Below are 57,671 nucleotides of genomic sequence, written 5' to 3'. Positions count from 1 at the left end.
GTTCTGGGCCGACGCGCCTGCGTGCAGGAACAACAGCGCGCTGGCGAGGGCCAGCGACAGGCGGGAAATGAATGCGCGCATGGTGATGATGAAGCCGGTAGTTAAATGGGGCCTCATTGTCTGGGCGTGCGGCTGTCATCTCTCTGAACGCGCGCCCAAAATGCCGGGCGCCTTGGCCCGCATCAACCGGCGATGTCAGGTGGCGTGCCGGCGCACGCCGATACGGCTCAGCGCGCTTTCTTGCCCTTGGCTTGCGGCGCGTTGCGCAGGCGGGTGCCCAGAATGCGGTCGTGCAGGAACTGCCCGTCGGGATCCAGCCAGGACCAGATGAAGATGGTGAAGGGCGCCGCAACGATGAACATGTCCACGGACGGCCAGCCGGTGGCCAGTGCCGCGCCCCAGACCACGGCGGCGCCCGCAAGCACCAGCGGCCACGCCAGGATGTAGCGCAGGACCAGCAGGCCGGTTGACGGCGTATTGCCGTGGCGATCCACCAGCCGGATGTTCCAGGTCTTCATGGGCAGCGTCTGGCCGCGGCGGCGCCAGCACAGTACGAAATAAGCGCCGATTGCCACGAACAGCCACGCCTGCCGGGCGGCCCGCAATTCCAGCGCATTGCGGCTCTGGGTGAGGGTATCAAGTAGGTAACCCGCCAGAAAAACGACGCCGAACAGCAGCACGGCTTCGTACATCATGCAGGCAAACCGGCGCAGCCGATTGGGCGTTTCGTCGAGGTGGGCGTCATTCATGGACCGCTATTATCCATAAAACGTTGCCCCCACGCCGCACACGACGCGGTGCGTGCTTGCTGTCCCCAGCGGGGGCAGCCCCGCCTTCCGGCGGCCGAGCGTCCATTCTGGCCACTGCCGCTTCGGTGCGACTGATGCGCAAAAAAAACCCGCCGGTAAGGGCGGGTCTATAAAAGGGGCTATGCAGCCCCCAAGGGGAAAATCGTTAGGCCGAAGCCTGGGCCCAGCTTAGGCAGCGGAGTGCGCGTTCTTGGCGCTCGTCTTGCCGGCCAGGGCCTTGATGCCGTGGGCCAGCTTGCGCAGGCCTGCAGCCAACGCCCGCATCGGATGCGGGCGGAATTGTTCTTCGATAGCCTGGAGCATCAGTTGACGCTCGAGTTCGTCGGTCAGGCGAATGGTGTTGTTCGGGTTGATCACAATAGCCTCCACGGGCTTGCACAGTTGTTTGCTACTAGGGATAACCCGGATTATAGGGGTTTACCCTGAAACTATGCAAGAGGCCGATTCAAGCTGGTGCAACTTGGCAACACCGTGGTGCTGATGATGCCCCAAAACCGCGCGGCGGGGCACCATAAGCAAAGATAGGCGCCGCATGTTGCGGCGCTTTTACAACGTGGGGATGCTGCCCGAATCAGGCAGCCCTCCGCGGCGCGTGCCGCAGGAGGGCAGGACGCGCTCAGGCGTCGCGGTAGCCGGCGGCCACCAGCTCGAAGCCGAACAGGCGGCAGTCGAGCGCGCCGTTGTGCAGCGGGACGCGCCGCTTGGGCTTCAAACGCATCTGGTTGGGCAGCGTCAGGTCGCTGGTGATGACGTGCAGCTCCCATCCCGCGAAATTGTGCTTCAGGCAGGTCGCCCAGTCGCGCCACAGGTCGGCGTCCTGTTCCGCGCCCATGCGCTCGCCGTAGGGCGGGTTGGTGACGATCCAGCCATGGTCGGCGGGCGCCGTCACTTCCCGCGCATCGCCTACTTCAAAGCGGATCGAGTCGGCGGTCAGCCAGGCGCGCTCGGCGTTGTTACGGGCGTATTCAATGGCCAGGGGATTGAGGTCGTAGCCGACCAGCGGCGCGTCGAGCTGCGGCAGGATGCGGGCCCGGGCGTCGTCCTTCAGGTCGCGCCAGCGGTACGCATCGTGGTCGCGCAGGCGTTCGAACCCGAACGGGCGCGAGATGCCCGGGGGTACACCCAGCGCGATCCAGGCCGCCTCGATCAAGATGGTGCCGGATCCGCAGAAGGGATCCAGGAGCGGCGCGGCCGGATCCCAGCCCGCCAGCGCCAGCATGCCGGCTGCCAGGTTTTCGCGCAGCGGCGCTTCGCCCTTGTCCAGGCGCCAGCCGCGCTTGAACAGGGATTCGCCCGACGTGTCCAGATAAAGCGTGGCGGTGTGGCCCGTCAGGAAAAGGTGCACGCGCGCATCGGGGCGCACCGTGTCGATGCTGGGGCGCTCGCCTTCAAGCTCGCGCAGGCGGTCGCAGATACCGTCCTTGGCGCGCAGGTTGCAGTACTGCAGGCTCTGCACCGGGCTCTTGATGGCGGAGGTGTCCACGCGCAGCGTCTGTTCGGCGCCGAACCACCGTTCCCAGGGGGTATCGCGGGCCAAATCCAGGATGTCGTCTTCGTGCGAGATCTCGGCATGGGCCACTTGCACGAGGATGCGGGTCGCCAGCCGCGAGTACAAGTTGGCGCGCTGGATGCCCGACCAGTCCGACGTGAACGAGCAGCCTGCCCGGCCGGCCTTGGCGTCTTCGTAGCCGAGCGCCTGCAACTCGGCGGTCAGCGCTTCTTCCAGGCCTTGGGGGCAGGGGGCGAAGACGGTGAAGATTTCAGCTTGACGCGGCTCGCGGGGACGGCGGCTGCGGACGTCGGCACGGGGGGCGGCGCGCTCGCGCGGGGCATCCCAATCGTGATCGACATCGGCTTCGTGCGCGAAATCGGATTTCTGCGCGTCGTCGGATTCTGCCGTGTGGTCGGGTTCTTGCGCGAATTCGGGGGCGGGGCCGTCGTCTTCGAACGGATCGTAGAAGCGGCCGGCCGGCGTCGCCGGGGCAATGTACTGGTCGTCACGCAAACGCGGCGCGCGCTGCGGCGTGCGTCCGGCGCGCGGGCCGGGTGCGTCGTCGCGGCGGCTGTCGTCCGCGCGGGTGCGGTCGGAAGCGCCACGGCGCGCCGAGGGACGGTCGGATTGGCCGCGATCGGACGGGCCACGGTCGTACTGGCTACGGTCGGACGGACCGCGATCGTACTGGCCGCGCTCGGCCTGCCCGGGTCGTGACTGACCCGGCCGCGATTGTCCCGAACGCGGCGACGTGCCGCGGGCGGGCGCATCGCGGCCTGCGCCGGACGGCCTGCGGGCGCTGCGGGCCTCTTCTTCCTGGCGCCGCTGGTAGCCCTCGGGGTCCTTCTGGCGTTCGGTGTTGTCGCGGGCGCGCTCGATCTGCGCGACCAGGCGCGCGCGGGCGCCGGTGCGGGTGCGTTTGGCCGCGCCCTCGGCTTGAGCGTCGCGGGCCGTTTTTTTGATCGTCAGCGTCTTGCGCGGGCGGTCCTGTTCATCAGAGGACATACGAATCCTGGCGAATGTGCAAAGGTAGGGGTATCAGAAGGGTTTGACGACGACCAGCGCCACCACCACCAAGAGCAGCAAGACGGGAACTTCGTTGAACCAGCGATAGAACTTGTGCGAACGGGTGTTCTTGCCCTGTTCGAATTTGCGCAGCATGAGGCCACAGGCGTGATGGTAGCCGATGACGAGCAGCACGAAAAAGAGCTTGGCGTGCATCCAGCCGTTGCCGGGACCCACGCCGATGCGGTAACCCACGTACAGCCACATGCCAAAAATGATGGCGACGACCGCCAGGATGGTGGTGAAGCGGTAAAGGCGGCGCGCCATGCCGAGCAGCGTTTCCTGGACGGCGGTGTCCGAGGTTTGCGCGAGATTCACGAAAATGCGCGGCAGATAGAACAATCCGGCAAACCAGGAAGCGATGAAGACGATATGAAAGGTCTTGACCCAGAGCATGGCCATGGCGCGATCCGATGGAGGAAAGCCGCATTGTATGCGCGCCGGTATCTGACAGCCTTGGGCGACGCGCGGTGCCACTGGGGGTGTCAGACACCACTGGGCGGCGAGGTGTGCCACCAGGTGTCTGACACCCGTGGGAGACGGACGTCAGACCGGACCGATGTGCCATGGGTGTCAGACACCTGATGAGACACCCCTCAGATCACATACAGATCCATGTATTCGTGGACCGGCATCGCTTCCAGCGTCTCCTGATCCAGCGACGCCGCCAAAATGCGCTGCTGCTGACGCGGCGGAAACACGCGCGCCAGGTTGGTGCGGAACTTGATCTCCAGCAGCGGAATGCCGTCGGCGCGGCGGCGCTTGTGGCCGATGGGGTATTCGCAGACGATTTCATCCAGCGCCGTGCCATCGTTGAATTGCACGGTCAGCGCGTTGGCGATCGAGCGCTTGGCGGGGTTGTGATAGTCGCTGGTGAACGCGGGATCCTCGACGCAGACGATCTTGGCGCGCAGCGCGTCAATGCGCGGATCTTGCGCGATCTCGTCTTCGTAGTCGCCCGCGGTCAGGCGTCCGAACAGCACCGGCACGGCCACCATGTATTGGATGCAGTGGTCGCGGTCGGCGGGATTGTTCAGCGGTCCCTTCTTGTCGATGATGCGGATGCACGCTTCGTGCGTGCGGATCCGGATCTGTTTGATGTCGTCCGCGCTTTTGCCCTGCGACTTGAGCAGATCGTGGATCTGCATGGCGCATTCCACGGCGGTCTGCGCATGGAATTCGGCCGGAAACGAGATCTTGAACAGCACGTTTTCCATCACGTAGCTGCCGTACGGTCGCTGGAACTTGAACGGCTGGCCCTTGAAAAGCACGTCGTAAAAGCCCCAGGTCTTGGCGCTCAGCACCGACGGATAACCCATTTCGCCGGTGCGTGCGATCAGCGCCAGGCGCACCGCGCGGCTGGTCGCGTCGCCGGCGGCCCAGCTCTTGCGGCTGCCGGTGTTGGGGGCGTGGCGATAGGTGCGCAGGCTCTGGCCGTCGACCCAGGCGAGCGACACCGCGTTGATGACTTCGTCGCGGGTCAGGCCCAGCATCTGCGCGACCACGGCCGTGGACGCCACCTTGACCAGCACCACGTGGTCCAAGCCCACCTTGTTGAAGGAGTTTTCCAGCGCGATGCAGCCCTGGATTTCGTGCGCCTTGATCATGCCGGTCAGCACGTCGCGCATGGATAGCGGCGGCTTGCCCGATGCGACTGCCGTGCGCGACAGCCAGTCGGCCGTGGCAAGGATGCCGCCCAGGTTGTCGGACGGGTGGCCCCATTCGGCCGCCAGCCAGGTGTCGTTGAAGTCCAGCCAGCGGATCATGGCGCCGATGTTGAACGCGGCCTGGACCGGGTCAAGCTGGAATTGCGTGCCGGGCACCTTGGCGCCTTGGGGCACCATGGTGCCCGGCACGACCGGACCCAGCAGTTTGCGGCAAGCCGGATATTCCAGCGCTTCCAGGCCGCAGCCCAGCGTGTCGATCAGGCAGTTGCGTGCGGTCTCGTACGCCAGCTCGCTGCGGACTTCATAGTTGAGCACGTAGTCCGCGATATCGGCCAGGACCTGGTCGGGCTCGGGACGTACGTTCGAGATCGGGGCAGACATAGCAGTACCTCTTCGGAAAAGTGAATACAGGTGGCCATGCCGCGCCCTCGATCGCGTTTAACCTGCGCTTGTCTTTACTTGCGCTTGTCGATGGGCACGAACTTCTGGTCTTCCGGGCCCACGTAATTGGCGGTGGGGCGGATGATCTTGTTGTCGATGCGCTGTTCGATGATGTGGGCCGACCAGCCCGCGGTGCGCGCGATGACGAACAGCGGGGTGAACATGGCAGTGGGCACGCCCATCATGTGATAGCTGACGGCCGAGAACCAGTCCAGGTTGGGGAACATCTTCTTGACGTCCCACATGACGGTTTCCAGGCGTTCGGCGATGTCGAACATCTTGGTCGTGCCGGCCTTCTTGGACAGCTTCTTGGCGACGTCCTTGATGACCTTGTTGCGCGGGTCGGAGACCGTGTAGACCGGGTGGCCAAAACCGATGATGACTTCCTTGGCTTCCACGCGGCGGCGGATGTCGGCCTCGGCTTCTTCCGGGGTTTCGTAGCGCTTCTGCACTTCGAATGCGACTTCGTTGGCGCCGCCGTGCTTGGGGCCGCGCAAGGCGCCGATCGCGCCCGAGATGGCCGAGAACACATCCGAACCCGTGCCGGCGATGACGCGGGCCGTGAACGTCGAGGCGTTGAATTCGTGCTCGGCGTACAGGTTCAGCGAGATGTGCATCGCCTTGACCCATTCGTCGCTGGGCTTCTCGCCATGCAGCAGGTGCAGGAAGTGGCCGCCGATGCTGTCGTCGTCCGTCTGCACGTCGATGACGCGGCCGTTGTGGCTGAAGTGGTACCAGTAGAGCAGGGCCGAACCCAGGTTGGCCATCAGGCGGTCGGCGATATCGCGCGCGCCCGGGGTGTTGTGGTCGTCTTTTTCGGGCAGCACGCAGCCCAGCACCGACACGGCCGTGCGCATCACGTCCATCGGGTGGCTGGCGGCGGGCAGGGCTTCCAGGGCGACCTGCAACTGCGCGGGCAGGCCGCGCAGGCTGCGCAGCTTTTCCTTGTAGGCCTTCAGCTCAGCCTTGTTGGGCAGCTTGCCATGGACGAGCAAGTGGGCGATTTCCTCGAACTCGCTGGTATGGGCGATGTCCAGGATGTCATAGCCGCGATAGTGCAGGTCGTTGCCGCTGCGGCCGACGGTGCACAGTGCGGTATTGCCCGCGACCACGCCGGACAGCGCAACCGACTTCTTGGGCTTGAAACCGGCTTTTTCTTCCGGCTTGGCGTCCGATTTGGCTTCTTGCTTCTTGGGAGCCGTGCTCATGTCTCTACTCCTTTCCTTACGCGATGGAAGATGCAATGGGTGGCGGACGGCGCCGCGGGTCTGCCGCGGCGCGCGCCTGAGGGGGCCGGACTACGCCTTGCCCTTTTGGAAGAGCGCGTCCAGCCTGGATTCGAATTCGTGATAGCCGATGCGGTCGTACAGTTCTTCGCGCGTCTGCATCAGATCGACGACGTTCTTCTGGTGGCCGTCGCGGCGAATCGCGGTGTAGACGGCCTCGGCGGCCTTGTTCATGGCGCGGAAGGCCGACAGCGGATAGAGCACCATCCCCACGCCGACGCTCTTCAGTTCTTCGACCGAGAAGAGCGGCGTCTTGCCGAACTCGGTGATGTTGGCCAGCACCGGCACCTTGACGGCCTTCACGAAGCGGTCGTAAGTGGGCAGGTCGTAGGCGGCTTCGGCGAAGATGGCGTCGGCCCCGGCTTCGACGCACGCCAGCGCGCGCTCGATGGCGGCGTCCACGCCGTGCGAGGCGATCGCGTCGGTGCGGGCGATCAGGTAGAAGTCGCTGTCGGTGCGCGCGTCGGCGGCGGCCTTCACGCGGTCGGCCATTTCCTCGGTGGTGACGATTTCCTTGCCGGGCCGATGGCCGCAGCGCTTGGCGCCGACCTGGTCCTCGATGTGGCAGGCAGCGGCGCCGAACTTGATCAGGCTCTTGACGGTGCGGGCGATGTTGAATGCCGACGGTCCGAAGCCGGTGTCGATGTCCACCACCAGCGGCACGTCGCACACGTCGGTGATGCGGCGCACGTCGGTCAGGACGTCGTCCATCGTGTTGATGCCCAGGTCCGGCAGGCCCAGCGAGCCGGCCGCGACGCCGCCGCCGGACAGGTAGATCGCGCGGTAGCCGGCGCGCTTGGCCAGGAGGGCGTGGTTCGCGTTGATGGCGCCGATGATCTGCAGCGGATGCTCTTCGGCGAGCGCGCGGCGAAAGAGGGCGCCGGGCGATTCGGGTCTGGACATGGTTGTCTCCTGTTCTTGGTAGCCCACGACCATATCGCGGGTCCGAAAAATAAATCTGTCCCCTGCGCGACAATCCCCGCGGCACACGCTTTTGCGGCTGGGCAAAGAGACAGGTGTATTTCCCGGTACTGCGTACGTCCCGGGCCGCGCGCATTGCGGGCCCGCTTAAGGATTGGGCCCGCATGAACGGGCCCAATCCTTTACTGCGCGCTGCTTACTTCAGCAGGTCCTTGACGCCGTCGCGCTCTTCGAGGAGCTCTTTCAGCGTGAAGTCCAGGCGCTCACGCGAGAAGGCGTCGATTTCCAGGCCCTCGATGCGCTTGTATTCGCCGTTTTCGGTCGTGACCGGCACGCCGTAGATGATGCCTTCGGGGATGCCGTAGGAGCCGTCCGACGGGATGCCCATCGTGACCCACTTGCCGTTGCTGCCCAGAACCCAGTCACGGACGTGGTCGATGGCGGCGTTGGCGGCCGAAGCGGCCGAGGACAGACCACGGGCTTCGATGATGGCGGCGCCGCGCTTGCCCACGGTGGGGATGAACGTGTCGCGGTTCCAGGCGTCGTCGTTGATCAGCTTGGACAGCGATTCGCCGCCGACGGTGGCGAAGCGGAAGTCGGGGTACATCGTGGGCGAGTGGTTGCCCCACACGACCAGCTTTTCGATGTCGGCGACGGCCTTGCCCGATTTGGCGGCCAGTTGCGACAGGGCGCGGTTGTGGTCCAGGCGCAGCATGGCGGTGAAGTTCTTGGCGGGCAGGTCCGGCGCCGACTTCATGGCGATGTAGGCGTTGGTGTTGGCGGGGTTGCCGACGACCAGGACCTTGACGTTGCGGCTGGCGACGTCGTTCAGGGCCTTGCCCTGAGCCGTGAAGATCTGCGCGTTGACGGACAGCAGGTCCTTGCGTTCCATGCCCGGGCCGCGGGGACGGGCGCCAACCAGCAGGGCCACGTCGGCGTCCTTGAAGGCGGTGCGCGGGTCGCTGTGCGCGGTGACTTCCTGCAGCAGCGGGAAGGCGCAGTCATCCAGTTCCATGATGACGCCCTTCAGAGCCTTTTGCGCTTTCTCGTCGGGGATTTCCAGCAGTTGCAGGATGACGGGTTGATCTTTACCCAGCATTTCGCCCGAGGCGATGCGGAATAGCAGTGCGTAACCGATTTGGCCGGCGGCGCCGGTGACGGCGACACGCAAGGCAGGCTTGGACATGGACGTTCTCCGTAATGGTTTGGCGAGAAAAAATCTCACCAATCAGTGTAATCGTTGGGCGCGGTAACAAGCGGCCGCAAAGGGCGCTGCGCGTCGCGCGGACAGCTTTGAATCCTAGATCGAATTAACGTAAGCGTCAATTGATCTTCTATCTTATATAAGACATAAGACGTTGGACAGCTCGCCTCCCGATATGCCACAATAGAGCGTTTATTCGAATGCGCCGCGGCCTGCTGGGCAGCGCGCCTGTATCAAGCCATAAGGCCGGCGGCAGCAGCGCATACGGATGAGTTTGCATCCCTTGGCGCTGCCTTCTCATTCATCCGGATAAACATGACACTTTCAAGAAGATCCATGGCAGAGCCTCGGCCCGAAACCTCCTTACGCAATCGCGCCGCCCGTCCAACGGGCGAGGGAGCCGCTTTCAGTCCTCTCTACCGCCAGATCAAGGATCTGCTTGTCCAAAGCCTCGAGCGCGGCGAATGGAAGCCCGGCGAGCTCATCCCCAGCGAAATCGATCTGGCCGCCCGTTTTCAGGTGAGCCAGGGCACGGTGCGCAAGGCGGTCGATGAGCTGGCGGCCGAGCACATGCTGCTGCGCCGCCAAGGCAAGGGCACTTTTGTCGCCACCCACCACGAAGCCCGCGTGCGCTACCGCTTTCTGCGCCTGGCCCCCGACGAAGAGGGCGAGGCCGGCCGCGCGGAGAGCCGCATCCTGGAATGCCGCCGCACCCGCGCGCCCGCCGAGATCGCCCGCGCGCTCGACCTGCGCGCCGGCGAGACCGTCGTCATGATCCGCCGCCTGCTGTCCATGGGGCAGACACCGACCGTGCTGGACGACATCTGGCTCCCTGGCTCCATTTTCCGAGGTCTCACCCTTGAGCTGCTGACCGCCAACAAGGCGCCGCTCTATGGCCTGTTTGAATCCGAATTCGGCGTCAGCATGGTGCGCGCGGACGAGAAGCTGCGCGCGGTCGCCGCGCCGGCCGAAGTCTGTACGCTGCTTAATGTTGTCGCCGGAACGCCGTTGTTGCAGGTAGACCGAGTGTCTTACACGTACGGTGACCGCCCCATGGAAATTCGCCGGGGGTTGTACTTGACCGATCGATACCACTACCGCAATAGTCTGAATTGATGAGCTTTTTACCTACGATTTGATACCAACCCGTCTCTGGGCGAAAATACCGCGTTTGCCCGCAAGGGCCGCGGCAATTTAGCCGTAACGATTCCCTAGTTCCGAAACACCGAGGCCGTCATGTCCGACACCGCTGCCAAGCCACGTCCGCAGTTTCGCAATATTGGTATTGCGCAACTTGCCAGTTACCGCCTGCCCCTGGCCGGCAAGCTGTCCATTCTGCACCGCGTCAGCGGCGCGTTGTTGTTCCTCTGTCTTCCCTTGGTCATCCTGCCGTTGTTCGCGGCCAGCGTGGCCGCACCGCAGACGTTCGCCGCCGTGGCCGCGTACGCCGGCAATCCGATCGTCAAGCTTGTTTTCCTCGTTCTCGTGTGGGGCTACCTGCACCACTTCTGTGCGGGCATCCGATACCTGCTGCTGGATCTGCACATCGGTATCGACAAGCAGTCGTCCAAGAAGAGCGCGGGCGTGGTGTTCGGCGTCAGCCTCGCGCTGACCCTGGTGTTCGCTCTCAAACTGTTCGGAGTGCTGTAAATGGCCGCCGCTAAAAACTACGGACCCAAGCGCCTGGTCGTCGGCGCCCACTATGGCGTCATGGATTTCATCATCCAGCGCATCACCGCCGTCATCATGGCCGTGTACACGCTGGTGCTGCTCATCGGCATCCTGATGATGCCGGCCTTCACGTACGAACACTGGACCGCGCTGTTCAATTTCTACGTGGGCGTTCTTCCGGTTGGCCAGATCCTGGCCACCCTTGCATTCATTGCGCTGGCCTGGCATGCCTGGATCGGCGTGCGCGACATCTGGATGGACTACGTCAAGTCGGTGGGCGTGCGCCTGCTGCTGCAAGTGCTGACGATCCTCTGGCTGGTCGGTTCGGTCGTTTACTTCGCGCAAATCCTCTGGAGCATTTAAGCCGTGGTCTCTGTCATGAAATCCTTGCCGCGCCGCCAGTTTGATGTGGTGGTCGTTGGCGCCGGCGGAGCCGGCATGCGTTGTTCGCTGCAACTGTCCCAAGCGGGCCTGTCCGTTGCGGTGCTCTCCAAAGTGTTCCCCACGCGTTCGCACACCGTTGCCGCGCAAGGCGGCGTGAGCGCCTCGCTGGGCAACATGAGCGAAGACAACTGGTACTGGCACATGTACGACACCGTCAAGGGTTCGGACTGGCTGGGCGACCAGGACGCCATCGAATTCATGTGCCGTGAAGCGCCGAACGCCGTGTACGAGCTCGAGCACTTCGGCATGCCGTTCGACCGCAACCCCGACGGCACGATCTATCAGCGTCCGTTCGGCGGCCACACCGCCAACTTCGGCGAAAAGCCGGTCCAGCGCGCCTGTGCCGCTGCCGACCGTACCGGCCACGCCCTGCTGCACACCCTCTACCAGCGCAACGTTGCCGCGCGCACCCAGTTCTTCGTCGAATGGATGGCGCTGGACCTGCTGCGCAACGAAGCCGGCGACGTCGTGGGCGTGACCGCCCTCGAAATGGAAACGGGCGAAATCTACATTCTGGAAGCCAAGACCACGGTGCTGGCCACCGGCGGCGCGGGCCGCATCTGGGCCGCTTCCACCAACGCGTTCATCAACACCGGCGACGGCCTGGGCATGGCTGCCCGTGCCGGCATCCCGCTGCAAGACATGGAATTCTGGCAGTTCCACCCGACCGGCGTGGCCGGCGCGGGCGTGCTGATCACGGAAGGCGTGCGCGGCGAAGGCGGCATCCTGCTGAACAAGGATGGCGAGCGCTTCATGGAGCGTTATGCCCCCACGCTGAAGGATCTGGCGCCGCGTGACTTCGTGTCGCGCTCGATGGACCAGGAAATCAAGGAAGGCCGCGGTTGCGGTCCGGACGGCAGCTACGTCGTGCTCAAGCTCGACCACCTGGGCGCCGACGTCATCAACAAGCGTCTGCCCTCGATCCGCGAAATCGCCATCAAGTTCGGCAACGTCGATCCGATCAAGGAACCGATCCCCGTCGTTCCGACCATCCACTACCAGATGGGCGGCATTCCGGCCAACTACCATGGCCAGGTGCTCTCGCGCGAAAACGGCGAGAACAAGATTGTCAACGGCCTGTACGCCATCGGTGAATGCGCCGCGGTGTCGGTCCACGGCGCGAACCGCCTGGGCACGAACTCGCTGCTCGACCTGATCGTGTTCGGCCGCGCCACCGGCAACCACATCGTGAACTCGCATCCGGAGCGCCAGCGCGCGCACCAGGACCTGCCGCAGCAGGCCGTCGAGTTCTCGCTGGACCGCATCAACAAGCTGGAATCGCGTACGTCCGGCGAAAAGACGCAAGACATCGGCAATGCCATCCGCTTCTCGATGCAGCGCCACTGCGGCGTGTTCCGCACGCTGGAGCTGCTGAACGAAGGCGTGACCCAGATCGAAGACCTGGCCAAGCAAGCCGACAGCATCTACTTCAAGGACAAGTCCAAGGTGTTCAACACCGCCCGCGTCGAGGCGCTGGAACTGGCGAACATGACCGAAGTGGCCCGCGCCACGATCAAGTCGGCCGCCGCCCGTACCGAAAGCCGCGGCGCGCATGCGCTGGACGACCACCCGACGCGCGACGACGAGAACTGGCTGAAGCACACGCTGTGGTACTCCGAAGGCAGCCGCCTGGATTACAAGCCTGTTCAGATGAAGCCGCTGACGGTCGAGTCCTTCCCGCCCAAGGCGCGTACCTTCTAAGTCCGGATTGAGCCCACTATGAGCAACAAGAGAATCGTCAAGTTCGAAATCTACCGCTACGATCCGGACAAGGACGAGCGTCCCTACATGCAGAAGCTGGACGTCGAACTCCAGCCCACCGACAAGATGCTGCTTGATGCGCTGGTGCGCATCAAGAACGACGTCGATGACAGCCTGGCCCTGCGCCGCTCGTGCCGTGAAGGCGTGTGCGGTTCGGACGCCATGAACATCAACGGCAAGAACGGCCTGGCCTGCACCACGAACCTTCGCGAACTGAAGGAACCGATCGTGCTGCGTCCGCTGCCGGGCCTGCCGGTCATCCGCGATCTGATCGTGGACATGACGCACTTCTTCAATCAGTACCACTCGATCCGCCCGTACCTCATCAACGACACGCCGCCGCCCGAGAAAGAGCGTCTGCAGTCGCCCGAGGCGCGCGAAGAGCTGGACGGTCTGTACGAGTGCATCCTGTGCGCGTGCTGTTCCACTTCCTGCCCGTCGTTCTGGTGGAATCCGGACAAGTTCGTCGGCCCGGCCGGCCTGCTGCAAGCCTACCGCTTCATCGCCGACAGCCGCGACGAAGCCACTGGCGAGCGTCTGGACAACCTGGAAGATCCGTACCGTCTGTTCCGTTGCCACACGATCATGAACTGCGTCGACGTCTGTCCGAAGGGGCTGAACCCGACCAAGGCGATCGGCAAGATCAAGGAACTGATGGTCCGCCGCACGGTCTAGTTTTTGTGTATTTGAGGTGTACGAATGAGCAGGCTAACTGAACTGGAGCGGGCGCGACTGCGTTGGCGGGCGCGCCGCGGCCTGCTCGAAAACGACTTGATCATCACCCGGTATCTGGATGCCCACGAGGCTGAACTTACCGATGATGACGTGGCCGCATTGACCCAGCTTTTCGAGATGGGAGACAACGATCTTCTCGATCTGCTGCTGGCTCGTAAGGAACTCGAAGGCGAACTGGATACACCGAGGCTTCGAGGCATTATTGGCCAGATGCGCGCGCTCTGATTAATTGAGAGGAATAAACATGAACCTGTCTGACAAAAAAGCCACTCTGTCCTTCTCGGATGGCAGCGCACCCATTGAGTTCCCTGTCTACAAGGGCACGGTCGGTCCGGATGTGATCGACATCCGCAAGCTGTATGGCCAGACGGGCATGTTCACGTTTGACCCCGGCTTCATGTCGACGGCTGCCTGCGAATCGGGCATCACGTACATCGACGGCGACAAGGGCGAACTGCTGTACCGCGGCTTTCCGATCGAACAGCTGGCCGTGAACTGCGACTTCATGGACATCTGCTACCTGATCCTGAACGGCGAACTGCCGAACCAGGAACAAAAGGCCGATTTCGACTCGCAAGTCACCCATCACACGATGGTCAATGAGCAGCTGCATTTCTTCCTGCGTGGTTTCCGCCGCGACGCCCACCCGATGGCCGTCCTGACGGGCCTGGTCGGCGCGCTGTCCGCGTTCTATCACGACTCCACCGACATCACGAACCCGCAGCATCGCCACATCTCGGCCATCCGCCTGATCGCCAAGATGCCGACGCTGGTTGCGATGGCGTACAAGTACTCGCAAGGCCAACCGTTCATCTACCCGCAGAACGACCTGTCCTACACGGGCAACTTCCTGCGCATGATGTTCGCCACGCCGTGCGAAGACTACAAGGTCAATGAAGTCGTCGAGCGCGCGCTGGACCGCATCTTCATCCTGCACGCCGATCACGAGCAAAACGCCTCCACCTCGACCGTGCGCCTGTGCGGTTCGTCGGGCACCAACCCGTTCGCCGCCATCTCGGCTGGCGTGGCTTGCCTGTGGGGCCCGGCTCACGGCGGCGCCAACGAAGCTTGCCTGCAGATGCTCGAAGAACTGCAAGCCAACGGCGGCATCGCCAAGGTCGGCGAGTTCATGGAGAAGGTCAAGGACAAGAACTCTGGCGTGCGCCTGATGGGCTTTGGCCACCGCGTCTACAAGAACTACGATCCGCGCGCCAAGCTGATGCAGGAAACCTGCAAGGAAGTGCTCTCGGCCCTGGGCCTGGAAAACGACCCGCTGTTCAAGCTGGCCATGGAACTGGAACGCATCGCGCTGTCGGATCCGTACTTCGTCCAGCGCAAGCTGTACCCGAACGTGGACTTCTACTCGGGTATCGTCCAGCGCGCGATCGGCATCCCGACCTCGCTGTTCACGGCCATCTTCGCGCTGGCCCGCACGGTGGGCTGGATCGCCCAGTGGAACGAAATGCTGTCGGATCCCGACTACAAGATCGGCCGTCCGCGTCAGCTGTTCACCGGCTCGGTCACGCGCGACGTGCCCCCGATGGACAAGCGTTAATTCGCAATCCCCATCCAGAAGGCGCCGCCTTCCGGCAAAACGCCAGTCAGCCCAGCGCCGACTGGCGTTTTTTTCTGGCGGCTACGGTTTGGCGGTTACAGATAGTTCATCGTGAAGGTGACTGCCGAGTTGGCGGAACCCGGTGTGACCTTGGCGCCGGTTTGACGATATCTGGCGCGCAAGGGGATTTTGAAGCTGCCGCCCGTTGCGCTGTTGTAGCCGGCAAACGGCAGCTTCGTTCCCAGCACGGCCGGATTTCCGTCGGCGTCCAGCAACTGGACGCCGACGCCTGTCGCCGTTGAATTCGCATCCAGGCCGATAACCGTGTTTGCGGCGTCCACGATAGGCGTGACGGCATCGATCTGGTAGTGAATGGCGCTCATGCCTGCGGGGCAGCCGTTCAAAGAAATATCGAACCCAACAAGCTGACTGGAAGAGCCCGCTCCCTTGAATACCGACGCCTGGGGAGACCCGAGGGATACGGAAACGTTGGGCGTGGTGCAGGCCTGCGACATCAGTAACAGCGCCATGGTGACAAACTGGATCTCCACGCCGGGGTCCTGAGCGAGCATGCTGCCGACTTCATTCGAGAACGATGCCGCGCTTGCAATGGTTGTCGGCGGAACGATGCCGGTGGCTACGGGGCCCGTTTTGACGAACATCGCGCGTAGCTGCCCGCCGTTGGTAAGCGCGCCCTGCATGTTGCATCCCCGGGTTCTCCAGGTTCGGTTGAGGGCTTGGAATGCCGCCCATCCGCAGCCGTTGACGTAGCTCCGGGCGCCAATGATGATACCCAGGCCATCGACGCCTGTCGCATGGACGTCATAGGTGATTCCGTCAACGACCTTCGTCTGCCCCGCGCTGGGAACGACGGTGTGCATACCGGTTGCCGTGGTGGCGCCTCCGGAAACGCTGCAGTTGAACCAATCGGTAGTGGCTGCGGTTGTCAGCCAGTCGGTGAGGGCCGTGCCGATGGCCGCATCACGGGGTATCGTGATGTGAGGCGGCGTGTTCACGGAAACCGAGCTTATCGTCTGGGTGCAGGTCGAGGCCGCCCACGAGGCCGTGGAACCCAACAAGGCAAGCAGCCCGAGCGCCGCACGCAACATGGTCTTGTTCATCAATATTCCCATCATCAATTTTTGGCGATCCGGGCTGGCACCGTCTTGTCGCAGAGCAGCCCGCTCGCCTGGGGCAGCGATGCATCCTTGAGACGCTGTTCGGTTAGGGCATAGCCAAACGTGCAAGCTTCGCCATCGTTCGCGCCCCATTTCACGGTCAGGATGCCCTGTGTGTCCTTCAACCCGCGCGCAAGCACGCGGCCGCCTTGCGCCACGACACCCACGCTGTTTCCGTCGGCGTCCTGCACGTCGGCGCCAAAGGGAAGGGGCTCTCCGCTGCGCGTGGCCACCGTCAGCAGCGCCGCGCTTCCCGCGTTTTCGGTTTCGAAGCTCAGCCGAACCACCGCGCCGGCGGTGGGGGCCACATGTTGCTCGGTCGCCTTGAGTTCGACGTTCAGCGGCAGGCCCTTGGGGTCGAGCTCAATGCTGTTTCTGGCGTAGGGCGTCAATGCCGATACGACCCCGCGGCCCTTGGAATCCAGGCGCACCCCGCTGCTGGTGAGCACCCGCGCGCCAGCGGCGTCTTTCGCCTCGACGATTGCGATTGTTTCGCCGGCGTTTGGCGTCATGACGACGCCGCCGCCATACGCCACGACGCCGCCGGAAAAGCTCGCGCCGTATTGCGTGTAGTTCGAGCTGGTGCTGGCGTTGGCCGACACGGCGGCCACCGGCGTGCGGTACGAGGCGTTCGCCGCGATGTTGGTGTTGGCCGGACCACTTGACGACATGGCACGCCCGGCGCTCACGCCATAGTTGAATGCGTTGTCGGCGCCGAGGGCCCCCGCCACCGATTGCTGGATGCTGCTCGAACCGTCCGATCCCTTCTGCATGCTGGTCGACGCGTAGACCGGGTTTTGGTTGCGGCCCAGCGGAATGCCCACGTTGAGCATGACCTGGTTGTCCCACTTCTGCGTACCCACGTTGAGCTGACGCGTCGCCGACACGGTGTAGTTCACGTTCTTGTAGCTGTTGCTGTAGCCGGCCTGGATCTGGGTGTCGCGGCCGCGTTTGTCCCAGTAATCCTGCGTCGATCCGGTGAAATGGATGGATCCATAGCCCTGCGGCAGTTTCTGGTTGATGGTCGCCTGCAGGCGGCCGCGCTGCGTTCCATACTGGCCAGCGCCTTGCCCGTGCTCCTGCCGGGATCTCAGTTCCATGGCGTCGGCCATGCTGAGGTATCCGCGGCTGGAATAGCGATAGGCGCCCAGCGTGAGACTGGTGCTGGTGGGCTCCAGAAATTTGGAGTAGCTCAGTTTGACGCTTTGTCCATTGCGGTTCTTTTCTTTGGACAGGCGCGTGGCCGCCTGGGTGATGTCCAGCCCAAACGCGCCGAAATCCGTGTTCAACGCGGCGCCGCCCAGTACGGCGCCGTAGCCTTGCGCCGCGGTCAGGCCGCCGTAGGCGGTCACGAGATTGCTGATGCCATGCTGCACAGTCGCTTGCGCCATCAGGGGCCGATCGGCCGTCTGCGGCGTGCGGTATTGGCCAGCGGTAACGCTGTATCGGGTCACGCCCGGGCGCAAGGAATTCACGGCGCCGGAGAAAGGAACCCGGGAGACCAGGACCCGGCCGTCGGCTTCGTTGACCACCATTTCCAGATCGCCGCCGTATCCCGTGGCATACAGGTCGTCGATGATGAACGGGCCGGGGGCCACGGTCGTTTCGTAAATGATGTTGCCGTTCTGGCGGACCTGGACGCGCGCGTTGGTGTTGGCGATGCCGCGCAGCGTCGGCGCGAAGCCGCGCTGCGATTCGGGATACATGCGATCGTCGCTGGACATCTGCACGCCCCGGAAGCCGACGCTGTCGAAGGTGGACCCGTCCGTGAATGCATCGCCGATGACCAGCTGGCTTTTCATGCCGGTGATGTTGCGCCGCAGATTGGTCTGCACGCTTTGATACTGCAGGCCGCTCTTGCTGTCCTTGGTCGCGTTGCCGGTGTGGCGCAGGCGCCAGGGGCCGACGTTCGCGCCGGCGTTCAGACCCGCAAAACTCTGTGTCGAAGCCTTGCCATCAGCGCGAGAGGTGTAGAAGTTGGTGTTGTAATTCAATAGCGCGGCCGGCACCCCTTCGTCCCAATGCTTGGCGTCCACGAAACCGCGGCCCTGTCGGACCAGCGACGCCTGCGGCACCGTCACGTTCAGCCGCTGCTCGCCCGCATCGAACTCTGCGCGCGCTTCCTTCACCAGGTCGGTCAGCGCGACGCATTGGTCGCCGGACAACTGTCCGGCGCGCGGGGCGTCAACCTTGGCGAGATCGATGCCCGCCAGCTCCACCAGCGCCTGGTCGAAGCACGCTTGAAGCGGCGCATTTGCGGAAGCAGGTTTGCCGATGCGCACGTCAGAACGTCCCAGCCAGCGGTCGTTCACCAGCACGTCGAGGCGGTAGGTGCCCGGGATCGCGCTGTTTGAGCGCGAGAACTGGCTGACGTCCACGTTCGCGCCGCCCAGAAAGGCTTCGTTGAACTCCACGTCCGCTTCCACGGCGGCGAGCTCGGTGCTGCCTGCGGCCCAGGCAGTTGCGCTGAGCAGGCTTAGCGTGATCGCGGCGAGCGCGAAATGCGGCGTGGTAGCAAGACGTTCCATGATAGGCACGGGCGTGATCAGGCGCGGCGCTGCCGGCAGGCTGGTGCCGGCCGATCGTGCCGCGTTGCTGGCGTCGGGAATGGGGTTGGTGAGCGGACAGCCGGCCGGTCGAGCCGGGCCGGTAATGCTTATGTCGCGCTAGGTGGCGCTGACGGACCCGGCGCCTTTGACCGCGCCGCCATGGTCGTTCAGGAAGCGGTACGTGACTTCGGCATTTGCGCCCTGGACCACGTCGCCCACAAGGGGAAGGATCTTTTTTTCGCCCGGGGCAAGCATGTCCCCGTCGGCGAACTGGGCGCGCTTGCCGTTGCTTGCCACGTTTACCTCGATGAAGGTGACGTGATACGGCGTGGGGTTGGTGGCTTCGATGGCGTTGCGGTTGCCGGACTTGACCAGGCGCCAGCTGACCTGCGAGGGCGCGTCCTCGGCCTTGCCTTTGAGCCCCGCGGGCCGATAGAACAGCTTGATCCGCGACCGGAACGCCATCTGCAAGAGGTTCTGATTGGCTTTGTCCTTGGGCGGGATTTCCAGCACGTTGAGCCAGAAGACGGATTCCTTGTCCCGGGCCATCGGTTCGCCCGTATGCATCAGGCGCAAGGTCTGGCCCTTGCCTTGGTCGATTCGGGTGACGGGCGGCGTCACGATAAACGGCACCTGGATGGATCCGGGCGCTGCCTTGGCGTCGCCCTTGTCGATCCAGGCTTGGGTGAGGGCGGGTTGGTCGCCCTCGTTCTTGAGCTTGACGTTGACTTCCGCCTGCCCGGCCTCATAGACGATCCGCGTACTGCCAATGACGACGGCTGCGGTTGCCGGCGCGGCGGCGAAGATATGACCTGCCAACGCTCCGGCAGCTAGGACTACTTGGAATGGGTTCATCGGTTTCCTCGGACTGTAAATGGGGCTTGACTACTGATCCGGGCGTCTTCAGGGCAACGCAAAGGCCAGGCCGGACGGCTTATTGATAAATGATGGTGTACTTGGCGGTGGCGGTTACGTTGCCTGCGCCGGCTTGGCCGAGCGCGAAGTACTGGGCCCGGTAATGAAGCGCGGCCTCGCCACTGTTCAAGGAAACGGCTTTGGAGTTCTGGGCTTCGTCGGCCACGGTGACGTCGATAGGCGTTTCGTCGCTATTGAGGAGGCGGATTTCAACGTTGCTCGCGCCACCTGCGGCGGTGGTCAGGTTGCCGGTTGCGGCATTGCCGTTGGCGCCGGGTTCAAACTGCGTGTGAACCGTGCCCGTATCCGGGGTGCAGGCCGTCAAACGGATGGTGAAAGGCGTGGTGCCGGCCGTTTGGCCTGCCGTCGTCAATGCATCGACACCGACCGTGGGCATGAGCACGTTGAAGCTCTTGCTGCCTGTGCCGTTGCCATCGATGGTGCAGGTGTTGGCGGAGACCGCGCCCGTGAAGGTGATCGTGCCGTCCGCGGCCAATGCCGGTTGCGAAGTGGAAGCGAAAGCGCCGATGGCCAGCGCAATGAATACCTTGGACTTCATAAGTTGATTTCTATCAAAAGGGCTGAAAAGCAATGCGCCGACGGTGCTGTTCAGAGGTTCATGGCGTACATCTCGGCGACATGTGTGATTACAGTCGGTCCTGGAAGCGGCGTCTTTAATAAAATTCTGATAATTCGCCAGAGATTAATTTTGCGGATAGCATCACCGCCATGATTCCGATAGCACTTCCCAGCGCCAACTTTTTCATCTTGCTTACCGCCGGCTTTTTCGCCGGGCTCCTGCTGTTAGGGTGGGTGCTGGTTCTGGCAGTCAGCCGCGGCGCGCGGCGCGCGGTTCGCAAGTATTGGAAGACGTCGGCCGTCCTCTGCCTGGTGCTGCTGGTGCCGTTCAGCTTCTACGCGTGGTTCCAGACCATGATGTGGCAGCTCGAGCGGGAGATCGAACGCGGTGAAGCGGCGCGCAATGTGATGTTGCAGCAGCCCACGGCGGTAAGCGGCGTCGAGATGCCGGCGGGGACACGCCTGAAGCTGCAGGACGAAGGCAAGCTGGATACCTACGTCGAGGCCAGTTTTCCGCAAGCCGTGTCCATGCTGGGTGTAGAGGCGACCTGGGTGCGGCGTTATCTCGATGCCGAGTATGAAAAGGAAACGTACGCGCTGCTGGGCAGGCATCCGCGTTCGGTGATCCTGCGCGGTGCCGGCGTGCAGACGGTGCAAGGCTGGCATTGCGACGCCACGCAGGACATCAAGTTCGACGTGATGCCTGATGGCGCCATCAAGGCGTTCGAGGAATGTGTGCTGGCGGACGGCAATCGGGCCGCGGGCCTGGAGATCGCACCGGGCGCCGTATTGCGCGGGTCGGACGGCACCGTCTATGTCGATGGGTCGCGCGACCCGGACCGCTGGCGAGTGGAAGTGAAGGGCGAGACGGCCGTGCAGGTGTTCGGGCTATATCTGAGCCGGCCCAGCATCTACCTGGATGCGTCGCGCGAAGTGCTGCGGGTCACGGATGCGGAGCTGGCATGCCGCACGCCGTTTGGCGGCGTGACCTATGCCGCGGGCACGCAATTCAAGACGGCTCGGCGCAAGGCTTCGGGCGAGCGTGAGCCGTACCCGGGCATCCTTGTTTTTTCGCCCTGGGATGGCCAGGCCGCCAAGCGACCGGGACATGAGGACGTGCCCGAGGGCCAGTCCGTGATGCAGACGTTGCAGGGCGAGGTGATCGACATCGTGGAGAACGAAGCGGCGGGGGTGTTCCGCTTCGACACGTTCATCGTCGATGGCAAGGAGCCGGAACGCCCGGCGCGGGCGCGCTGCCCCTAGCCGCCGGGATCCGCCAACCCATCAATAGCCGATGCCCCGCGCCATCAGCACCGCGAAGAGCGGCAGGAAGATGAACAGGTGCGAGGCGATCATCACCCAGCGCCGCGCGCGTTTGATCTCGGGCAGGGCGGGGACGAACTCGGGCTGCTGGCGACGTTGTTTTGCCCAGCGCAGGAATGTGAGCGTGGGCGGGATGGAACAGAGCGCGATGACGACGAAGAGCGAGATCTTGGCGTGGAACCAGGGATTGCTCATGTAGAACACGGCGCCCTTGGCGCCCAGCGTCAGCCGCAGCACGCCGGTGACCAGGACCAGGATCGCGGACACGCCGTAGAGGCGGTCGTAGATGATGAGGCGTTTGACGCCGGCTGGCGTCAGGTCGGGCCGCAGCAGAACGGCTTCGGCGGTCAGGACCACCACCAGTACGAAGATCGCCAGGTAATGGAACCAGGCATACATTGCATCGGCCAGCATGTCGTCTCCAGGTAAAGGACAAGCTAGGTTTTACCATCCCGAATGAAAACGGGCGCCCCGTTGGGAGCGCCCGCGTGTCTTCAGTGAGACGCTGCGATCAGCGGCGGCGCTTCTTGGCTTCTTCCGCGGCTTCCTGCTGCGCGTCCACCACGGCCAGCGCCGTCATGTTGACGATGCGGCGCACGGTGGCGCTGGTGGTCAGGATGTGCACGGGACGCGCGGCGCCCAGCAGGATCGGACCCATCGCGACGCCATTGCTGCCGGTCATCTTCAGCATGTTGTACGTGATGTTGCCGGTGTCCAGATTGGGCATGACCAGCAGGTTGGCGCGGCCCTTCAGCGTGCTGTCCGGATAGGCCAGGACGCGGATCTTTTCGGACAAGGCGGCGTCGGCGTGCATTTCACCGTCGACTTCGAGGTCGGGCGCGCGGTCTTGCACGATCTGGCGCGCGGCGGCCATCTTGCGCGACGATTCGGTGACGCGGCTGCCGAAGTTCGAGTGCGACAGCAGGGCGATCTTGGGCACCACGCCGAAACGCAGCATTTCGTCGGCGGCCTGGATGGTGATGCTGGCGACTTCGTCAGCCGAGGGGTTCTCGTTGACATGCGTGTCGGTGACGAACAGCGTCTGGTCGGGCAGCATCAGCACGTTCAGGGCAGCGTACGTCTGGCCTTCCTTCTTGCCGATGATTTCGTCGATGTACTTGAGCTGGTTGTCGTACTTGCTGGCCACGCCGCACAGCAGCGCGTCGGCATCGCCACGGCGCAGCAGCATCGCGCCGATCAGCGTGTTGTGCTTGCGGATCATCGCCTTGGCGATGGCCGGCGTCACGCCTTCACGGCCCTTCAGCTGGTAGTACGCGTTCCACGTCTCGTTGAAGCGGCTATCGTCTTCGGGATCGACGATCTCGAAGTGCTGGCCGGCGACGAGGCGCAGGCCGGCCTTCTGGATGCGCATCTCGATGACGGCGGGACGGCCGATCAGGATCGGGAACGCCAGCTTTTCGTCGGCGACCGTCTGCACGGCGCGCAGGACGCGTTCGTCTTCGCCGTCGGCGTAGATGACGCGCTTGGGCGCCTTCTTGGCCTGGGCGAACAGCGGACGCATCAGCTGGCCCGAGTGGTACACGAAGCCCATCAGCTTCTGGCGGTAGGCTTCGATGTCTTCGATGGGACGGGCGGCGACGCCGGAGTCGGCGGCAGCCTGTGCCACGGCCGGGGCGATCTGCACGATGAGGCGCGGATCGAACGGCTTCGGGATGATGTACTCGGGGCCGAACGACAGTTCCTGGCCGGCGTAGGCGCGGGCGACTTCATCGTTCTGCTCGGCCTGCGCCAGATCGGCGATGGCCTTGACGCACGCCAGCTTCATTTCCTCGGTGATGCGCGAAGCGCCAGCATCCATGGCGCCGCGGAAGATGAAGGGGAAGCACAGGACGTTGTTGACCTGGTTCGGGTAGTCCGAGCGGCCCGTTGCGATGATGCAGTCCGGGCGCGCGGCCTTGGCGATTTCGGGGCGGATTTCCGGTTCCGGGTTGGCCAGGGCCAGGATCAGCGGGCGGTCGGCCATGGTCTTGACCATGTCGGCCGTCAGCACGCCGGCGGTGGAGCAGCCCAGGAACACGTCGGCGCCATTGACCACGTCGGCGAGCGTGCGCGCGTCGGTCTTTTGCGCGTAGCGCTTCTTGTTGGCTTCCATGTTCTCGTCGCGGCCGTCCCAGATGACGCCGCGCGAGTCCACCACGAAGATGTTTTCGCGCTTGATGCCCAGGTGGACCAGGAGGTCCAGGCAGGCGATGGCGGCGGCGCCAGCGCCCGAGCATGCCAGCTTGACCGAGCCGATGTCCTTGTTCACGACCTTCAGGCCGTTCAGGATGGCGGCCGACGAAATGATGGCGGTGCCGTGCTGGTCGTCGTGGAAGACGGGGATCTTCATGCGCTCGCGCAGCTTCTTCTCGATGTAGAAGCACTCGGGCGCCTTGATGTCTTCAAGGTTGACGCCGCCCAGCGTGGGTTCCAGCGCGGCGATGATGTCGACCAGCTTGTCCGGGTCGTTTTCGGCGAGTTCGATGTCGAACACGTCGATGCCGGCGAATTTCTTGAAGAGGCAACCCTTGCCTTCCATCACGGGCTTGGCGGCCAGCGGGCCGATGTTGCCCAGGCCCAGCACGGCGGTGCCGTTGGTGATCACGCCCACGAGGTTGCCGCGCGACGTGTACTTGGAGGCCGCGTCATCGCCTTGGTCGAAAATGGCCATGCAAGCCGCAGCCACGCCGGGGGAGTAGGCCAGGGACAGGTCGTCCTGGTTGGCCAGGGTCTTGGTCGGGGTGACCGAGATTTTGCCGGGAGTGGGATAGGCGTGGTAGTCCAACGCCAGTTTGGTAAGAGTTTCGTCCATGGGATCGGGGCCTGAAAGGGCTAACGGAAAAAGACAGGGATGAAAAAAACAGGGATGCCAAAAGGCGGGCTCGCGGCCCGCCGTATTCTTTGCGAAATGCTTGGGGAACACCCGTATTTCACCAGAAAGCGCGGGTGCTTGGTTGCTGCACTGCAGCGAGTGTTCGCTTTGGTTAGCTTTTAATCAAGCAAACACATGCGCTGCGTCAGTCCGATGGTCGAGGGTCAGACTTCCCAAGGCGGCGCCTGGCGGCTGCCGGCATTCAGGGATTCGCGCAGCGCGCGCGCGTCGTCCTGCCTGCCCAGGCTGTCCAGCGCGTACAGGGCGATCCACTCCGCGCTCACTTCGAAGAAATCGCGCAACCTTGCCCGGGTGTCGCTTCGCCCGAACCCGTCCGTGCCCAGCGTGCGGTAGGGCGCGGTGACGAACGCGCGGATCTGTTCGGGCACGGCGCGCACGTAGTCGCTGGCGGCGATCACCGGCGCGCCGCTGTCGCCCAGGCACGCGCGCACCCAGTCCTGATCCGCAGGGGCGTCCAGGCCCAGCACGCGGGCGCGCTCGGCCTGCCGCCCGCTGCGGGCCAGCTCGGAAAAGCTGGTGACGCTCCAGACCTCGGCGTCCACCCCGAATTCGTCGTGCAGGCGCGTGGCGGCCAGCTCGGCCTCGCGCAGCATGGGGCCGGCGGCCAAGAGGCGCACCTGCGCCTTGCCGCGCGCGGGCCGCAGCCGGTACAGGCCGCGCAGGATGCCTTCGCGCGTGGCCGGGTCCTGGGGCATGCCGGGCTGCGCCAGGTTTTCGTTCGTGACGGTCAGGTAGAAGAATTCGTCGCGCTGTTCGTCCAGCATGCGATGCATGCCATGTTCGACGATGACGGCGACTTCGTAGGCGTAGGCCGGGTCGTAGGCGCGGCAGTTGGGCACGGTGGCGGCCATGATGTGGCTGGAGCCATCCTGGTGTTGCAGTCCCTCGCCGCCCAGCGTCGTGCGGCCCGACGTGGCGCCGATCAGAAAGCCCCGGGCGCGCTGGTCGGCCGCGGCCCAGATCAGATCCCCGATGCGCTGGAATCCGAACATCGAGTAATAGATATAGAAGGGCAGCATCGGCAGGCCGTTGACCGAATAGCTGGTGCCCGCCGCGGTCCATGACGAGATCGCGCCGGCCTCGGTGATGCCTTCTTCGAGGATCTGGCCGTCGCGGGCCTCGCGGTAGTACAGCACCGAGCCGATGTCCTCGGGTTCGTAGAGCTGGCCCTGCGCGGAATAGATGCCGATCTGCCGGAACAGGTTGGCCATGCCGAAGGTGCGGGCTTCATCGGCGACGATGGGCACGATGCGCGGCCCGACGGTGGCGTCTTTCAGCAGCGCGGTGAGCATGCGCACGATGGCCATCGTGGAGGACATTTCCTTGCCGTCGGCAGCCAGGGCGAAGCGCGCCCATTGGTCCGCGTCCGGGGGCGCGAGCCGTGGGGCCTCGGCGTTGCGGCGCGGGATGTAGCCGCCCAGCGCGACGCGGCGCGCCTGCAGGTGGCGCATCTCGGCGCTGTCGTCGGCGGGCCGGTAGAACTTGAGCGCCAGGCAGTCGGCATCGGAAATCGGCAGGGCGAAGCGGTCGCGGAAGGCGAGGAGCGCCTCGTCGTCCAGCTTTTTCTGCTGGTGGGTCGTCATTTTGCCCTGGCCCGCCGTCCCCATGCCGAACCCCTTCTTGGTCTGCGCGAGGATGACGGTGGGCTGGCCGCGGTGGCGCGCGGCGCGGTGGTAGGCCGCGTGGATCTTCACCATGTCGTGGCCACCGCGGTGCAGCCGGTCGATGGCGTCGTCGGACCAGTCAGCCACCAGTGCGGCGAGTTCCGGATTCTGATTGAAGAAATGGGCGCGGTTGAAGGCGCCGTCGTTGGCCGCAAAGGTCTGGAACTGGCCGTCCACCGTGTTGGCGAACGCGCGAGCCAGCGCGCCGCCCGTGTCACGGCGCAGCAGCGCGTCCCAGTCGCTGCCCCAGACCAGCTTGATGACGTTCCAGCCCGCGCCGGCGTACAGGGTTTCCAGCTCGTCGATGATGCGGCCGTTGCCGCGCACCGGACCGTCCAGGCGCTGCAGGTTGCAGTTGACGACGAAGATCAGGTTGTCGAGCTTTTCGCGCGCGGCCAGCGTGAGCGCCGCGATGGATTCGGGCTCGTCCATTTCGCCGTCGCCGAAGATGCCCCACACCTTGCGGTCGGCGCCGGGCACCAGCGATCGGTGCTCCAGGTAGCGCATGAAGCGCGCCTGGTAGATCGCGTTGATGGGGCCGATGCCCATGGAACCGGTGGGGAACTGCCAGAAGTCCGGCATCAGCCACGGGTGCGGGTAGGACGACAGGCCCCGCAGGCCGCGCGTGGTGGCCGTGATTTCCTGGCGGAAGTGCGCCAGGTCGTCTTCGCCCAGAAAGCCTTCCAGGAAGGCGCGCGCGTAGACGCCGGGCGCCGAGTGCGGCTGCATGTAGACGATGTCGCCGGGGTTGCCGTCCGAGCGCGCGCGGAAGAAATGGTTGAAGCCGACCTCGAACAGGTCGGCGGCCGACGCGTAGCTGGCGATGTGGCCGCCCAGCTCGCCATGCGCCTGGTTGGCGCGCACGACCATGGCCAGCGCGTTCCAGCGGTTGATGCGGGCGATGCGCTCTTCGACGGCCAGGTTGCCGGGGAAGGGCGGTTCCTGGTCGGCGGGAATGGTGTTCAGGTAGGCGGTGCGGGTCTGGCTGTTGGCGCGCAGGCCGAGCGAGGCGGCATGGCCCAGCACGCTGTCCAGCACATAGCCGGCGCGATCGGCCCCGTCTGCCTCCAGCAGGGACTGCAGCGCTTCGCGCCATTCGGCGGTTTCTGCGGGGTCGGCGTCGTCTTGGAGGGCCGTTCCGGAAAGAGGCTGGCGAGGGTCGAGCATGGTAAGTCGTCTCCTGTTTTTTCCTCATGCTAGACCCATGCGCCAGGCATGAGGCATCGAAATCCCCGGCCGGATCCAGCGCTTTCAGCATAATGTGTCGTCATGGGCGGGCGCCACGGCAGGTTCTACTGCGAGTTCGTGCTTACGGCTGGTGACCACTGGGTGGACGGCGAAGCGCTAGAATTCGCCGCTAACAATAGGGAGAAACCCATGACTGAGCCCATCCGCGTTCCGCCGGAGGTCACACTGCCCGAGCTGACCTTCCGCGGCGTCCTGCTCGGCGCGCTGATCACCGTCATCTTCACCGCCTCGAATGTGTTCCTGGGGCTGAAGGTGGGCCTGACGTTTTCCTCCGCCATCCCGGCGGCGGTGATCTCGATGTCCGTCCTTCGCATGTTCAAGGACGCCAACATCCTTGAAAACAACATGGTGCAGACGCAGGCCTCGGCGGCCGGCACGCTGTCGGCCATCATCTTCATCCTGCCGGCGCTGGTCATGATGGGCCACTGGCAGGGCTTTCCGTTCTGGCAGACGCTGGGCATCTGCGCGGCCGGCGGCATGCTGGGCGTGATGTTCACGATTCCGCTGCGGCACGTGATGGTGGTGCAGAGCAATCTGCCGTATCCGGAAGGCGTGGCGGCGGCGGAAATTCTGCGCGTCGGCAGCGCCGAGCGCGCGCAGGACGCGCCGCAGCACGCCGCGGGCGCCTCGGTTAAACCCGCCGCCACGGGCATGGGCGACATCGTCGCGGGCGGTGTCGCGGCGGCCGTGGTCAGCTTTGCCGCCAACGGCCTGCGGGTCCTGGGCGACAGCGTCAGCGGCTGGTTTGCTTTGGGCGGCGCGGTGTTCCGGCTGCCGATGGGTTTTTCACTGGCCCTGCTGGGCGCCGGCTACCTGATCGGTATCGTCGCCGGGCTGGCGATGTTGACGGGGTTGGTGATCGCGTGGGGCATCGCGGTGCCCATCCTGACCGCCATGGGCGACATGCCCACGGGCGCAACGCTGGCGTCGTACGCCACCGGTCTGTGGTCCTCGCAGGTGCGCTTCATCGGCGCGGGCGTGATCGCCGTGGGCGCGATCTGGACGCTGGCGACGCTGTTCGTGCCGATGGCGCGTGGCGTGAAAGCGTCGTTTTCGGCATTGACCAAGGAAGGCGCTGCCCGCGCCGGGACCGCGCCGCGCACCGAGCGGGACCTGTCGGCCGGCTGGATCTCTGCGGTGACGCTGGTGCTGGTGGCGATCCTGGTCTTCACGTTCCAGGTGTTCCTGTCCGGCACGCCGCTGTCGTCGGGCGCCATCTGGAAGCTGGTGGCCTACGCGGTGCTGTTCGCGTTTGTGTTCGGCTTTTTGGTGGCTGCGGCCTGCGGCTACATGGCCGGCCTGGTGGGTTCGTCGACCAGCCCGATCTCCGGCGTGGGCATCGTCGCCATCGTGCTGGTGTCGGTGCTGATGCTGGGCGTGGGTGGCGACCTGATGGCGCTGGAGAACGGCGTGCAGATGGCGATCGCGCTGGCGATCTTCAGCACGTCGGCTGTGGTGGCGGTGGCGTCCATTTCGAACGACAACCTGCAGGACCTGAAGACCGGCTGGCTGGTGGGCGCGACGCCGTGGCGCCAGCAGGTCGCGCTGCTGATCGGCTGCGTGGTCGGCGCGGCGGTGATCTCGCCGGTGCTGGAGCTGCTGTACAACGCGTATGGTTTCGCGGACGCAATGCCGCGCGAGGGCATGGACCCGTCGCAGGCGCTGTCCGCGCCGCAGGCCACGCTGATGCTGGCGATCACGCGCGGCATCTTCACGCATCAGCTCAACTGGACCATGATCCTGATCGGCATGGCCGTCGGGGTGGCGCTGATCGCGGTGGATGAAATCCTGAAGCGCACGTGCAAGGTCGCGCGCATTCCCGTGCTGGCGGTGGGCATCGGCATCTACCTGCCGCCGACCGTGGCCGCGCCCATCGTGGCGGGCGCGCTGTTGGCGTGGCTGCTGGAAGGCGCACTGCGCCGCCGCGCTGCCGCCGCCGGCCAGCCCTACTACAGCTATGCCGAAGCGGCCAACCGCCGCGGCGTGCTGCTCGCCTCCGGGCTGATCGTGGGCGAGAGCCTGGTGGGCGTGCTGATGGCCGCGATCATCGGGGCCGCGGGGTCCGAGGCGCCACTGGCGATTGTTGGCGAAGACTTCGCCGGCATGGCGTCCTACCTGGGGCTGGCCGTGTTTGTCATGGTGGCGGTGCTGTTCTGGCGGCGGGTGATGCGGCTGGCGTAAATCCGCGGGGCGGACACCAGCGATGCACCGTCAGGTGTCTGACACCCGAGTGAGACGGTCTGCAATGCGCCGGGGTGTGCCAGGGGTGTCAGACACCGGTGTTGAAGATGTGCCGTCAGGTGTCTGACACCCGCGTGAGACGGTCTGCAATGCGCCGGGGTGTGCCAGGGGTGTCAGACACCGGTGTTGCTGTTGTGCCGTCAGGTGTCTGACACCCGCGTGAGACGGTCTGCAATACGTCGGGGTGTGCCAGGGGTGTCAGACACCGGTGTTGCAGATGTGCTGTCAGGTGTCTGACACCCGCGTGAGACGGTCTGCAATGCGCCGGGATGCGCCAGGGGTGTCAGACACCGGTGTTGCAGATGTGCCGTCAGGTGTCTGACACCCGCGTGAGACGGTCTGCAATGCGCCGGAATGTGCCAGGGGTGTCAGACACCGGTTCTTTTGGTGTCAGACACCCACGCCCCGTTACAGCAAATCCGCCAGCGTACGCGCGATCACCTTGGTTGCGCGGCGCAGGTCTTCCAGATTGATGCGTTCGTCGTTGCGCTTTGCGTGCGATTCCAGCACCGTGCGGGGACCCGCGCCGTAGATCACGCCGGGGATGCCTGCTTCGGCGTACAGGCGCACGTCGGTGTACAGCGGCGTGCCCATCGCGGGGATGGGTTCGCCGAACACGGCCTCGCCATGTTGCTGGATGGCCTGCACCAACGGCTGCGCGCCGGGCAGCGGGCGCATCGAATTGGCCAGCAGCAGCCGCTTGATGTCCACGCGGATGCCGGGACATGACGCCGCGGTTTCCTCGATGATGCGCCGGATGTCGGCCTCGACCTCGGTGGCGTTTTCTTCGGGGATCATGCGGCGGTCCAGTTTGAAACTGACCTTGCCGGGCACCACGTTCGTATTGGTGCCGCCTTCGATCCGCCCCACATTCAGGTACGGATGCGAAATGCCCGGGACTTGCGACGTGATCTTGCGGTACTCCGCATTCTGCGCATACAACGCATTCAACAGTGCGACGGCGCCTTGCAGGGCGTCGACGCCGCTGCTGGGAATGGCGGCGTGGGCCATCTTGCCGTGCACCGTCACCTCCATCTGCAGGCAGCCGTTGTGCGCGGTGACGACTTCATAGCTGAAGCCGGCCGCGATCAGCAGGTCGGGGCGCGTAAGCCCCTGCGCCAGCAGCCAGCCGGGGCCCAGCAGGCCGCCGAATTCCTCGTCATAGGTGAAGTGCAATTCCACCGCGCCGCGGGTCGGCTTGGCGATGGCTTCCAGCGCCCGCACGGCGAACGTGAAGCTGGCGAAGTCGCTCTTGCTGACCGCTGCGGCGCGGCCATACAGGCTACCGTTGTCGATCTCGGCGCCATAAGGATCGTGCGTCCAGCCGTCGCCGGGCGGCACCACGTCGCCGTGGGCATTGAGCGCGATGCGCGGGCCGTCGCCGCCGTATTCGCGCCGCACGAGGAGGTTGGTGATGGACTGCATGCCGTAGTCCTGCACGGCCTGCGCAGGCACGGGATGCGCTTCGGCTTCAAGGCCAAAGCCCTGCAGCAGTTCCGCGGTGCGCACGGCGTGCGGCGCGTTGTTGCCGGGCGGCGTGTCGGTGGGCACGCGCACAAGTTCCTGAAGGAAGCGGACTTCTTCGTCGAAATGGGCGTCCACCCAGGCGTCGAGTCGAGCGTAATCGGTCATGGCGTTATGTCGAGGTTTCGTTGGCCAGCGCATCGAGCAGGCCCAGCATGGCCTGCGCGGCAAGTTCGATGTCGTCGCTGGTGGTGGATTCGCTGGGGTTGTGGCTGATGCCGTTGTTCTGACCGCGCACGAACAGCATCGCTTGCGGCATGATCTCGTGCAGCTTCATGGCATCGTGGCCCGCGCCGCTGGGCATGCGGTGCACGGTCACGCCCAGCGCGCCGACCGCGTGTTCCCAGCGCTGCTGCCAGCGCGGATCGCTGGGCGCGGCGGCGGCCCGCATGGTTTCTTCCAGCGTGTAGCGCAGGCCGCGCCGCTTGCAGATGGCGGCCAACTCGGCCAGCACGTCGTTGACCAGCGCGTCGCGCTGCGCATCGCTGGGGGCGCGCAGGTCCAGGCTGAATCGGCACTCGCCCGGCACGACGTTGATCGACCCGCTGGGCACCTCGAACATGCCCACCGTGCCGACCGAGTCGCCATCGCGGGCGGCGCGCCGTTCGACAAAGAGCGTCAGTTCGGCGGCGGCCACGGCGGCGTCGCGCCGGCGGTCCATGGGCGTGGTGCCCGCATGGCTGGCCTGACCCAGAATCTGCACCTGATGGCGCACGCAGCCGTTGATCGAGGTGACGACGCCGAGCGGCAGCCCCATTCCGTACAGCACGGGGCCTTGTTCGATGTGGACCTCGACAAAGCCTAGGTAGCGCGCCGGATCGCGCCGCAGGCCGGCAATGCCGTTGATGTCCAGGCCCGCGTGCAGCATGGCGTCGCGCATGGTGATGCCGTCGGCGTCCTTCTGGTCCAGCCATTCGGGCTTGAAATCGCCGATCAGGGCGCCCGATCCCAGGAACGTCGCGCGGTAACGCTGGCCTTCTTCTTCGGCGAAGGCGATCACCTCCACGTCGAAGGGCAGCCGCCGGTTCTGGCGGTGCAGCGCGCGCACGCAGGCCATGGGCACGAAGATGCCGAGCCGGCCGTCGTACTTGCCGGCGTTGCGTACGGTGTCGAAATGGCTGCCCGTCATCAGGACCGGCGCGCCGGCCTGGGCAGCGCGGTAACGCCCGACCACGTTGCCGACGGCGTCGATGCCGACCTCGTCAAAGCCGCAGTCCTGCATCCATTGGGAGATGCGCGCGGCGCAGGCGCGGTGCGCGTCGGTCAGGTAGGTGACCGTGAGCAGGCCTTTTTCGGCGTAGCCGGGATCGCTATAGACGCTGAGCGCCTCGTGCCAGTCCCAGATGTCCTTGCCCATTCCGGGTTCGCCGAAGCGCTCCTGCGGGCGCGGCTCGACGTTCGGATCGTTCAGATTGTTAGCCATGGTCGTCCTGTTCAACGGTCGGAGGTGTAGGGGTGCGTGGCTTTCCAGTGGCGCGCGATGTCCAGCCGGCGGCAGACCCAGACGCGGTCGTGGCGCGCGATGTGATCCAGAAAGCGTTGCAGGGCGACGATGCGTCCGGGGCGGCCGAGCAGACGGCAGTGCATGCCGATGCTGAGCATCTTGGGCGCCTCGTCGCCTTCGGCGTAGAGCGCGTCGAAGCTGTCCTTCATGTACTGGAAGTAGGGCTCGGCGTGCGAGTAGCCCTGCGGCAGCGCGAAGCGCATGTCGTTGCAGTCCAGCGTGTAGGGCACGATGAGCTGCGGCGCGGTCGAGCCATCGGTCTTGCGCACCCGCATCCAGAAGGGCAGGTCGTCGCCGTAGTAATCGCTGTCGTATTCGAATCCGCCGTCGTCGGCGACCAGCCGGCGCGTGCGCGGGCTGTCGCGACCGGTGTACCAGCCCAGTGGCCGCGCGCCGGTCAGCGTCGTGATGGCGTCGATGGCCAGCCGCATGTGCTCGCGTTCGGTGGCTTCGTCCACGTCCTGGTAGTGGATCCAGCGCCAGCCGTGGCAGGCGACCTCATGGCCCAGTTCCACGAAGGCAGCCGTCAGATCGGGATGGCGTTGCAGGGCCATGCCGACGCCGAACACCGTCAGCGGCAGTTGCCGCTTCTCGAATTCGCGCAGGATGCGCCACACGCCCGCCCGCGACCCGTATTCATAGATGCTCTCCATGCTGAGATGCCGGTCTGGATAGCTGGCCGGGTTGAACATCTCGGACAGGAACTGCTCGGAGCCGGCATCGCCATGCAGCACGCCGTTCTCGCCGCCCTCTTCGTAATTGAGCACGAACTGCACGGCAATCCGCGCGTTACCCGGCCATTGCGCGTGGGGCGGATGGCGCCCGTAGCCGACGAGGTCGCGGGGGTAGGGAAGCGTGGAGTCGTAGACGGGCATCGGCGGTCGCAGGAAGGAGGAATGATCGGCCACGTGCTGACGCAGGTCCGATCATGTATACAAAGTATGTACATCAAATACCAGCCCTCGGCCATCGGCGAATGCCCCTACACCGCGTATGTCACGCCGTCGCGGCGTTGGCATCCTTGAACAACTTCGCGCCCATGAAGTCGATGAATACCCGGAGCTTGGGCGCCAGATGCTTGCTGGACGCCCACAGCAGCCGGAACGTGCCCTGGTGTTCGACATGGCCGTCCAGCACCGAAACCAGGTCGCCACGCTGCAGGGCGGGCTGCACCAGAAAATCGGGCAGGCACGCGATGCCCAGGCCCGCCACTGCCACATCCAGCAGGGCCGCGGACGTGTTGCACACCATCGACACGGGCAGTGTCCACTCGGGCGAGCCGGCGTCGCGCGTCAACGGCCACGGTTCGAGTTTTCCGGTGCTGGGAAATCGGTGCTGCAGGCAGGCGTGATGCTGCAGGTCCGCCGGACTGCGCGGCGTGCCGCGGCTGGCCAGATAACCCGGCGCCGCGACGAGCAGCAGGCGATAGTTGCCAACGGGACGCGACACCAGCCGCGAGTCCGTCGGTTCGCCAGTGCGCATCACGACGTCGAATCCTTCGTTGATGACGTCCACCAGACGATCCGAGAAATCCACGTCCAGTTCGATGGCCGGGTAGCGGTGCATGAAGGCCGTCAATGCCGGCATGACCAGCATGCCGACCAGCGGAAGGCTGATGCGCAATATGCCTTGCGGCGCCTGGCGGGTTTCGGAAAGTTCCAGTTCGGCGGACTCGAGCTCGCACAGGATGCGGCGGCAGCGTTCCAGGAAAACGGCGCCCTCGGCCGTTAAGGTGATGCTGCGCGTGCTGCGATGGAGCAGGCGCACGCCCAGGCGCGTTTCCAGCCGGCAGACGCTTTTGCCCACGGCCGACGCCGACACGCCCAGATGGCGGGCGGCGTCGGAATAACTGCGCAATTCCGCGGCCTGCACAAAGGCTGCAATGGCGCTGAGCGATTCGACCATGATGCGATTCAGGACAATTTGTCCGATATGTTTTGAACGTCGGCATTATTGTCCTGAACCGCGCCAGCCGCCAACATGGCTGCCTTCACACAACACGCGCCGGCGTTGGGCCAATCCGCCCACCGCCGGCCGGACAAAAGGCAGAACATGGCAGGTTTTCAGGCGGTGGCCCCCGGTCCCGGCGCGCACGAGGCGCGTCTTCCCATTGCAGCACTGCTGGCCCTGGCGCTGGCCGGTTTCGTCACGATTCTGACGGAAGCCCTGCCAGCCGGCCTGTTGCCGCAGATCAGCGCGGGACTGGATATTTCCGAAGCGATGGCCGGACAGTGGGTGACGATCTACGCGATCGGTTCGCTGGTGGCCGCGATACCCTTGACCGCCGCGACGCAAGGCGTGCGCCGGCGCCCGTTGCTGCTGGCCGCGATTGCTGGCTTTGTCATCGCCAACACCATCACCACGGTGTCCGCCAGCTACGCGCTGACGATGGCGGCGCGCTTTGTTGCTGGCGTGTCCGCCGGGCTGCTGTGGGCGCTCGCCGCGGGGTATGCCGCGCGCATGGTGCCGGAGCGCCAGAAGGGGCGCGCCATCGCCATCGCCATGGTGGGCACGCCTTTGGCGTTGTCGCTTGGCGTGCCGGCGGGGACCTTCCTGGGCAATCTGGTGGGATGGCGCTGGTGTTTCGGCATCATGAGCGCGCTTGCGCTGATGCTGATGGTGTGGGTGCGCATCCAGGTGCCGGACTTCGCGGGGCAGGCTACGGGCAAGCGCGCGCCGCTGCGCCGCGTCTTCACCCTGCCCGGCGTGCGCGCGGTGCTGTTCGTGGTGTTCGCGTTCGTCCTGGCACACAACATTCTCTATACCTACATTGCGCCCTTCCTGGCGGCGCGCGGCATGGACGATCGCACGGACATGATGCTGCTGGTGTTCGGCCTGTCGTCGTTGATCGGCCTCTGGGTCACCGGCGTCCTGATCGACAGCCATCTGCGCGCCATGACGCTGGCCAGCACGGCGCTGTTCGCGTTGTCCGCGCTGGCCCTGGGCATCAGCGGCAAGAATTCCGTCGTCGTGATCACGGCGGTGGCGGCTTGGGGATTGGCGTTTGGCGGCGCGCCGACGCTGTTCCAGACCGCGCTGGCCAAGACCGCGGGCGAGTCGGCCGATGTGGCGCAGTCGATGCTGGTCACTGCCTGGAACCTGGCGATCGCGGGCGGCGGCGTCATCGGCGGCATCCTGCTCGAAGGCGTGGGCGTCGCCGCGTTTGCGCCGGCCCTGTTGGTGTTGCTGGCGGCGACGCTGATCGTGGCGGGGGCGGCGCGCCACCATGGGTTTCCCATGGCGGCCGGCCCGGGCGACAACATCACCGCAAGTCCCCGCAAGGCCACCCCGTGACCCCGAACCCGCCGCTATCCGTTGCGGTACAGAAAGCTGTAGGCGTTGATCGCCGGCACCCCTCCCAGGTGCGCATACAGGACCTTCGAGCCGGCGGGAATCTCGCCTTTGCGGATGATGTCCATCATCCCCTGCATGGATTTTCCTTCGTACACGGGGTCGGTCATCATGCCTTCCAGCCGGGCGCACGTGCGGATGGCGTCGTTGGTTTCGGCTGAGGGCAGGCCATACGCGGGATAGGCGTAGCGCGTGTCCAGCACCACGTCCGTGTCTTCGATCGGCTTTTTCAGTCCGACGAGGTCGGCGGTGCGCCGCGCGATGCGCAGGACCTGCGCGCGCGTCTGATCCGGCGTGGCGGATGCGTCGATGCCGATGACGCGGTCGGCGCGGCCGTCGGCGGCAAAGCCCACCACCATGCCGGCCTGCGTGCTGCCGGTGACCGCGCAGACGACGATGTAGTCGAACTTGAATCCCAGTTCGGCTTCCTGGCGGCGCACCTCTTCGGCAAAGCCCACGTAGCCCAGGCCGCCCAGCTCGTGATCGGATGCGCCGGCCGGAATGGCGTAGGGCTTGCCACCGCGGCGTTTCACCTCTTCCAGCGCTTCTTCCCAGCTGCGGCGAAAGCCGATGTCAAAGCCCTGATCGACCAGGCGCACGTCCGCGCCCATGAGGCGGCTCATCATGATGTTGCCGACGCGGTCGTAGACCGCATCGGAATAGTCCACCCAGTTCTCCTGAACCAGCACGCAGGCCAATCCCAGTTTGGCGGCGACCGCGGCGACCATGCGCGTGTGGTTGGACTGGATGCCGCCGATGGTGACGAGCGTGTCGCAACCCTGTTCCAGCGCCTGCGGAATCAGGTATTCGAGCTTGCGCAGCTTGTTGCCGCCGAAGGCGAGGCCGCTGTTGCAGTCCTCGCGCTTGGCGTAGATCTCGACCTTGCCGCCGAGATGCTGCGAAAGCCGGTCCAGCTTTTCGATCGGGGTATCGCCGAAGGTCAGGCGATGACGGGGAAAACGTTGCAGATCCATGGTGGCTCCTGGTGATCCTGGCGGCCCCGCGCTTCTCGGCAGGGTTCGCAAAAATCATAGAAATCATGGGGTTGAGCGGTCAATTGCGTATTTTTTTAATCCACCAAATCAGAAGTTCATTAATCTCGATTAATGGATTTAATATTTCCAAAATAAAAACGCCGGCGAAATTTAATTTTCAGGGACGTTATCAATGACCGCTGTTTTCACGCTGGACCGCATCGACCGCCAGATCCTGCGCATTCTTCAGGACGACGCGCAGATCACCAATCTGGACTTGAGCGCACGCGTGCACCTCAGCCCCGCCGCCTGCCTGCGGCGCGTTGAACGGCTAAAGAGCGAAGGCGTCATCCGCAAGACGGTCGCGCTGCTGGAACCTGCCGACGTGGACATGGCCACACTGGTCATCGTGGGGGTGGTGCTGGATCGCTCGACGCCCGATTCGTTCACCGACTTCGAGGAAGCGGCCAAGGGCATCAGCGGCTGCCTGGAATGCCACCTGGTGGCGGGGGAGTTCGACTATTTCCTGATGTTGCGTATCCGGGATCTGGAACGCTTCAACAAGCTGCATGCGGGCGAGATCATCAAGCTGCCCGGCGTGCGCCAGATTCGTACTTTTTTCGTACTCAAAGAGATCATGTCGACCACCGCGCTACCGGTTTGACGAGGCGTAAACGCAACACTCATCTTTTCCGCTATTTGAAATGACGCGCTGCCGCATTTTGGATTGACGGATTTTGGAGGCGCGTAGACGGCGAATTTGAAGGGGTTGGACGGACATTCCGTTGCCGCATGACAGCATTCCGAAACGCCTTTTGCGTCACAGAAACGCAGGAAGACGCCCGTAAACTCAAAGGGTTATACTTCTCGACCATAGGCTTTCAAGGCTTGTACGCGCCTTCTGCCCCTGCTATCCGCTTAACGGGAAGCCCGTGTCGCGGAAGGTTTTCCTGCATCGTCTCGAGTGAAGCACTCGTATAGGTGAAGCGATATGTCTTCGGAAATAGAATCTCTATCCACGTCTTATCTCTTTGGGGGTAATGCCCCGTATGTTGAGGAGCTTTACGAAGCCTACCTCGACAATCCCGGTTCGGTTCCTGACAATTGGCGCGAATACTTCGACCAGTTGCAGCACGCTCCCGCTACCGACGGCCAGGAATCCACTCGTGACCAGGCCCACGCTCCCATCGTCGAATCGTTCGCCCAGCGCGCCAAGGCCAATGCCTTCGTGCAACGCTCCGCCGAACCCGACCTGAGCGTCGCCAGCAAGCAGGTCTCGGTGCAATCGCTGATTGCCGCCTACCGCTCGCTGGGCTCGCGCTGGGCCGATCTGGACCCGCTCAAGCGCCAGGAACGTCCGCCGATTCCGGAGCTCGATCCCGCCTTCTACGGCCTGACCGAAGCCGATCTGGACCAGACCTACTCGGCCACCAACACCTACTTCACGACCGCCAGCACGATGACGCTGCGCGACATCCTGAAGGCGCTGCGCGACACGTACTGCCGCAGCATCGGTGCAGAATTCACGCACATCTCCGACCCCGCCGCCAAGCGCTGGATCCAGGAACGCCTGGAAACCACGCTGGGCGCGCCCACGTATTCGCCGGAAGAAAAGCGCCACATCCTTCAGCAGCTCACCGAGTCCGAAGGTCTGGAACGCTTCCTGCACACCAAGTACGTCGGCCAGAAGCGCTTCTCGCTGGAAGGCGGCGAAAGCTTCATCGCCTCGATGGACGAAGTGGTCAACCACGCCGGTGAAAACGGCGTTCAGGAAATCGTGGTCGGCATGGCCCACCGCGGCCGCCTGAACCTGCTCGTGAACATCATGGGCAAGATGCCCGGCGACCTGTTCGCCGAGTTCGAAGGCAAGCACGCCGAAGGCCTGACCGACGGCGACGTGAAGTACCACAACGGCTTCTCGAGCGACCTGTCCACGCGCGGCGGCCCCGTCCACCTGTCGCTGGCGTTCAACCCCTCGCACCTTGAAATCGTCAACCCCGTCGTCGAAGGCAGCGTCCGCGCCCGCCAGGAACGCCGTGGCGATGGCGAAGGCAAGCAAGTGCTGCCGGTGCTGGTGCACGGCGACGCGGCCTTTGCCGGCCAGGGCGTCGTGATGGAAACCCTGAACCTGGCCCAGACCCGCGGCTACGGCACGGGCGGCACGCTGCACATCGTCATCAACAACCAGATCGGTTTCACCACGTCCGACCCGCGTGACTCGCGTTCGACGCTGTATTGCACCGACGTGGTCAAGATGATCGAAGCTCCGGTGTTCCACGTCAACGGCGACGACCCCGAAGCCGTGGTGTTCGTCACCAAGCTGGCCCTGGACTACCGCCTGCAATTCCGTCACGACATCGTTGTGGACATCGTCTGCTTCCGCAAGCTGGGCCACAACGAGCAAGACACCCCGTCGCTGACGCAGCCCCTGATGTACAAGCGCATTGGCCATCACCCCGGCACGCGCAAGCTGTACGCCGACAAGCTGACCACGCAAGGCGTGCTGGCCGACGGCGAAGCCGATCAGCTGGTCAAGGACTACCGTCAGCTCATGGAAGACGGCCAGCGCACCATCGAACCGGTGCTGACCGACTACAAGAGCAAGTACGCCATCGACTGGTCGCCGTTCCTGGGCGCCAAGTGGACCGACCAGGCCGACACCGCCGTGCCGCTGGCTGAACTGAAGCGAATCGGCGAACGCATCACCACCGTGCCGGAAGGCTTCACGGTGCACCCGCTGGTCGCCAAGCTGCTGAACGACCGCCGCACCATGGCCAAGGGCGAAATGAACCTGGACTGGGGCATGGGCGAACACCTCGCCTTCGCGACCCTGGTGTCCTCGGGCTACGCCATCCGCATCACCGGCCAGGATTCGGGCCGTGGCACGTTCACGCACCGCCACGCCGTGCTGCACGACCAGAACCGCGAACGCTGGAACGACGGCACCTTCATTCCGCTGCAGAACGTGTCGGAAGGCCAGGCGCCGTTCACCGTGATCGACTCCGTGCTGTCCGAAGAGGCGGTGCTGGCGTTTGAATACGGCTACTCCAGCGCCGAGCCCAACACGCTGACCATCTGGGAAGGCCAATTCGGCGACTTCGTCAACGGCGCTCAGGTCGTGATCGACCAGTTCATCAGCTCCGGCGAAGCCAAGTGGGGCCGCCAGTCGGGCCTGACCCTGATGCTGCCGCACGGCTACGAAGGCCAGGGTCCCGAGCACTCGTCGGGCCGCATCGAGCGCTTCCTGCAGCTGTGCGCCGACAACAACATGCAAGTGGTTCAGCCGACCTCGGCTTCGCAGATCTTCCACGTTCTGCGCCGCCAGATGATCCGCCCGTTCCGCAAGCCGCTGGTGCTGTTCACGCCGAAGTCGCTGCTGCGTAACAAGGACGCCGGTTCGCCCCTGACTGATCTGGCCGGCGGCAGCTTCCGCCCGGTCATCGGCGAGGTCGACGAGGCCATCGACGCCAGCAAGGTCAAGCGCGTGCTGGCTTGCTCGGGCAAGGTCTACTACGACCTGGTCAACGCCCGCCGCGAGCGTGGCGCCGACAACGTCGCCATCGTCCGTGTCGAACAGCTCTATCCGTTTGCGCACAAGTCGTTCGAAGCCGAACTGCGCAAGTACCCGAAGGCTACCGAAGTGATCTGGGTGCAGGACGAACCCCAGAACCAAGGCGCCTGGTTCTACGTTCAGCATCACGTCTACGAGAACATGGTCGAAGGCCAGAAGCTTGGCTACGCAGGCCGTGCCGCGTCGGCATCGCCGGCCGTGGGCTACCTGGCCAAGCACCAGGAACAGCAGAAGGCTCTGATCGAGACGGCCTTCGCGCCCAAGTTCAAGGTCATGTTGACGAAGTAACCTTTACTTGATGCACGCGCCGCGGGCGGCAAGTGTTCCGGAACCCCGTTTCGAACCTTGCCGCGCCGCGTGACAAGAACACACTCTCTACGGAATAAACAAAATGGCTATTACCGACGTCGTCGTTCCCCAACTTTCCGAATCCGTTTCCGAAGCGACCCTGCTGACCTGGAAGAAGCAGCCGGGCGCTGCCGTTGAAGCCGACGAAATCCTGATCGAAGTCGAAACCGACAAGGTCGTGCTGGAAGTGCCGGCCCCCGCCTCGGGCGTGCTGGCCGAAATCGTCAAGGGCGATGGCAGCACCGTGACCTCCGGCGAAGTGCTGGCTCGCATCGACACCGCCGCCAAGGCCGGTGCCGCTGCCACCGCGCCCGCCGAAGCCCCCAAGGCCGCTGAGCAAGCCGCCGCCGCCCCCGCCGCTGCCGCACCGGCATCGACGGCCGCTGCTGGCGTCGCGTCGCCCGCCGCCTCGAAGATCCTGGCCGAGAAGGGCGTTGACGCCGCTTCCGTGGCTGGCTCGGGCCGTGACGGCCGCGTGACCAAGGGCGACGCCCTGGCCGCCAGCGCACCCGCCAAGGCCGCACCGGCCAAGGCTGCCGCCGCGCCCGCCCCGACCACGCTGTCGCTGGATGGCCGTCCGGAACAGCGCGTGCCGATGAGCCGCCTGCGCGCCCGCATCGCCGAGCGCCTGCTGCAATCGCAGCAAGAAAACGCCATCCTGACGACGTTCAACGAAGTCAACATGCAGGCCGTCATCGACCTGCGCGCCAAGTACAAGGACAAGTTCGAAAAGGAACACGGCATCAAGCTGGGCTTCATGTCGTTCTTCGTCAAGGCCGCCGTTGCCGCGCTGAAGAAGTACCCGCTGATCAACGCCTCGATCGACGGCAAGGACATCATCTATCACGGCTACTTCGACATCGGTATCGCTGTCGGCAGCCCGCGTGGCCTGGTGGTGCCGATCCTGCGCAACGCTGACCAGCTGTCCATCGCCGACATCGAGAAGACCATCGCCGACTTCGGCCGCCGCGCCGCTGACGGCAAGCTGGGCATTGAAGAAATGACCGGTGGCACGTTCTCGATCTCCAACGGTGGCGTATTCGGCTCGATGCTGTCGACCCCGATCATCAACCCGCCGCAATCGGCCATCCTGGGCGTGCACGCCACCAAGGATCGCGCCGTCGTCGAAAACGGCCAGATCGTCATCCGCCCGATGAACTACCTGGCTCTGTCCTACGACCACCGCATCATCGACGGCCGCGAAGCCGTGCTGGGCCTGGTCGCCATGAAGGACGCCCTGGAAGATCCGCAGCGCCTGTTGCTGGACCTGTAATCTCGACGCCCCTGGCCGGCGCCGCGCCCGACCCGATGGTCGCGCGGCGCCCGGGCCGGCTCCCCGCCGGCCCGCAGCCTGACCGCGCTGGTCGGGGCGTGCTCCACCCCCTCATTCATTCGCGAGAACACTATGTCCAAACAATTTGACGTCGTCGTGATCGGCGCAGGCCCCGGCGGCTACATCGCCGCCATCCGCGCCGCGCAACTCGGCATGTCGGTCGCTTGCATCGACGCTTGGCAGAATGGCCAAGGCGGCCCGGCTCCCGGCGGCACCTGCACCAACGTCGGCTGCATTCCGTCCAAGGCGCTGCTGCAATCGTCCGAACACTTTGAACAAGCCAACCACCACTTCGCCGAGCACGGCATCGAAGTCAAGGGCGTCAGCCTGAAGCTCGACACGCTGATCGGCCGCAAGAACACGGTGGTCAAGCAGAACAACGACGGCATCCTGTACCTGTTCAAGAAGAACAAGGTCACCTTCTTCCACGGCAAGGGCGCGTTCAGCGGCCAAGTGGAAGGCGGCTGGGCCATCAAGGTCACCGGCACCGCCGAGGAAGACCTGGTTGCCAAGCACGTCGTGGTCGCCACCGGCTCGTCGGCGCGTGAACTGCCCGGCCTGCCGTTCGACGAAAAGGTCGTGCTGTCCAACGACGGCGCACTGAACATCGGCGCCGTTCCGAAGACGCTGGGCGTCATCGGCGCCGGCGTGATCGGCCTGGAAATGGGCAGCGTGTGGCGCCGCCTGGGTTCGGAAGTCACGATTCTGGAAGCGATGCCGGAATTCCTGGCTGCCGCCGATGGGCAAGTGGCCAAGGAAGCCCTCAAGGCTTTCACCAAGCAAGGCCTGAATATCCAGATGGGCGTCAAGATCGGTGAGATCAAGGCGACCGCCAAGTCGGTGACCGTGCCTTACGTCGACGCCAAGGGCGCCGAGCAGAAGCTGGTCGTGGACAAGCTGATCGTCTCGATCGGCCGCGTGCCCTACACCGGCGGCCTGAACGCCGACGCCGTGGGCCTGAAGCTGGACGAGCGCGGCTTTGTGGCCGTCGACGGCGACTGCAAGACCAACCTGCCGAACGTCTGGGCAGTGGGCGACGTCGTGCGCGGCCCGATGCTGGCGCACAAGGCTGAAGAAGAAGGCGTGGCGGTGGCCGAGCGCATCGCCGGCCAGCACGGCCACGTCAACTTCGACACCGTGCCGTGGGTCATCTACACCTCGCCGGAAATCGCCTGGGTCGGCAAGACCGAGCAGCAGCTCAAGGCCGAAGGCCGCGAGTACAAGGCCGGCAGCTTCCCGTTCCTGGCCAACGGCCGCGCCCGTGCGCTGGGTGACACCACCGGCTTTGCCAAGGTGATTGCCGACGCCAAGACCGACGAAGTCCTGGGCGTGCACATCGTGGGCCCGATGGCCTCGGAACTGATCTCGGAAGCCGTGACGATCATGGAATTCCGCGGCGCCGCCGAAGACATCGCCCGCATCTGCCACGCGCACCCGACCCTGTCGGAAGCCGTGAAGGAAGCCGCTCTGGCCGTGGACAAGCGTGCGCTGAACTTCTAAGCCGCGTCTGACTTCTGCAAGACCGGGGGCGGGTTCCAGGACCCGCCCTTTTCTTTATTCCCTTCAGCCTGATCCGGTTCCCCTATGAACGTCAGCGACTACTACGAACACGCATTGGCCGAACGCGGCTACAAGCCCGACGACGCGCAGAAGAAGGCGATCGACCGCTTGCAGCGCTATTACGACGAATGGGTCAAGTTCAAGTCGATGCGCTCGAACGCGCTGAAAAAGCTGCTGAACCGTCCCGACGTGCCGCGCGGCGTGTACCTCTGGGGCGGCGTGGGCCGCGGCAAGAGCTTCCTGATGGATGCCTTCTATGCCACCGTGCCCGTCGTGCGCAAGACGCGCCTGCACTTTCACGAGTTCATGCGCGGCGTGCACCGCGAACTGGAGGAAGTGAAGGGCATGCAGGATCCGCTGGACGAGGTCGCCAAGCGCGTGGCCAAGCGTTACCGGCTGATCTGCTTTGACGAATTCCACGTGTCCGACGTGGCGGACGCGATGATTCTTCATCGCCTGCTGCTCAAGCTGTTCGAATACGGCACGTCATTCGTGATGACGTCCAACTACGAACCGTCCACGCTGTACACGGACGGCCTGCACCGCGATCGCGTGCTGCCCGCCATCGCGCTGATCCAGTCGCGCATGGACGTGATGAACGTGGACGCGGGCATCGACTATCGCCGCCGCTCGCTGGAACAGGTGCAGAGCTATCACACGCCGCTGGACGACAACGCCCAGAAGGCGCTGCAGTCGGCCTTCGATGCGCTGGCGGATACGCCGCCGCAGGACCCGGTGCTGCACATCGAGCATCGCGAGATCCGCGCGCTGGCGCTGGGCGGGTCGGTGGTGTGGTTCGACTTTGCCACGCTGTGCGGCGGTCCGCGCTCGCAGAACGACTACCTGGAGCTGGCCAACCGCTTCCATGCCGTGATCCTGTCGGGCGTGCCGCGCATGGGCCCGCGCCAGGCGTCCGAGGCGCGCCGCTTCACCTGGCTGATCGACGTGTTCTACGACCACCGCGTCAAGCTCATCATGTCGGCCGAGTGCGAGCCCGAAGAGATCTACACGGAAGGCGCGCTGGCCAACGAGTTCCACCGGACGGTGTCGCGCATTCTGGAAATGCAGTCGCGCGAATACCTGGAATCCGAGCGCCGACTGACCGTGACGTTGTAGTAAAGCCTCATCCGGTCCTCATTTCGGAAGCAGGGGGGCGCAATCATTGTTAATGCAAGTCATTATCAATTAAGATTTTGGGACTTTTGGTTCAGCGCCGCAGTCTCAATCCGTGTCTTCCACCTTGCTTTCCTCATCGGCCCCGTGCGTCGACGCCCAGGTCGCGCCTGTCGATGGCCTGTATCGCGATCATCGCCCATGGCTGTTCGGGTGGCTGCGCCGTAAGCTGGGCTGCGAACACCGCGCGGAAGATCTGGCCCAGGACGTCTTTGTCCGGGTGATCCAGGGCCGCAAGCAGGTGCGCGCCAGCGAGGCACGCGCGCTGCTCACCACCATTGCAAAAGGGTTGGTGGTCGATCATCAGCGCCATGCCGCGCTGGAACATGCGTATCTGGCCTATCTGGCCACCGTTCCCGAATCCTATGCGCCGTCGCCCGAAGCGCAGGCCGAGCAACTGCAGGCGCTGATGCAGTTGGACCGTCTGCTGGACGGGCTGCCGCCCAAGGCCCGCGCGGCCTTTCTGCTGTCGCAGCTGGACGGCCTGACGTATCCCGAGATTGCCGAGCGCCTCGATGTGTCGCTGAGCTTGGTGCAGCAATACATGGTGCGGGCGATGTCCGCGTGCTATGCGGCGATCCATGCCTGACGCAGCGAACGGAGCGCGCGTGGACGTGCGGCCCTCCGATGCGGTCGTGCGCGAGGCCATCACCTGGTGGGCGCGGCTGCAATCCGGGATCGACGATGCGGCCGAGCGCGCGTCCTGTCACGCCTGGCTGGCCCAGGACCCCGCGCATCGCGTGGCGTGGGACCGGCTGCAGGACATCGGCCGCGATGCGCGCCGCGTGCCCGCGGCATTGGCGCATACCGCGTTGAATGCGCCCGCCTCGCGCGGCCGGCGCGCCGCGCTGCGCAGCCTGCTGGCCGGCGCGGGCATCGCTGCCACCGGGTGGGCGGGCTACCGCCATGCGCCGTGGCAACGGCTGGTCGCCGATTACAGCACCGGCGTGGGCGAACGCCGTGCGCTGGCGCTGGCGGACGGGCTGCGTGTCACGCTGAACAGCGACACCGCGGTGCGCGTGAACATCAGCGGAAGCACGCGCGACATCGACCTCTTGCGTGGCGAGCTGCTGGTGCAGGCCGAGCCGCGCCCCGGCGTGCAGGCGCTGCGCGTCGACACCGGTTATGGCGAGCTGCGCGCCGAACGCGCGCGGTTTGACCTGCGGCGCACGGCTGAGGGTTCGCGCGTGGGCTTGTACGAAGGCAGCGTTGCGCTGCTGCGCCAGGGGGGGGTGATGCAGCTCAGCGCCGGAGAACGGCTTGTCTACGCCGACGACGGCGAGGTGCGGCGCGGTGCGTCGGACCCGGATCGCCTGGCATGGGTGGACGGGATGGTCGTGGCCAAGGAGTGGCGGCTGGACGATTTTGCCGAGTACCTGGCGCGCCAGCGGGTGGGCGTGATCCGCGTTGACCCCGCGGTGGCGTCGTTGCGGTTGTCGGGCGTGTTTCCGCTGGACGACGCCGAGCGCGCGCTCAAGGCGCTGGAGCATACGCTGCCGATCGCGGTGACGCGCCGCACGCAATATTGGCTTCAGGTCGGACCCAGCGGCGCCTGAGTTACAAATTTTCTTGCCGGCGCATTGCAGGTTTTGCATCCCCGTACGGAAAGCAGAAAGAAACCACCGTACAGGGAGATGTTTGTGTCCGCTTCAATCCACCCCCGCCTGCGCGCACCGATGACCGCCGGCCGCAAGGCCGTGCTGGCCGCGACCTGCGCTGGGGCGCTGTTTGCCGGTGCGCCGGCGGCCTGGGCGCAGCCGGCGTCCGCGGCAGGCGCTTCGGCCACCGCCAATGGCCAGCGCAGCTACCAGATTCCCGCAGGACCGCTGGCCGACGCGCTGACCCAGTTTGCGCGTAGCGCCGGGGTGGTGCTGTCGTTCGACCCGGCGCTGGTGCGCGGCCGGCGCTCGGAAGGATTGAACGGTTCGTATACGGTGGGCGCGGGCTTCTCGCGCATCCTGGCGGGCAGCGGCCTGCTCGCGCGCGCGCAGTCGGGCAACACCTGGACGCTGTCGCCCGCGCCGGTCTCCACGGGCGACACGCACACGCTCGCGCCGGTGACCGTGACGGGCATGTCGGAGAGCGCCTTTGCGCCCACGGTCGGCTACGTGGCCACCGCCAGCGCCAGCGCCACCAAGACCGATATCCCGCTGATCGAGACGCCGCAGTCGGTGTCCGTGGTCACGCGCGAGCAGATCACGGAGCAGGGCGCCCAGACGCTGAATCAGGTGCTGCGCTACACGGCGGGCGTTGCCACCGAGTCGCGCGGCGCCACGGCGACCCGCCTGGATCAGTTCAACGTGCGCGGATTCTCGGCCTCCACGTACCTGGATGGGTTGCGTGTGTTCGGCGGCCGAGATGCGCTGCCGCAGGTGGATGCCTTCCGCCTTGAACGCGTGGATGTGCTGAAGGGGCCGGCGTCGGTGATGTACGGGCAGGGCGGCCCGGGCGGCGTGGTGAACCAGGTCAGCAAACGCCCGCTGGAAGAGTCGCTGCGCGAAGTGGAGCTGCAGGTCGGCAACTACGACTTCCGCCGCGCCAACTTCGACTTCGGCGGTCCCATCGACGAAGAGGGGAAGTACCTGTACCGCCTGGTGGGCTCGGGCTATATGTCCGACGGCCAGGTGCAGGACACGAAGGAGCGCCGCTACTTCGTGTCGCCGGCGTTCGCGTGGAAGCCCAATGCGGATACCTCGCTGACCATCCTGACCAACTTCCAGCACGATCCCGACATGGGGTCGTACGGCGCCGTGCCAGGGATGCGCACGCTGCTGAGCGCGCCGGACGGCTTCCGTCTGCCGGCCAACTACTACGACGGCGACGCCAATTTCGAAAAGAGCGATCGCAAGAGCTATTCGCTGGGCTACATCCTCGATCACCGTTTCAACGACACCTTCAAGGCGTCGCAAAGCTTGCGCTGGACGCATTCGGACGCCAAGTACCGCAGCGTCTACGGGGCGATGACCAACTTCTATGGGTACACGGACCGCACCTACCTGTACCATCAGCGCGCTTCCATTGCGACGGACGTGGATGTCGGGGCGCTGACGATCGACAACAACCTGCAGGCGCGGTTCAACACGGGCAAGATCGGCCACAACGTGCTGGTGGGCTTCGACTACCAGCATGTCAAGACCGACACGCTGTCGGGCTTTGGCTCCGCGCCCGCGCTGTACGTCAAGAACCCCGACAACTTCCAGAACATTCCCGTGCCGGCGTTCTCCAGCGACGCGACCACCACGCAGTATCAGACGGGCGTGTACTTCCAGGACCAGATCAAGATCGATCGCCTGTCGTTCCTGCTGGGCGGGCGCTATGACTGGTCGCGCAATGTGGGTGAAACGACCGCAATCGCTTCCGGCCGCGTCACCCCGTCGAAGCTGAACGCGGAAGCCTTCTCGGGCCGGTTCGGCGCCATCTACAACTTCGACAACGGTGTCGCGCCGTATTTCAGCTATTCGGAATCCTTCGAGCCGCAGTCGGGCACGGGCTGGAACAACACGCCGTTCAAGCCGATCGAGGGCAAGCAGTACGAAGTGGGCATCAAGTACCAGCCGCCGGGTTCGGCCACGCTGCTGACGTTCGCAGCGTTCGACATCCGCCGCGAAAACATGACGACCACCGATCCGGATCCGACGCACGTGTGCGGCACGGCCGGCGGCCGTTGCTCGATCCAGGCGGGCGAGCTGCGCACGCAGGGCATCGAACTCGAAGCCAAGACCGAGCCGATGCGCGGTCTGTCGCTGATTGCCGCGTACTCGGTCATGAACAACGAGTACACCAAGGCCTATCCGAATGCGGCGGGCTTCGATCTGACCGGCAAGACGCCCGCCGCGCTGCCGTCGCAGCAGGCGTCGGCGTGGGCGCGCTACCAGCTTCAGGAAGGGCCGCTGGCCGGCCTGGGCGTTGGCGGCGGCGTGCGCTATATCGGTTCGTCGTATGCCAACGAGGCGAACACGCTGAAGGTGCCGAAGGTCACGCTGGTGGACCTGATGCTGGACTACGACCTGGGCCGCGCATCGCCCGCGCTCAAGGGCATGCAGGTCGCGCTGAACGTGCAGAACCTGTTCGACAAGGAGTACATCGCGTCGTGCTCCGGCGAATCCTGGTGCTGGTTTGGCTACCAGCGCTCCATCAAGGCCAGCTTGCGGTATCGCTGGTAAAACAGGTCGGAAAGGCGGCTCCCCGGCGAGCCGCCTTTTCTTTTGGTCCGAGACTGCCGCTCCTGTCTTAACGAGAATCGTTATAATTCAGGCCTTATACAGGGAAAGGCGGATAAGCTCGCAAACCCCGTCCCCTCCCCGGGTCCGCCACGGGCCCGCAACTACTTAGAACTCCCGTGAAAGCTCCCGCAGCCGGCGCAGGCATGATGCGCTACAGATTGGCCGTTTTCTCTCGCGCGACGGCCGCCATCCTGGGCGGCTATGCCCTGGCTTCGGCGGCGGCTGCCTGTCTGGCGGTCTGGCTACCCATGGGTCGCGCCGACGCCGTGACCGCGGCACAGATGCTGTCCTTCGTGGTCTACGCTTGCGGCGTGATCTGGGTGTTCGCCACGCGCAACGCCTGGCGCGCCTGGGCCGGCATCCTGGGCCCCGCCGCGTTGCTGGGCGGATTGTTCCTGGCGCATCGGCTGGTGGCGGCATGAAGGCGGCCAAGCACAAGCATCCCGGCGAAGAGGGTCTGCGCCAGTCCATGTCGTGGCTGCACACGTGGGCCGGCCTGATCTTTGGCTGGGTGCTGTTCGCCATGTTCCTGACCGGCTCGCTGGCCTTCTTCCGGCCCGAGATCACACGCTGGATGCAGCCGGAGATCCAGGTGCAGCCGGCGCCGGCGGTCCAGGCCGTCGCCACGGCGCAGCGCTATCTGGCGGAACACGCGCCCGACGCCAAGCGCTGGTTCATTGCGCCGCCCTCGGACCGCGAGCCCCTTATCCAGTTGCTGTACCAGGTGCCCAAGCCCAAGCCGGGCGAACGCGGCTTCGTGCGCGTCAAGCTGGATGCGGCCACCGGCGAGCCCGTGACGGCGCGCCAGACGCGCGGCGGCGACTTCTTCTACCGGTTCCATTTCGAACTGGAGACCGCGTTCCCCTGGGGAAGGTGGCTGGCCAGCATCGCGGGCATGTTCATGCTGGTGGCAATCATCAGCGGCATCATCACGCACAAGAAGATATTCGCTGACTTCTTCACCTTCCGGCCCGGCAAGGGCGGCCAGCGCGCCTGGATGGACGGCCACAACGTGCTGTCGGTGCTGGGCCTGCCGTTCCACCTGATGATCACCTTCAGTGGTCTGGTGCTGTTCATGGTGATGCTGATGCCGGCGGGCATCCAGGCCGTCTACGACAATCCGCGCCAGTTCACGAGCGAGGTCTTCAAGGCCAACAAGATCACGCCGCCGCTGAATCAGCCGGCGCCGCTGGTCGAAATCGCGCCGCTGGTGGAGCAGGCGCAGCAGCATTGGCAGGGCCGGCTTGGGCGGGTGACTGTCAACAATCCCGGCGATGCGGGCGCCACCATCACGCTCCTGCGCAATGTGGGCGATGGCGTGTCGTATGGCCTGCTCGCGCCCTTCATGCGCTTTGACGGCGTGACGGGCGCGCTGCAGGAATCCGAGGACGATCACAGCGCCACCGTCGTGACCACGGGCGTCATTACTGGCCTGCACCTGGGCTTGTTTGCCGAACCGCTGCTGCGCTGGTTCTATTTCATCGTCAGCCTGGCCGGCACGGCCATGGTGGCCACGGGCCTCGTGCTGTGGATTGCCAAGCGCCGCCAGAAGGCGCGGCCGGGTGACACGCGTGAGGCCTTTTCGCTGCGTCTGGTGGATGGCCTGAACGCCGGCACCATCGCGGGCGTCGTGTGCGGCGTGGCCGCGTTGTTCCTGGCCAACCGGTTGTTGCCTGCCGACATGCCCGGCCGCCAGGTCTGGGAAGTGCGCGCCTTCTTCATCGCGTGGGGTCTGTCGCTGGTCTACGCGTTTCTGTTCCAGCGGCGCAAATGGCAGGACCTGCTGGGCATCGCCGCCGCCGCGCTGGCGCTGGTGCCCGTGGTCAATGCGCTGACCACCGACCGGCACCTGGGCGTTTCCTTGCCGCAGGGCGACTGGGTGATGGCGGGCTTTGACCTGACGTGCCTGGCCAGCGCCCTGTTCTTTGCCTGGATGGCGGTCAAGGCCGCCCGCACCCGCAGGGCGCCCGCCGGAACGGCTGGCAAGCCGCGCGCCGCGCGCAACGAGGCGGTCAAGGCCGCCGTCGCCGCCACTGCCCCCACCCCAGCAACCGCCGCTGCCCACGAGCCTGCCGTCCCGGCCGCCGTGCACCGGACCGCTTTTGAACCGCGAGGTGATACGCCATGACGCTTGCCGCCTTCTGCCTGGCTTATGCAGGGTTTTCCGCCCTTTGCCTGGGCATGGACCGTCACTACGAAGACCTGTTCGACCGCGCCTTGCCGCGCCGCCACCGGCTGCCGCTGCGGCTGTTCGGCTGGGCGTCGCTGGCGCTGTCGCTGTGGGCGTCGGCGGCGGTCTGGGGCTGGAGTTACGGCACGGTCGAATGGATCGGCATCCTCAGCATTGCCGGTCTGCTGCTGATCTGGTTCCTGACCTTCCGGCCGCGCGCCGCGCTGACCGCAGGCGGATTGTGCGCGCTGGCGGCGCCCGTGCTGGCTGTGCTGTAAACGCGGGTCCCCTGGGGCTTTCCCAGGCAGGGCCGCTCGGCGGCACGTTACACTGACGGCTTCCCCTAGCAACCGCCTTCTCGCCTCATGAACACCCGCGTCCTTACCGGCATCACCACGACTGGAACTCCCCATCTCGGCAACTACGCGGGCGCGATCCGTCCGGCAGTGCAGGCCAGCACGCAGCCCGGCGTGGACGCATTCTTCTTTCTGGCGGACTACCACGCGCTGATCAAGTGCGACGACCCGGCGCGCGTGGCGCGCTCGCGTCTGGAAATTGCCGCCACGTGGCTGGCGGTGGGCCTGGACCCCGAGCGCGTGACGTTCTACCGCCAGTCGGACATCCCCGAGATCCCCGAACTGAGCTGGCTGCTGACCTGCGTGACCGCCAAGGGCCTGATGAACCGGGCGCACGCCTACAAGGCCTCGGTGGACCAGAACGTGGCCAAGAACGTGGATCCGGACGACGGCATCACCATGGGGCTGTTCTCGTACCCGATCCTGATGGCCGCGGACATCGTCATGTTCAACGCCAACAAGGTGCCGGTGGGGCGCGACCAGATCCAGCATCTGGAAATGGCCCGCGATATCGCGCAGCGCTTCAACCACCTGTACGGGCGCGACTACTTCGCGCTGCCGGAAGTGGTCATCGAAGAAGACGTGGCCACGCTGCCGGGGCTGGACGGCCGCAAGATGTCCAAGAGCTACAACAACACCATTCCGCTCTTTGAAGGCGGCAAGAGCGCATTGCGCGCGTCGGTGATGCGCATCGTGACCGATTCGCGCGAGCCCGGCGAACCCAAGGACGCTGAATCCTCCCATCTGTACACGCTGTATCGCGCATTCGCCACGTCCGAGCAATCGGCGGCGTTCCGCCAGCAGCTCGAGGCCGGCATGGGCTGGGGCGATGCCAAGCAGGCGCTGTTCGAACACCTGGAAAACCTGCTGGCCCCGATGCGCGAAAAGTACGTCGACCTGATGGCCAATCCGGGCCGCATCGAAGACATCCTGCAGGCTGGCGCGGCCAAGGCGCGCAAGCTTGCCGTGCCGTTCATGCAGGAACTGCGCGAGGCCGTGGGCCTGCGCAATCTGGGCGCCGCCGCCACGGCGGGCAAGGGCGCCCAGGGCAAGAAGGAAAAATCCAAGGGCGCGCGTTTCGTCAGCTTCCGCGACGAGGATGGGGGCTTCCGCTTCCGCCTGCTGGCGGCCGACGGCGAGGAACTGCTGCTGTCTCAGCGCTTTGCCGATCCCAAGGAAGCGGGCGCGCTGATGCGCCGCCTGCAGTCCGAGTCCGCGGACAGCGTCCTGCAGGCCAATGCCCAGGGCTATGCGGTGGTGATCGACGGCGTGACGGTTGCCTCCGCGCCCGACGGCGTGCGGGGCGAACCCGCTGCAGGCATCGCGCGCACGCGTGAAGCGCTGCTGTCGCTGGCGCAGGAATAATCAGTAGCCAGCGGCCGGCAACCGATGGACGAAGACGGCGCGGGCAATCCGCGCCGTTTTGCATTCAGTTCAGGCGTGCGCTGGTGACGATGCGCCCGTCGCGCACCTGAAAGCGCTGCACGCGGCGTTGCCCCGCGATTTCAAGCTGGTCGCCGTCCGAATAGCCCGTGACGTTGGGACAGTCCAGCCATTCCGGGTTGATGAACGGGAAGTACTTCAGCGTGCCGCTGCCCTCGCTGGCGAAGTCGAACGTGGTGTTGGCCACGACCTCGGGATCCCATTGGCTGGCATCGTAGGTGATCACGCATCCGATGCCGATGCGGTAGATGATGCTGGCGCCCATGCTGGCGAATCCCAGCGCGCCCACGTGCAGTTGGGCGCCATTGCGCAATTCGATGATCCGGCCACCCAGGCGCTCCAGCGTGATGTGCTTGAAGTTGACCTCGGTGCCGTCGACGATCAGATGCGAATACTGACCCAACGTCACGTCGCCATAGATGCCGCTTGCCGTGGCGTCCTTGTCGGTGATCGTGGCGGTTTCATTGGCAGCGAGGGTGATGGTGCTGAGCATGGCGGACGGATCTCCGGGCTATCGGGGGGCGCGCTCTTGTTCTGATGCTGCACCCGACTGACGTTACGCGCAGAAGCTCGCCTGGCCGTGGGTTTGTGTCGCCGGTGATCGCCCTGGGTTTTTAACCGTCTTCGGTGCGATTTTATTATTTAGACACAATTGGATATTTTCACTTATTTCTACGATTTCGAATTGAGGGAACGCAACGAAAGCGGGCGTTCTACGGGTAAGCCCTAGGCTGCGGCAACGCGGCTGAAACGGGGCCGCGCAAAGAAAATCCCGGCGCCTGGGCGCCGGGATCTGGGTAACGCAGAGGATCCGGAGGGATCAGCGGATCAGCGCTTGAGCTTGGCGAACGCGTCCGCCATGGCGCTGTTCATCGACGCTGCGGCGCCGCCGCCAGCTGCGTTGCGGCCGCCATCGCCTTGACGGCGCGGACGGTCGCCGCCCTTGGGCGCATCGGCGCTGCGGCGGGCCGGCGCGGCCGTGTCGTTCAGGCGCATGGTGAGCGCCACGCGCTTGCGCGCGGCGTCCACTTCCAACACCTTGACGCTGACCGTCTGGCCCACGCGCACCACGTCGCGCGGATCCTTCACGAACTTCTCGGCCAGCGCCGAAATGTGAACGAGGCCGTCCTGGTGCACGCCGATGTCGACGAACGCGCCGAAGTTGGCCACGTTGGTCACCACGCCTTCCAGCACCATGCCCGGATACAGGTCGTTCAGCGTTTCCACGCCTTCCTTGAACTGCGCCGTCTTGAACTCCGGACGCGGATCGCGGCCGGGCTTTTCGAGTTCGGCGAAGATGTCCTTGACGGTCGGCAGGCCGAAGCGCTCGTCGGTGAAATCCGACGGCGACACGCCCTTCAGGGCTTCGCGCTGGCCGATGATCTGCTTCACCTCGGTCTTGATCTTGGCGACGATGCGCTCGACCACCGGGTAGGCTTCGGGGTGGACAGACGAGGCGTCCAGCGGGTTGTCACCATTGGGGATACGCAGGAACCCGGCAGCCTGTTCGAATGCCTTGTCGCCAAAGCGAGGCACCTTGCGCAGGATGTCGCGCGTGGGGAAGGCGCCGTTTTCGTCGCGGAAAGAGACGATGTTCTTGGCCAGCAGCGAGTTCAGGCCGGACACGCGGGCCAGCAGCGCGGCCGACGCCGTGTTCACGTCCACGCCCACCGCGTTCACGCAGTCTTCGACCACGGCGTCCAGCGAGCGCGCCAGTTCGCGCTGGTTGACGTCGTGCTGGTACTGGCCCACGCCGATGGCCTTGGGGTCGATCTTGACCAGTTCGGCCAGCGGGTCCTGCAGGCGGCGCGCAATGGACACCGCGCCGCGCAGCGTCACGTCGAGGTCGGGGAATTCCAGGGCGGCGGTTTCGGAGGCCGAATACACCGATGCGCCGGCTTCGGAAACGACGACGCGGGTAACCTTCAGGTCGGGGAAACGCTCCATCATGTCGCCCACGAGCTTTTCGCTTTCGCGCGAGGCCGTGCCGTTGCCGATGGCGATCAGGTCCACGCTGTGGCGCGCCACCAGCGCGGCCAGCGTGTTGATCGTGCCTTCGCGGTCGCGGCGCGGTTCAAACGGGTACACGGTGGTGGTGTCGACGACCTTGCCGGTCTTGTCGATGACGGCGACCTTGCAGCCCGTGCGGATGCCGGGATCCAGGCCGAGCACGGCCTTCGGACCGGCGGGCGCGGCCAGCAGCAGGTCTTTCAGGTTGGCGGCGAACACGCGGATGGCCTCGGTTTCGCCGCTTTCGCGCAGGCGGCCGATCAGTTCGCTTTCGAAGGCGGTCAGGAGCTTGACGCGCCAGGTCCAGCGGCAGACTTCGCCAAGCCAGCGCGCGCGCGGCGTGGCGTCCAGCGCGAAGAGGCCGTTGCCAAGCTTCAGGAAGTTGGCGATGCGGGCCACGCACGGATGCGGGGTCTGGGCTTCGAGGTCGGCTTCCAGGCCAAGCCGCAGCTCGAGCACGCCTTGCTGGCGGCCGCGCAGCAGCGCCAGAATGCGGTGCGAGGGCAGGGTGCGCAGCGGCTCGTTGAAGTCGAACCAGTCGCGGAAGTTGGCGCCTTCGGTTTCCTTGCCCTCGATCATCTTCGAGTACACGAGGCCCGTGGACCACAGGTGCTCGCGCATGTCGGCCAGCAGGTCGGCGTTTTCGGCGTAGCGTTCGGCAAGGATGTCGCGCGCGCCATCGAGCGCCGCCTTGGCGTCGTTGATGGCGGCTTCGGGATTCAGGTATTGCGCGGCCAGGGCGGCGGGATCGCAGGCGAGATCGGCCAGGATGGCATCGGCCAGCGGCTCGAGGCCGGCTTCGCGGGCGATCTGGGCGCGCGTGCGGCGCTTCGGCTTGTACGGCGCGTACAGGTCTTCCAGGCGCTGCTTGGTGTCGGCGGCGGCGATTTCCTGCTGCAGCTCGGCCGTCAGCTTGCCTTGCTGCGAAATGGATTCCAGGATGGCGCCGCGGCGGTCTTCGAGCTCGCGCAGGTAGCCCAGGCGGACTTCCAGGTTGCGCAGCACGGTGTCGTCCAGGCCGCCGGTCGCTTCCTTGCGGTAGCGGGCGATGAAGGGCACGGTGGCGCCGTCATCCAGCAGTTCCACCGCCGCAGCGATCTGGGAGGCGCGGGCGCCCAGCTCGGTGGCGAGCTGGGCGACGATGCGGGCGTTGTCGACGCCGGTGGCGACGTTCGTGATAGTGGAAGTTTCAGACATCTCTATACGACGGCAAAAAGGGAAAACGAGGGGCGGATTGTGCCATAAGCCGTTGTTACGGAACGTGGCGCAAGGGACTGATCCGTCCCTCTGCCAGGGGCGTTGCGGCAGGCCGCAAGCAGGAAAACGGCGCGCCAGCGGGTATCATTTGGGGCCCTACATTAGGCTGCTGTAATGCTGGACCTGGACATATCCGAATTCTTTGACGAGGACGGGCCGCTGGCCACGGCCTTGCCCGGCTACAAGCCGCGTCCATCGCAAGTGGAACTGTCGCAGGCCATCGGCCAGGCCATCCAGGACCGCGCCACGCTGGTGGCCGAAGCCGGCACCGGCATCGGCAAGACCTGGGCCTATCTTGTACCCGCCTTCATCCAGGGCGGCAAGGTGCTCATTTCCACCGGCACGCGCACCCTGCAGGATCAGCTTTTCGCGCGCGATCTGCCGCGCGTGCGCGCCGCCCTGGCCGCGCCTGTCACGGCCGCGCTGCTCAAGGGCCGCGGCAACTACGTGTGCCACTACCATCTCGAACGCCTGCAGGGCGACGAGCGCGCCCTGAAGTCCCGCTCCGAAATCCAGCAGCTGCGCCAGATCCAGGTGTTCGCGGGCATCTCCAAAACGGGCGACCGCGGCGACCTGGCGCAGGTGCCGGAAGACGCCGACATCTGGCAACGCGTCACGTCCACGCGCGAAAACTGCCTGGGCCAGGAATGCCCGCGCATCCGCGACTGCTTCGTCGTCAAGGCACGCCGTCAGGCCCAGGAAGCCGACGTCGTCGTCGTCAATCACGCGCTCTTCATGGCAGACCTGATGCTGCGCGAAGAAGGCGTCACCGACCTGCTGCCTGAAGCCGACACGGTCATCTTCGACGAAGCCCATCAACTGCCCGACACCGCCACGCGCTTTCTGGGCAACAGCGTGTCCACGCACCAACTGATGGACTTTGGCCGCGCGCTGGAAGTCGCGGGGCTCGCCTATGCGCGCGAAGCCGCCAAATGGAGCGACGTCAGCCGTCACCTGGAAACCGCCGCGCGCGAATTGCGGCTGGTCTGTGCACCGCTGGACAAGATGCCGGGCCGCAAGGCCACATTCGAGGCCATCCCCAACCCCGAAGAATTCGACGAAGCGCTCTTGTCGCTGCGTGAATCCGTGGACAGCGCCACCAAGGCGCTAGGCGCGGTCGCCGAAAAACATCCCGACCTGCTCGCGGCCGCGCGCATGGGCGCGGAGATTTCGGTCAAACTCAAGCGCTGGGCAACGCCCGGCCGCAGCAGCGGCGCGCACGACGACGAGGGC

At 65.1% G+C, this 57,671-nt stretch carries 45 protein-coding genes and 1 pseudogene (2 of these 46 cut by a window edge); 23 read left to right on the top strand and 23 right to left on the bottom strand.

The genetic code is table 11. The features are described from left to right. From ASD71_RS18445 to ASD71_RS18405, 9 genes are all read right to left on the bottom strand, one after another. Nucleotides 1–81, bottom strand: the beginning of a protein-coding gene (locus tag ASD71_RS18445) for a DUF2167 domain-containing protein (protein ID WP_056567882.1). The gene continues 825 nt to the left of window position 1, outside the view; only the first 81 of its 906 coding nucleotides appear in the window; it begins with the start codon at nucleotides 79–81; the stop codon falls past the left edge of the window. A gap of 146 nt (nucleotides 82–227) precedes the next feature. Beyond that, nucleotides 228–749: an RDD family protein gene (locus ASD71_RS18440; RefSeq protein ID WP_056567879.1), complete on the bottom strand. Its 522-nt coding sequence runs from the start codon at nucleotides 747–749 to the stop codon at nucleotides 228–230. A gap of 228 nt (nucleotides 750–977) precedes the next feature. Further along, nucleotides 978–1,166, bottom strand: coding sequence for a hypothetical protein (locus ASD71_RS18435; protein ID WP_008161862.1), 189 nt, complete (start codon nucleotides 1,164–1,166; stop codon nucleotides 978–980). A gap of 259 nt (nucleotides 1,167–1,425) precedes the next feature. Next, nucleotides 1,426–2,796, bottom strand: a complete 1,371-nt coding sequence (locus tag ASD71_RS18430) for a class I SAM-dependent RNA methyltransferase (protein ID WP_369818988.1) — start codon at nucleotides 2,794–2,796, stop codon at nucleotides 1,426–1,428. Nucleotides 2,797–3,339: 543 nt separating this feature from the next. Beyond that, complete coding sequence (locus ASD71_RS18425; protein ID WP_175122899.1) at nucleotides 3,340–3,768, bottom strand: CopD family protein; 429 nt, start codon at nucleotides 3,766–3,768, stop codon at nucleotides 3,340–3,342. Nucleotides 3,769–3,962: 194 nt separating this feature from the next. After that, complete coding sequence (locus ASD71_RS18420) at nucleotides 3,963–5,414, bottom strand: bifunctional 2-methylcitrate dehydratase/aconitate hydratase (protein WP_056567874.1); 1,452 nt, start codon at nucleotides 5,412–5,414, stop codon at nucleotides 3,963–3,965. A 74-nt stretch (nucleotides 5,415–5,488) separates the two neighbouring features. Further along, a complete protein-coding gene (gene prpC, locus ASD71_RS18415; protein WP_056567870.1) occupies nucleotides 5,489–6,682 on the bottom strand; it encodes a 2-methylcitrate synthase in 1,194 nt (397 codons plus the stop codon). A gap of 90 nt (nucleotides 6,683–6,772) precedes the next feature. Continuing rightward, nucleotides 6,773–7,663 carry a methylisocitrate lyase gene (gene prpB, locus ASD71_RS18410; RefSeq protein ID WP_056567866.1) on the bottom strand — a complete coding sequence of 297 codons (891 nt, stop codon included), beginning with the start codon at nucleotides 7,661–7,663 and terminating at the stop codon, nucleotides 6,773–6,775. A 214-nt stretch (nucleotides 7,664–7,877) separates the two neighbouring features. Then, on the bottom strand, nucleotides 7,878–8,867 hold the full coding sequence (locus tag ASD71_RS18405; RefSeq protein WP_008161849.1) for a malate dehydrogenase: 990 nt from the start codon (nucleotides 8,865–8,867) through the stop codon (nucleotides 7,878–7,880). Between the two features lie 354 nt (nucleotides 8,868–9,221). Between ASD71_RS18405 and ASD71_RS18400 the strand changes: the two genes are divergently transcribed. The 7 genes from ASD71_RS18400 (at nucleotide 9,222) to ASD71_RS18370 (ending at nucleotide 15,051) form a co-directional block, all read left to right on the top strand. Beyond that, nucleotides 9,222–10,001: a GntR family transcriptional regulator gene (locus ASD71_RS18400; RefSeq protein WP_056567863.1), complete on the top strand. Its 780-nt coding sequence runs from the start codon at nucleotides 9,222–9,224 to the stop codon at nucleotides 9,999–10,001. A 120-nt stretch (nucleotides 10,002–10,121) separates the two neighbouring features. Then, nucleotides 10,122–10,535 carry a succinate dehydrogenase, cytochrome b556 subunit gene (gene sdhC, locus ASD71_RS18395; protein WP_056567860.1) on the top strand — a complete coding sequence of 138 codons (414 nt, stop codon included), beginning with the start codon at nucleotides 10,122–10,124 and terminating at the stop codon, nucleotides 10,533–10,535. Next, nucleotides 10,536–10,919 (top strand): succinate dehydrogenase, hydrophobic membrane anchor protein, encoded by a 384-nt coding sequence (gene sdhD / locus ASD71_RS18390; protein WP_056567857.1) that lies wholly within the window; start codon nucleotides 10,536–10,538, stop codon nucleotides 10,917–10,919. It abuts the gene before it with no gap. 3 nt (nucleotides 10,920–10,922) lie between these two features. Beyond that, nucleotides 10,923–12,701 carry a succinate dehydrogenase flavoprotein subunit gene (gene sdhA, locus ASD71_RS18385; RefSeq protein ID WP_056567855.1) on the top strand — a complete coding sequence of 593 codons (1,779 nt, stop codon included), beginning with the start codon at nucleotides 10,923–10,925 and terminating at the stop codon, nucleotides 12,699–12,701. A gap of 18 nt (nucleotides 12,702–12,719) precedes the next feature. Beyond that, nucleotides 12,720–13,436, top strand: a complete 717-nt coding sequence (locus ASD71_RS18380) for a succinate dehydrogenase iron-sulfur subunit (RefSeq protein ID WP_056567852.1) — start codon at nucleotides 12,720–12,722, stop codon at nucleotides 13,434–13,436. 24 nt (nucleotides 13,437–13,460) lie between these two features. Continuing rightward, nucleotides 13,461–13,721, top strand: a complete 261-nt coding sequence (locus ASD71_RS18375) for a succinate dehydrogenase assembly factor 2 (protein WP_056567847.1) — start codon at nucleotides 13,461–13,463, stop codon at nucleotides 13,719–13,721. Between the two features lie 19 nt (nucleotides 13,722–13,740). Next, a complete protein-coding gene (locus tag ASD71_RS18370; RefSeq protein WP_025141293.1) occupies nucleotides 13,741–15,051 on the top strand; it encodes a citrate synthase in 1,311 nt (436 codons plus the stop codon). Between the two features lie 95 nt (nucleotides 15,052–15,146). Here the strand turns inward: ASD71_RS18370 and ASD71_RS18365 are convergent, their stop codons facing one another. The 4 genes from ASD71_RS18365 to ASD71_RS18350 form a co-directional block, all read right to left on the bottom strand. Continuing rightward, nucleotides 15,147–16,172, bottom strand: coding sequence for a fimbrial protein (locus ASD71_RS18365; RefSeq protein WP_162253570.1), 1,026 nt, complete (start codon nucleotides 16,170–16,172; stop codon nucleotides 15,147–15,149). Between the two features lie 14 nt (nucleotides 16,173–16,186). After that, nucleotides 16,187–18,757 (bottom strand): fimbria/pilus outer membrane usher protein, encoded by a 2,571-nt coding sequence (locus ASD71_RS18360; protein ID WP_056567842.1) that lies wholly within the window; start codon nucleotides 18,755–18,757, stop codon nucleotides 16,187–16,189. A gap of 138 nt (nucleotides 18,758–18,895) precedes the next feature. Beyond that, a complete protein-coding gene (locus ASD71_RS18355) occupies nucleotides 18,896–19,633 on the bottom strand; it encodes a fimbria/pilus periplasmic chaperone (RefSeq protein ID WP_056567839.1) in 738 nt (245 codons plus the stop codon). Between the two features lie 79 nt (nucleotides 19,634–19,712). Continuing rightward, the gene (locus ASD71_RS18350; RefSeq protein WP_369818974.1) at nucleotides 19,713–20,285 is read right to left on the bottom strand and encodes a fimbrial protein; all 573 of its coding nucleotides are present in this window, start codon (nucleotides 20,283–20,285) and stop codon (nucleotides 19,713–19,715) included. Nucleotides 20,286–20,422: 137 nt separating this feature from the next. Between ASD71_RS18350 and ASD71_RS18345 the strand changes: the two genes are divergently transcribed. Beyond that, nucleotides 20,423–21,535 carry a hypothetical protein gene (locus tag ASD71_RS18345; RefSeq protein ID WP_056567833.1) on the top strand — a complete coding sequence of 371 codons (1,113 nt, stop codon included), beginning with the start codon at nucleotides 20,423–20,425 and terminating at the stop codon, nucleotides 21,533–21,535. Between the two features lie 21 nt (nucleotides 21,536–21,556). Here the strand turns inward: ASD71_RS18345 and ASD71_RS18340 are convergent, their stop codons facing one another. From ASD71_RS18340 to mdeB, 3 genes are all read right to left on the bottom strand, one after another. After that, nucleotides 21,557–22,009, bottom strand: a complete 453-nt coding sequence (locus tag ASD71_RS18340) for a DUF2214 family protein (RefSeq protein ID WP_056567830.1) — start codon at nucleotides 22,007–22,009, stop codon at nucleotides 21,557–21,559. A 97-nt stretch (nucleotides 22,010–22,106) separates the two neighbouring features. Further along, nucleotides 22,107–24,407, bottom strand: a complete 2,301-nt coding sequence (locus ASD71_RS18335; RefSeq protein ID WP_056567827.1) for an NADP-dependent malic enzyme — start codon at nucleotides 24,405–24,407, stop codon at nucleotides 22,107–22,109. A 224-nt stretch (nucleotides 24,408–24,631) separates the two neighbouring features. After that, nucleotides 24,632–27,319: an alpha-ketoglutarate dehydrogenase gene (gene mdeB, locus ASD71_RS18330; protein WP_056567824.1), complete on the bottom strand. Its 2,688-nt coding sequence runs from the start codon at nucleotides 27,317–27,319 to the stop codon at nucleotides 24,632–24,634. Between the two features lie 210 nt (nucleotides 27,320–27,529). On the opposite strand from mdeB, the gene ASD71_RS18325 reads away from it, so the two are divergent. Further along, the gene (locus ASD71_RS18325; RefSeq protein WP_056567820.1) at nucleotides 27,530–29,581 is read left to right on the top strand and encodes an OPT family oligopeptide transporter; all 2,052 of its coding nucleotides are present in this window, start codon (nucleotides 27,530–27,532) and stop codon (nucleotides 29,579–29,581) included. A gap of 468 nt (nucleotides 29,582–30,049) precedes the next feature. Here the strand turns inward: ASD71_RS18325 and ASD71_RS18320 are convergent, their stop codons facing one another. From ASD71_RS18320 to ASD71_RS18305, 4 genes and pseudogenes are all read right to left on the bottom strand, one after another. Further along, complete coding sequence (locus ASD71_RS18320) at nucleotides 30,050–31,273, bottom strand: M20/M25/M40 family metallo-hydrolase (protein ID WP_056567819.1); 1,224 nt, start codon at nucleotides 31,271–31,273, stop codon at nucleotides 30,050–30,052. A gap of 4 nt (nucleotides 31,274–31,277) precedes the next feature. Further along, nucleotides 31,278–32,537: pseudogene (locus tag ASD71_RS18315) on the bottom strand (hydantoinase/carbamoylase family amidase); the annotation flags it as partial. A gap of 62 nt (nucleotides 32,538–32,599) precedes the next feature. Then, the gene (puuE, locus tag ASD71_RS28410) at nucleotides 32,600–33,544 is read right to left on the bottom strand and encodes an allantoinase PuuE (protein ID WP_056567815.1); all 945 of its coding nucleotides are present in this window, start codon (nucleotides 33,542–33,544) and stop codon (nucleotides 32,600–32,602) included. 121 nt (nucleotides 33,545–33,665) lie between these two features. Further along, nucleotides 33,666–34,574 (bottom strand): LysR family transcriptional regulator, encoded by a 909-nt coding sequence (locus ASD71_RS18305; RefSeq protein WP_056567812.1) that lies wholly within the window; start codon nucleotides 34,572–34,574, stop codon nucleotides 33,666–33,668. A 147-nt stretch (nucleotides 34,575–34,721) separates the two neighbouring features. On the opposite strand from ASD71_RS18305, the gene ASD71_RS18300 reads away from it, so the two are divergent. Continuing rightward, the gene (locus tag ASD71_RS18300) at nucleotides 34,722–35,963 is read left to right on the top strand and encodes an MFS transporter (RefSeq protein ID WP_056567809.1); all 1,242 of its coding nucleotides are present in this window, start codon (nucleotides 34,722–34,724) and stop codon (nucleotides 35,961–35,963) included. 14 nt (nucleotides 35,964–35,977) lie between these two features. Here the strand turns inward: ASD71_RS18300 and ASD71_RS18295 are convergent, their stop codons facing one another. Continuing rightward, on the bottom strand, nucleotides 35,978–36,994 hold the full coding sequence (locus ASD71_RS18295; RefSeq protein WP_056567807.1) for a 1-aminocyclopropane-1-carboxylate deaminase: 1,017 nt from the start codon (nucleotides 36,992–36,994) through the stop codon (nucleotides 35,978–35,980). A gap of 193 nt (nucleotides 36,995–37,187) precedes the next feature. Here ASD71_RS18295 and ASD71_RS18290 point away from each other — a divergent pair, with 193 nt between their 5' ends. The 12 genes from ASD71_RS18290 to ASD71_RS18235 all read left to right on the top strand — a co-directional run bounded on the left by ASD71_RS18290 (nucleotide 37,188) and on the right by ASD71_RS18235 (nucleotide 53,093). Further along, nucleotides 37,188–37,658 (top strand): Lrp/AsnC family transcriptional regulator, encoded by a 471-nt coding sequence (locus ASD71_RS18290; protein ID WP_056567804.1) that lies wholly within the window; start codon nucleotides 37,188–37,190, stop codon nucleotides 37,656–37,658. A gap of 327 nt (nucleotides 37,659–37,985) precedes the next feature. Continuing rightward, nucleotides 37,986–40,853 (top strand): 2-oxoglutarate dehydrogenase E1 component, encoded by a 2,868-nt coding sequence (locus tag ASD71_RS18285; RefSeq protein ID WP_056567801.1) that lies wholly within the window; start codon nucleotides 37,986–37,988, stop codon nucleotides 40,851–40,853. A gap of 103 nt (nucleotides 40,854–40,956) precedes the next feature. Further along, nucleotides 40,957–42,186, top strand: a complete 1,230-nt coding sequence (gene odhB / locus ASD71_RS18280; protein WP_056567799.1) for a 2-oxoglutarate dehydrogenase complex dihydrolipoyllysine-residue succinyltransferase — start codon at nucleotides 40,957–40,959, stop codon at nucleotides 42,184–42,186. A 132-nt stretch (nucleotides 42,187–42,318) separates the two neighbouring features. Then, nucleotides 42,319–43,746, top strand: coding sequence for a dihydrolipoyl dehydrogenase (gene lpdA, locus ASD71_RS18275; protein ID WP_056567795.1), 1,428 nt, complete (start codon nucleotides 42,319–42,321; stop codon nucleotides 43,744–43,746). An 84-nt stretch (nucleotides 43,747–43,830) separates the two neighbouring features. Next, nucleotides 43,831–44,922, top strand: a complete 1,092-nt coding sequence (gene zapE / locus ASD71_RS18270) for a cell division protein ZapE (RefSeq protein ID WP_056567791.1) — start codon at nucleotides 43,831–43,833, stop codon at nucleotides 44,920–44,922. 112 nt (nucleotides 44,923–45,034) lie between these two features. Then, nucleotides 45,035–45,568 carry a sigma-70 family RNA polymerase sigma factor gene (locus ASD71_RS18265; protein WP_056567787.1) on the top strand — a complete coding sequence of 178 codons (534 nt, stop codon included), beginning with the start codon at nucleotides 45,035–45,037 and terminating at the stop codon, nucleotides 45,566–45,568. Then, complete coding sequence (locus ASD71_RS18260) at nucleotides 45,561–46,535, top strand: FecR domain-containing protein (protein WP_056567785.1); 975 nt, start codon at nucleotides 45,561–45,563, stop codon at nucleotides 46,533–46,535. The genes ASD71_RS18265 and ASD71_RS18260 overlap by 8 nt, the downstream gene beginning before the upstream one ends. 78 nt (nucleotides 46,536–46,613) lie before the next feature. After that, nucleotides 46,614–49,142: a TonB-dependent siderophore receptor gene (locus ASD71_RS18255; RefSeq protein ID WP_156395226.1), complete on the top strand. Its 2,529-nt coding sequence runs from the start codon at nucleotides 46,614–46,616 to the stop codon at nucleotides 49,140–49,142. A 176-nt stretch (nucleotides 49,143–49,318) separates the two neighbouring features. Continuing rightward, a complete protein-coding gene (locus ASD71_RS18250; RefSeq protein WP_156395225.1) occupies nucleotides 49,319–49,624 on the top strand; it encodes a DUF3649 domain-containing protein in 306 nt (101 codons plus the stop codon). Further along, complete coding sequence (locus tag ASD71_RS18245; protein WP_056567779.1) at nucleotides 49,621–51,330, top strand: PepSY domain-containing protein; 1,710 nt, start codon at nucleotides 49,621–49,623, stop codon at nucleotides 51,328–51,330. The genes ASD71_RS18250 and ASD71_RS18245 overlap by 4 nt, the downstream gene beginning before the upstream one ends. Beyond that, complete coding sequence (locus tag ASD71_RS18240; RefSeq protein WP_056567777.1) at nucleotides 51,327–51,650, top strand: DUF3325 domain-containing protein; 324 nt, start codon at nucleotides 51,327–51,329, stop codon at nucleotides 51,648–51,650. Before ASD71_RS18245 ends, ASD71_RS18240 begins: the two co-directional genes overlap by 4 nt. 87 nt (nucleotides 51,651–51,737) lie before the next feature. Continuing rightward, nucleotides 51,738–53,093, top strand: a complete 1,356-nt coding sequence (locus tag ASD71_RS18235) for a tryptophan--tRNA ligase (protein WP_056567775.1) — start codon at nucleotides 51,738–51,740, stop codon at nucleotides 53,091–53,093. 64 nt (nucleotides 53,094–53,157) lie between these two features. Here the strand turns inward: ASD71_RS18235 and ASD71_RS18230 are convergent, their stop codons facing one another. Continuing rightward, on the bottom strand, nucleotides 53,158–53,664 hold the full coding sequence (locus ASD71_RS18230; protein WP_056567772.1) for a hypothetical protein: 507 nt from the start codon (nucleotides 53,662–53,664) through the stop codon (nucleotides 53,158–53,160). 335 nt (nucleotides 53,665–53,999) lie between these two features. After that, nucleotides 54,000–56,378 carry an RNA-binding transcriptional accessory protein Tex gene (tex, locus tag ASD71_RS18225; RefSeq protein ID WP_056567769.1) on the bottom strand — a complete coding sequence of 793 codons (2,379 nt, stop codon included), beginning with the start codon at nucleotides 56,376–56,378 and terminating at the stop codon, nucleotides 54,000–54,002. A gap of 174 nt (nucleotides 56,379–56,552) precedes the next feature. On the opposite strand from tex, the gene ASD71_RS18220 reads away from it, so the two are divergent. Next, on the top strand, nucleotides 56,553–57,671 hold the 5' portion of the coding sequence (locus ASD71_RS18220) for an ATP-dependent DNA helicase (protein WP_056567766.1). The gene runs 972 nt beyond the window's last position; only the first 1,119 of its 2,091 coding nucleotides appear in the window; its start codon is at nucleotides 56,553–56,555; the stop codon falls past the right edge of the window.

Source organism: Achromobacter sp. Root565, from assembly GCF_001427425.1.
Classification (GTDB): Bacteria; Pseudomonadota; Gammaproteobacteria; order Burkholderiales; family Burkholderiaceae_B; genus Achromobacter; species Achromobacter spanius_D.
The sequence above is the reverse complement of the archived record's forward strand: the minus strand, read 5'-3'. Positions and strand labels throughout refer to the sequence as shown.

What these genes read in the sequence shown, in the direction of transcription:
- ASD71_RS18440 (WP_056567879.1), bottom strand. Translation starts at nt 749, where the DNA reads ATGAATGACGCCCACCTCGACGAAACGCCCAATCGGCTGCGCCGGTTT.
- ASD71_RS18425 (WP_175122899.1), bottom strand. Translation starts at nt 3,768, where the DNA reads ATGGCCATGCTCTGGGTCAAGACCTTTCATATCGTCTTCATCGCTTCC.
- ASD71_RS18420 (WP_056567874.1), bottom strand. Translation starts at nt 5,414, where the DNA reads ATGTCTGCCCCGATCTCGAACGTACGTCCCGAGCCCGACCAGGTCCTG.
- prpC (WP_056567870.1), bottom strand. Translation starts at nt 6,682, where the DNA reads ATGAGCACGGCTCCCAAGAAGCAAGAAGCCAAATCGGACGCCAAGCCG.
- prpB (WP_056567866.1), bottom strand. Translation starts at nt 7,663, where the DNA reads ATGTCCAGACCCGAATCGCCCGGCGCCCTCTTTCGCCGCGCGCTCGCC.
- ASD71_RS18405 (WP_008161849.1), bottom strand. Translation starts at nt 8,867, where the DNA reads ATGTCCAAGCCTGCCTTGCGTGTCGCCGTCACCGGCGCCGCCGGCCAA.
- ASD71_RS18400 (WP_056567863.1), top strand. Translation starts at nt 9,222, where the DNA reads ATGGCAGAGCCTCGGCCCGAAACCTCCTTACGCAATCGCGCCGCCCGT.
- sdhC (WP_056567860.1), top strand. Translation starts at nt 10,122, where the DNA reads ATGTCCGACACCGCTGCCAAGCCACGTCCGCAGTTTCGCAATATTGGT.
- sdhD (WP_056567857.1), top strand. Translation starts at nt 10,536, where the DNA reads ATGGCCGCCGCTAAAAACTACGGACCCAAGCGCCTGGTCGTCGGCGCC.
- ASD71_RS18380 (WP_056567852.1), top strand. Translation starts at nt 12,720, where the DNA reads ATGAGCAACAAGAGAATCGTCAAGTTCGAAATCTACCGCTACGATCCG.
- ASD71_RS18375 (WP_056567847.1), top strand. Translation starts at nt 13,461, where the DNA reads ATGAGCAGGCTAACTGAACTGGAGCGGGCGCGACTGCGTTGGCGGGCG.
- ASD71_RS18370 (WP_025141293.1), top strand. Translation starts at nt 13,741, where the DNA reads ATGAACCTGTCTGACAAAAAAGCCACTCTGTCCTTCTCGGATGGCAGC.
- ASD71_RS18365 (WP_162253570.1), bottom strand. Translation starts at nt 16,172, where the DNA reads ATGAACAAGACCATGTTGCGTGCGGCGCTCGGGCTGCTTGCCTTGTTG.
- ASD71_RS18360 (WP_056567842.1), bottom strand. Translation starts at nt 18,757, where the DNA reads ATGGAACGTCTTGCTACCACGCCGCATTTCGCGCTCGCCGCGATCACG.
- ASD71_RS18355 (WP_056567839.1), bottom strand. Translation starts at nt 19,633, where the DNA reads ATGAACCCATTCCAAGTAGTCCTAGCTGCCGGAGCGTTGGCAGGTCAT.
- ASD71_RS18345 (WP_056567833.1), top strand. Translation starts at nt 20,423, where the DNA reads ATGATTCCGATAGCACTTCCCAGCGCCAACTTTTTCATCTTGCTTACC.
- ASD71_RS18340 (WP_056567830.1), bottom strand. Translation starts at nt 22,009, where the DNA reads ATGCTGGCCGATGCAATGTATGCCTGGTTCCATTACCTGGCGATCTTC.
- ASD71_RS18335 (WP_056567827.1), bottom strand. Translation starts at nt 24,407, where the DNA reads ATGGACGAAACTCTTACCAAACTGGCGTTGGACTACCACGCCTATCCC.
- mdeB (WP_056567824.1), bottom strand. Translation starts at nt 27,319, where the DNA reads ATGCTCGACCCTCGCCAGCCTCTTTCCGGAACGGCCCTCCAAGACGAC.
- ASD71_RS18325 (WP_056567820.1), top strand. Translation starts at nt 27,530, where the DNA reads ATGACTGAGCCCATCCGCGTTCCGCCGGAGGTCACACTGCCCGAGCTG.
- ASD71_RS18320 (WP_056567819.1), bottom strand. Translation starts at nt 31,273, where the DNA reads ATGACCGATTACGCTCGACTCGACGCCTGGGTGGACGCCCATTTCGAC.
- puuE (WP_056567815.1), bottom strand. Translation starts at nt 33,544, where the DNA reads ATGCCCGTCTACGACTCCACGCTTCCCTACCCCCGCGACCTCGTCGGC.
- ASD71_RS18305 (WP_056567812.1), bottom strand. Translation starts at nt 34,574, where the DNA reads ATGGTCGAATCGCTCAGCGCCATTGCAGCCTTTGTGCAGGCCGCGGAA.
- ASD71_RS18300 (WP_056567809.1), top strand. Translation starts at nt 34,722, where the DNA reads ATGGCAGGTTTTCAGGCGGTGGCCCCCGGTCCCGGCGCGCACGAGGCG.
- ASD71_RS18295 (WP_056567807.1), bottom strand. Translation starts at nt 36,994, where the DNA reads ATGGATCTGCAACGTTTTCCCCGTCATCGCCTGACCTTCGGCGATACC.
- ASD71_RS18290 (WP_056567804.1), top strand. Translation starts at nt 37,188, where the DNA reads ATGACCGCTGTTTTCACGCTGGACCGCATCGACCGCCAGATCCTGCGC.
- ASD71_RS18285 (WP_056567801.1), top strand. Translation starts at nt 37,986, where the DNA reads ATGTCTTCGGAAATAGAATCTCTATCCACGTCTTATCTCTTTGGGGGT.
- odhB (WP_056567799.1), top strand. Translation starts at nt 40,957, where the DNA reads ATGGCTATTACCGACGTCGTCGTTCCCCAACTTTCCGAATCCGTTTCC.
- lpdA (WP_056567795.1), top strand. Translation starts at nt 42,319, where the DNA reads ATGTCCAAACAATTTGACGTCGTCGTGATCGGCGCAGGCCCCGGCGGC.
- zapE (WP_056567791.1), top strand. Translation starts at nt 43,831, where the DNA reads ATGAACGTCAGCGACTACTACGAACACGCATTGGCCGAACGCGGCTAC.
- ASD71_RS18260 (WP_056567785.1), top strand. Translation starts at nt 45,561, where the DNA reads ATGCCTGACGCAGCGAACGGAGCGCGCGTGGACGTGCGGCCCTCCGAT.
- ASD71_RS18255 (WP_156395226.1), top strand. Translation starts at nt 46,614, where the DNA reads ATGTTTGTGTCCGCTTCAATCCACCCCCGCCTGCGCGCACCGATGACC.
- ASD71_RS18245 (WP_056567779.1), top strand. Translation starts at nt 49,621, where the DNA reads ATGAAGGCGGCCAAGCACAAGCATCCCGGCGAAGAGGGTCTGCGCCAG.
- ASD71_RS18240 (WP_056567777.1), top strand. Translation starts at nt 51,327, where the DNA reads ATGACGCTTGCCGCCTTCTGCCTGGCTTATGCAGGGTTTTCCGCCCTT.
- ASD71_RS18235 (WP_056567775.1), top strand. Translation starts at nt 51,738, where the DNA reads ATGAACACCCGCGTCCTTACCGGCATCACCACGACTGGAACTCCCCAT.
- ASD71_RS18230 (WP_056567772.1), bottom strand. Translation starts at nt 53,664, where the DNA reads ATGCTCAGCACCATCACCCTCGCTGCCAATGAAACCGCCACGATCACC.
- tex (WP_056567769.1), bottom strand. Translation starts at nt 56,378, where the DNA reads ATGTCTGAAACTTCCACTATCACGAACGTCGCCACCGGCGTCGACAAC.